Source organism: Muricauda brasiliensis, assembly GCF_003057865.1.
GTDB lineage: Bacteria > Bacteroidota > Bacteroidia > Flavobacteriales > Flavobacteriaceae > Flagellimonas > Flagellimonas chongwuensis.
In genome coordinates, this window is the sequence record NZ_QBTW01000023.1 from 1 (window position 1) to 41,882 (window position 41,882).

Annotated in this window: 39 protein-coding genes, 1 tRNA gene and 1 pseudogene; 15 read left to right on the top strand and 26 right to left on the bottom strand. The window is 41.9% G+C overall.

Annotated features, from left to right (window positions below; all coding sequences use genetic code 11):
- Positions 1-2,970, bottom strand: a 2,970-nt coding sequence (locus DCK90_RS15940) for a BspA family leucine-rich repeat surface protein (RefSeq protein WP_159075862.1), incomplete at its 3' end; no start/stop codon positions are given.
- A gap of 280 nt (positions 2,971-3,250) precedes the next feature.
- Between DCK90_RS15940 and DCK90_RS15945 the strand changes: the two genes are divergently transcribed.
- Entirely contained in the window at positions 3,251-3,535 is a 285-nt protein-coding gene (locus tag DCK90_RS15945) for a hypothetical protein (RefSeq protein ID WP_108247206.1), read from the top strand.
- 42 nt (positions 3,536-3,577) lie between these two features.
- Here the strand turns inward: DCK90_RS15945 and DCK90_RS15950 are convergent, their stop codons facing one another.
- Positions 3,578-4,729 carry a helix-turn-helix domain-containing protein gene (locus tag DCK90_RS15950; RefSeq protein WP_108247207.1) on the bottom strand — a complete coding sequence of 384 codons (1,152 nt, stop codon included), beginning with the start codon at positions 4,727-4,729 and terminating at the stop codon, positions 3,578-3,580.
- A gap of 563 nt (positions 4,730-5,292) precedes the next feature.
- Here DCK90_RS15950 and DCK90_RS15955 point away from each other — a divergent pair.
- The 3 genes from DCK90_RS15955 (at position 5,293) to DCK90_RS15965 (ending at position 7,618) form a co-directional block, all read left to right on the top strand.
- Positions 5,293-6,195 carry a helix-turn-helix domain-containing protein gene (locus DCK90_RS15955; RefSeq protein WP_108247208.1) on the top strand — a complete coding sequence of 301 codons (903 nt, stop codon included), beginning with the start codon at positions 5,293-5,295 and terminating at the stop codon, positions 6,193-6,195.
- 82 nt (positions 6,196-6,277) lie between these two features.
- Positions 6,278-7,012 carry a helix-turn-helix transcriptional regulator gene (locus DCK90_RS15960; RefSeq protein ID WP_108247209.1) on the top strand — a complete coding sequence of 245 codons (735 nt, stop codon included), beginning with the start codon at positions 6,278-6,280 and terminating at the stop codon, positions 7,010-7,012.
- A 72-nt stretch (positions 7,013-7,084) separates the two neighbouring features.
- Positions 7,085-7,618: a dihydrofolate reductase family protein gene (locus tag DCK90_RS15965; protein ID WP_108247210.1), complete on the top strand. Its 534-nt coding sequence runs from the start codon at positions 7,085-7,087 to the stop codon at positions 7,616-7,618.
- 152 nt (positions 7,619-7,770) lie between these two features.
- Here the strand turns inward: DCK90_RS15965 and DCK90_RS15970 are convergent, their stop codons facing one another.
- From DCK90_RS15970 to DCK90_RS16000, 7 genes are all read right to left on the bottom strand, one after another.
- The gene (locus DCK90_RS15970; RefSeq protein ID WP_108247211.1) at positions 7,771-8,193 is read right to left on the bottom strand and encodes a hypothetical protein; all 423 of its coding nucleotides are present in this window, start codon (positions 8,191-8,193) and stop codon (positions 7,771-7,773) included.
- 197 nt (positions 8,194-8,390) lie between these two features.
- A complete protein-coding gene (locus DCK90_RS15975) occupies positions 8,391-8,600 on the bottom strand; it encodes a hypothetical protein (protein ID WP_108247212.1) in 210 nt (69 codons plus the stop codon).
- 55 nt (positions 8,601-8,655) lie between these two features.
- Positions 8,656-9,435: a patatin-like phospholipase family protein gene (locus DCK90_RS15980; protein ID WP_108247213.1), complete on the bottom strand. Its 780-nt coding sequence runs from the start codon at positions 9,433-9,435 to the stop codon at positions 8,656-8,658.
- 99 nt (positions 9,436-9,534) lie between these two features.
- Positions 9,535-10,023, bottom strand: a complete 489-nt coding sequence (locus DCK90_RS15985) for a hypothetical protein (protein ID WP_108247214.1) — start codon at positions 10,021-10,023, stop codon at positions 9,535-9,537.
- Positions 10,020-10,301: a hypothetical protein gene (locus DCK90_RS15990; RefSeq protein ID WP_108247215.1), complete on the bottom strand. Its 282-nt coding sequence runs from the start codon at positions 10,299-10,301 to the stop codon at positions 10,020-10,022. Before DCK90_RS15990 ends, DCK90_RS15985 begins: the two co-directional genes overlap by 4 nt.
- A 32-nt stretch (positions 10,302-10,333) precedes the next feature.
- Positions 10,334-10,765, bottom strand: coding sequence for an Hsp20/alpha crystallin family protein (locus tag DCK90_RS15995; RefSeq protein WP_108247216.1), 432 nt, complete (start codon positions 10,763-10,765; stop codon positions 10,334-10,336).
- A gap of 94 nt (positions 10,766-10,859) precedes the next feature.
- Entirely contained in the window at positions 10,860-11,330 is a 471-nt protein-coding gene (locus DCK90_RS16000) for an Hsp20/alpha crystallin family protein (RefSeq protein WP_108247242.1), read from the bottom strand.
- A gap of 318 nt (positions 11,331-11,648) precedes the next feature.
- On the opposite strand from DCK90_RS16000, the gene DCK90_RS16005 reads away from it, so the two are divergent.
- On the top strand, positions 11,649-11,834 hold the full coding sequence (locus DCK90_RS16005) for a hypothetical protein (protein WP_108247217.1): 186 nt from the start codon (positions 11,649-11,651) through the stop codon (positions 11,832-11,834).
- Between the two features lie 259 nt (positions 11,835-12,093).
- Complete coding sequence (locus DCK90_RS16010; RefSeq protein ID WP_108247243.1) at positions 12,094-12,801, top strand: membrane metalloprotease; 708 nt, start codon at positions 12,094-12,096, stop codon at positions 12,799-12,801.
- Between the two features lie 68 nt (positions 12,802-12,869).
- Here DCK90_RS16010 and DCK90_RS16015 read toward each other — a convergent pair whose 3' ends face one another.
- Together DCK90_RS16015 and DCK90_RS16020 are read right to left on the bottom strand one after the other, a co-directional pair.
- Complete coding sequence (locus DCK90_RS16015) at positions 12,870-13,823, bottom strand: DUF4382 domain-containing protein (protein ID WP_108247218.1); 954 nt, start codon at positions 13,821-13,823, stop codon at positions 12,870-12,872.
- A 68-nt stretch (positions 13,824-13,891) separates the two neighbouring features.
- A complete protein-coding gene (locus tag DCK90_RS16020) occupies positions 13,892-14,479 on the bottom strand; it encodes a hypothetical protein (protein ID WP_108247219.1) in 588 nt (195 codons plus the stop codon).
- Positions 14,480-15,140: 661 nt separating this feature from the next.
- Here DCK90_RS16020 and DCK90_RS16025 point away from each other — a divergent pair.
- From DCK90_RS16025 to DCK90_RS16050, 6 genes are all read left to right on the top strand, one after another.
- A complete protein-coding gene (locus DCK90_RS16025; RefSeq protein ID WP_108247220.1) occupies positions 15,141-15,710 on the top strand; it encodes a sigma-70 family RNA polymerase sigma factor in 570 nt (189 codons plus the stop codon).
- Between the two features lie 155 nt (positions 15,711-15,865).
- Complete coding sequence (locus DCK90_RS16030) at positions 15,866-16,834, top strand: FecR family protein (RefSeq protein WP_159075863.1); 969 nt, start codon at positions 15,866-15,868, stop codon at positions 16,832-16,834.
- Positions 16,835-16,997: 163 nt separating this feature from the next.
- A complete protein-coding gene (locus DCK90_RS16035) occupies positions 16,998-20,438 on the top strand; it encodes a SusC/RagA family TonB-linked outer membrane protein (protein ID WP_159075864.1) in 3,441 nt (1,146 codons plus the stop codon).
- 9 nt (positions 20,439-20,447) lie between these two features.
- Complete coding sequence (locus DCK90_RS16040) at positions 20,448-21,824, top strand: RagB/SusD family nutrient uptake outer membrane protein (protein WP_108247223.1); 1,377 nt, start codon at positions 20,448-20,450, stop codon at positions 21,822-21,824.
- Positions 21,825-21,843: 19 nt separating this feature from the next.
- Positions 21,844-23,367: a BspA family leucine-rich repeat surface protein gene (locus DCK90_RS16045; protein ID WP_159075865.1), complete on the top strand. Its 1,524-nt coding sequence runs from the start codon at positions 21,844-21,846 to the stop codon at positions 23,365-23,367.
- 62 nt (positions 23,368-23,429) lie between these two features.
- A complete protein-coding gene (locus DCK90_RS16050; RefSeq protein ID WP_159075866.1) occupies positions 23,430-25,334 on the top strand; it encodes a hypothetical protein in 1,905 nt (634 codons plus the stop codon).
- A 281-nt stretch (positions 25,335-25,615) separates the two neighbouring features.
- On the opposite strand, the gene DCK90_RS16055 is transcribed toward DCK90_RS16050, so the two are convergent.
- From DCK90_RS16055 to DCK90_RS16075, 4 genes are all read right to left on the bottom strand, one after another.
- Positions 25,616-25,909 (bottom strand): type II toxin-antitoxin system RelE/ParE family toxin, encoded by a 294-nt coding sequence (locus DCK90_RS16055; protein ID WP_108247226.1) that lies wholly within the window; start codon positions 25,907-25,909, stop codon positions 25,616-25,618.
- Complete coding sequence (locus tag DCK90_RS16060) at positions 25,896-26,138, bottom strand: type II toxin-antitoxin system ParD family antitoxin (RefSeq protein WP_108247227.1); 243 nt, start codon at positions 26,136-26,138, stop codon at positions 25,896-25,898. The genes DCK90_RS16055 and DCK90_RS16060 overlap by 14 nt, the downstream gene beginning before the upstream one ends.
- 510 nt (positions 26,139-26,648) lie before the next feature.
- A tRNA-Ser gene (locus DCK90_RS16070) sits at positions 26,649-26,733 on the bottom strand.
- A 128-nt stretch (positions 26,734-26,861) separates the two neighbouring features.
- Positions 26,862-27,362: an outer membrane beta-barrel protein gene (locus DCK90_RS16075; RefSeq protein WP_108247229.1), complete on the bottom strand. Its 501-nt coding sequence runs from the start codon at positions 27,360-27,362 to the stop codon at positions 26,862-26,864.
- Positions 27,363-27,545: 183 nt separating this feature from the next.
- Between DCK90_RS16075 and DCK90_RS16080 the strand changes: the two genes are divergently transcribed.
- A complete protein-coding gene (locus tag DCK90_RS16080) occupies positions 27,546-28,298 on the top strand; it encodes a sulfite exporter TauE/SafE family protein (protein WP_108247230.1) in 753 nt (250 codons plus the stop codon).
- Between the two features lie 13 nt (positions 28,299-28,311).
- The gene (locus tag DCK90_RS16085; protein ID WP_108247231.1) at positions 28,312-29,505 is read left to right on the top strand and encodes a DegT/DnrJ/EryC1/StrS family aminotransferase; all 1,194 of its coding nucleotides are present in this window, start codon (positions 28,312-28,314) and stop codon (positions 29,503-29,505) included.
- A gap of 24 nt (positions 29,506-29,529) precedes the next feature.
- On the opposite strand, the gene ribB is transcribed toward DCK90_RS16085, so the two are convergent.
- The 11 genes and pseudogenes from ribB to DCK90_RS16140 form a co-directional block, all read right to left on the bottom strand.
- Entirely contained in the window at positions 29,530-30,651 is a 1,122-nt protein-coding gene (ribB, locus tag DCK90_RS16090) for a 3,4-dihydroxy-2-butanone-4-phosphate synthase (protein ID WP_234414774.1), read from the bottom strand.
- Positions 30,652-31,118: 467 nt separating this feature from the next.
- A pseudogene (locus DCK90_RS16095) lies at positions 31,119-32,594 on the bottom strand (LptF/LptG family permease); the annotation flags it as partial.
- Positions 32,595-32,597: 3 nt separating this feature from the next.
- The gene (locus tag DCK90_RS16100; protein ID WP_108247244.1) at positions 32,598-33,245 is read right to left on the bottom strand and encodes a LolA family protein; all 648 of its coding nucleotides are present in this window, start codon (positions 33,243-33,245) and stop codon (positions 32,598-32,600) included.
- A 4-nt stretch (positions 33,246-33,249) separates the two neighbouring features.
- Positions 33,250-35,640 (bottom strand): DNA translocase FtsK, encoded by a 2,391-nt coding sequence (locus DCK90_RS16105; RefSeq protein ID WP_108247233.1) that lies wholly within the window; start codon positions 35,638-35,640, stop codon positions 33,250-33,252.
- A gap of 62 nt (positions 35,641-35,702) precedes the next feature.
- A complete protein-coding gene (locus DCK90_RS16110; RefSeq protein ID WP_108247234.1) occupies positions 35,703-36,068 on the bottom strand; it encodes a diacylglycerol kinase family protein in 366 nt (121 codons plus the stop codon).
- The gene (tpx, locus tag DCK90_RS16115; protein ID WP_108247235.1) at positions 36,061-36,567 is read right to left on the bottom strand and encodes a thiol peroxidase; all 507 of its coding nucleotides are present in this window, start codon (positions 36,565-36,567) and stop codon (positions 36,061-36,063) included. The genes DCK90_RS16110 and tpx overlap by 8 nt, the downstream gene beginning before the upstream one ends.
- A 95-nt stretch (positions 36,568-36,662) precedes the next feature.
- Positions 36,663-36,920, bottom strand: coding sequence for a DUF6952 family protein (locus tag DCK90_RS16120; RefSeq protein WP_108247236.1), 258 nt, complete (start codon positions 36,918-36,920; stop codon positions 36,663-36,665).
- Entirely contained in the window at positions 36,901-37,215 is a 315-nt protein-coding gene (locus DCK90_RS16125; protein ID WP_108247237.1) for a thioredoxin family protein, read from the bottom strand. The genes DCK90_RS16120 and DCK90_RS16125 overlap by 20 nt, the downstream gene beginning before the upstream one ends.
- Positions 37,216-37,222: 7 nt before the next feature.
- Positions 37,223-37,867 (bottom strand): peroxiredoxin, encoded by a 645-nt coding sequence (locus tag DCK90_RS16130; protein ID WP_108247238.1) that lies wholly within the window; start codon positions 37,865-37,867, stop codon positions 37,223-37,225.
- Positions 37,868-38,075: 208 nt separating this feature from the next.
- The gene (nhaC, locus tag DCK90_RS16135) at positions 38,076-39,566 is read right to left on the bottom strand and encodes a Na+/H+ antiporter NhaC (protein ID WP_108247239.1); all 1,491 of its coding nucleotides are present in this window, start codon (positions 39,564-39,566) and stop codon (positions 38,076-38,078) included.
- Between the two features lie 72 nt (positions 39,567-39,638).
- The gene (locus DCK90_RS16140; RefSeq protein WP_108247240.1) at positions 39,639-40,859 is read right to left on the bottom strand and encodes an aminotransferase class I/II-fold pyridoxal phosphate-dependent enzyme; all 1,221 of its coding nucleotides are present in this window, start codon (positions 40,857-40,859) and stop codon (positions 39,639-39,641) included.
- 150 nt (positions 40,860-41,009) lie between these two features.
- Here DCK90_RS16140 and DCK90_RS16145 point away from each other — a divergent pair, with 150 nt between their 5' ends.
- Positions 41,010-41,468 carry an Lrp/AsnC family transcriptional regulator gene (locus DCK90_RS16145; RefSeq protein WP_108247241.1) on the top strand — a complete coding sequence of 153 codons (459 nt, stop codon included), beginning with the start codon at positions 41,010-41,012 and terminating at the stop codon, positions 41,466-41,468.
- The last annotated feature ends 414 nt before the right edge of the window (positions 41,469-41,882 follow it).

Below are 41,882 nucleotides of genomic sequence, written 5' to 3' on the forward strand. Positions count from 1 at the left end.
CCAACCACCAATATCTTGGTTGAATTGTTCTGCATGGTAGAACATCCCGCTCATATCGGAAACATTACTTACATCCCATGTACCAATATCCTGGTTGAAATTGTTACTTGCGTTATAGAACATTTGTCTCATGCTCCCAACTTCGGAAAGATCGGGTACATCGGAAGCATTTACGGACAAGTTTAAACAATACATGAACATCTGCTCCATAGAGCCCCAGGTCTGATCGCCCCACTGTTCCACTGACAACAATTTTCGGCTATCTTCTTCCTGACCATCAAATTTCATGTGTGGAAAATCTCCACTAATGCTGACGGTATAGATGCCCGGGGTGGCATAGATATGGGTGGCATCTCCGGTATATACGGTAGTATCCATTGAGCCATCACCCCAGTCCACTGTGTAGGCAAAGGTACCGTCACCTGTGGGAATGGTAATTTGATCATCCTCGGAAGCCCCATAATTGTCCGTCTTCCAGGTGGTAATAAATGGCCTTGGGCAATCTTCTCCGGCATCGGTGATGATCCAGCCAAAATCATCGATGAGCTTTTGGCGGGCCGCTGCCCCAATACAGTAAGTGCTGCTTCCGGCATTAAAATAAACCCCATTTTGTAACGTCAAGGTACTCCAACCTTCCAACAGTTTATCGTAATTGTCCGTGGTAAGGCCGGTATCTTTAAACATATCATACATGTAAGTTACATTGGATACATCCCAGCCCCCGATATCCTGGTTAAAAGATGTAGCGTTTTGGAACATGTAGGCCATTTCTGTTACATTGCCCACTTGCCAATTGCCTAAATTTTGATCAAAAGCGGAAGCTCCAGAGAACATTAAGAACATATCCGTCACATTGCTTACGTCCCAACCACCAATATCCTGATTGAAAGAGGTTGCATTGTAGAATAAATATCGTGTATCCGTTACATTGCTTACATTCCAACCACCGATATCGCCGTTAAAGGCGGAAGCACGAGCGAACATGCCTTGCATGGTGGTGACATTGCTCACGTTCCAACCACCGATACCCTGATTGAAGACACTTGCATCTTCGAACATACCAACCATATTGGTCACGTTGCTCACATCCCATGAACTTATATCTGCGTTAAAAGCAGAGGCGTTTGAGAACATATATCTCATGATGGTCACATTCCCCACATCCCATCCACTAATATCTTGATTGAAAGTGGAGGCCCCGGAGAAGAGGTTTTGCATATCGGTCACATTACTCACGTCCCAAGAACTGATATCCCCATTAAAAGAGGAAGCATTTACGAACATGTATGACATATCGCTTACCTGTGACAGGTCTGGTATATCCGTCGCTTTCAAGACCACATTAGAACATTTGTAAAAACTGTGGCTCATGGAACCCCATGCCTGATCGCCCCATTGGTCGACCGACAGTAATTTCTCTGAATCACTGCTAGAGCCGTAACCGGTGTAGAAATATAAGTGCGGAAAATCGCCACTTATACTTACGATATAGGTGCCTGGGGTGGCGTAATTATGGGTGGCATTCCCGGTATAAATCGTATTATCCGTAGAGCCATCGCCCCAATCTACCGTATAGGAAAAGGTGCCGTTACCTATTGGAATTTCAATGCTGTTGGGACCCGTCTTTCCCGGGTTGTCGGTTTTCCAAGTGGTGACAAAGGGCCTTTGTGGGCAATCTTCCCCTGCATCGGTAATGGTCCATCCAAAATCATCGATAATTTTTTGACGTGCAGCTGCTGCGTTACAGTAAGTGCTAGCGCCTGCATGTAGATCGAGTGTGTTTTGTAGGTTTAATGTACTCCAGCCTTCCAGCAGTTTATCGTAGTTGTCCGTGGAAAGTTGGGAACCATCGAACATATTGCTTACACTCTGCACATTGGCAATGTTCCATGAGCCTAGATCTTGATCGAAACTGGATGCACTGCTGAACATTGCGGCCATATTTGTAACTTGCCCTACATTCCATAACGAAATATTTTGATTGAATTCTCTGGCTTGAAAAAACATTACTCCCATGTTCGTAACTTTGGAAACATCCCATCCACTGATATCTTGATCAAAATCTGAGGCTGTACTAAACATATTATACATATTCTCCACATTGCCCACATTCCATCCACCAATGTCCTGATTGAAGGATATGGCACGGTTGAACATACCGGACATATTGGTCACATTTGCCACATTCCACGAACCTATATCTTGATTGAAAGCAAAAGCGTTGTAGAACATACTGTTCATACTTGTTACATTTGATACATCCCATCCACCTATATTCTGATTAAAAACCCTTGCATCTCCAAACATGAGGGCCATTCCAGTAACGTTGGAAACATCCCAATTTCCAATGTATTGGTCAAAAACGGTAGCACCATAGAACATGAGAGTCATTTTGGTGACCTTGGATACGTCCCAATTACCGATATCCTGATTAAAAGAGGAGGCCCTATTGAACATAGTTTCCATATTTGTTACATTGGATACATCCCAATTGCCGATATTGCCATTAAACGATGTAGCCCCCATGAACATGCCGTTCATTTCGGTTACCTGGGATAGATTGGGCACATCGGTCGCATTAAGGACCATATTGGAACAGTTGTAAAAACTAAAGCTCATCGACTCCCACACTTGATCGCCCCATTGCTCTACCGAAAGTAGTTTTTCATTATCGCCTGTGTCAGGTGATCTGAGGTGCGGAAAATCTCCACTAATGGATACCGTATAGGTGCCAGGGGAGCTATAGGTATGTGTCGCATTTCCGGTATAGACCATATTATCCGTGGAACCATCGCCCCAATCTACCATATAGGCAAAGGTGCCATTCCCTGTGGGAATTTCAATACTATTGACATCCGTTATTCCAGGATTATCGGTTTTCCAAATGGTAATAAATTCACTTTGTGCCATGGCAGAGCTAAAACAAAGACAGCACATGGTCAAAAGAATTAACTTGAGGGTACTTTTCATTGGTTTGTATAATTTTGATTAATTGGTTTGTGCCAAGCTTGTGGGTAGTTGCAAAAAACACTCACAACAACTAAAAAGATGGAATTCTCCAAAGTATTTGCATTGAATATTTAATGTATACTCCTACACTATCCGAAGCATTGGACTGCTAAAAAACAAGGAAAGGTCAAAAATAGTATGGGCCACCTTACCACATTCGTGTTCAAATTAAATCTGAACACCAATTTTTTATTGGACCCTTAGGGATACGATTTAAAAACATCACTGTTTACCATTGTAGATGAAGGACTTAGACGTTCTACTTTATAGTAGGCCTATGATTACCCTTGTTGCACCTAAATCTGCACATGGAAATGAAATTTCACCTTCTACACCAAAAAAAGAAAGAGCATATCGAGAATTAATTGTGGTAAAACCGGTAAAAATACCTGTAGACAATGATCTTGTAGATTCTTATTACACGTTAAAAAATGATGATAAAATAAAGGTGTTCTTTCTATATAGAGGTTACTTTCTACCGATTGACTTTAATCCGATATACTTTTTAAATCCGGTATTGTTTTAGTCCGTAATCAGTTTGCGAAATTGGAGAACCTAAACCCTCGCTTTAGTCGTTATTTTTGATTTTGTTGTCGTATTCACTAGGGCTTAATGTAGTTGTATTTTTAAAGACTTTACTAAAGGAGCTCCTACTGGCAAAGCCACACTCCAATGCCAAGGCATCCATTGTATTTGTAGATAAAAAGCCCTCATGTATTAGACGTTTTCCGTAGTCGATACGTAAATTGTTCTTATAGACTGTGAAATTCACGCCATAGTGTTCCTTGATAAAATAAGATAATTGATGAGCCGGTATTTCAAGTTCCCTAGCCAGGTTGGTTAGGTCAAAGTCCTGTTTTAGATATATTTTTTTGTCCATAAGCAACTTTAATTTGCTTTCCACCTGTTCTTCATGAAGACCAAACTTGTTATTCTTCTTGGTTTCTCCAACCTGACCATCTTTGGGAATCATTTTAATTACTTTCGGATACCCTTGAAGAATAGTCGGAAAATAAATTGGGATGACACCAACTAAGAACATAATCATATATAATGTTATTGGTATAATAGCCCCACCCTCAAATATATTATGGCCCAACCTATTCCCTACAGCATAAAAAATGGCAAACACAGCAAACAATGTTAAGCCAAACCAAAAAATCAACAACCATTTATTCAACAGGTTCTTTAATTTATTTGTACCGTTATTGCTTATAAAACTCAGCAACTTTGGCAGTACAAAAAGAAGCGCCAGTAACTGCCATAGATGCCTCAGAAACATATGCTGATCCAAATTTAAAAGCCAATAACTTGCATGCAACCTATTTTGAGGGTTCGTAATAGCCGTATGCAATAATTTTGAATGTACCGCGTCAGGCTGAATATAAATATATCCTACATCGATTATGCTTAAAATAAAGGGCAAAAACCAAAACAAGTGGGTGTTTTTCCACTTATATTCATCTTCAATAATGGTTATAAAATAAAAGTAAACTGGTACGGCAAAAAGATTATATGGTATTAACGGCCATAAAAAAAACCAGCTGCAGTTTGCCAAATGCCCCCCATCAATAATATAGGCTTGCAAGGCATATACAGAAAGTAGAAAATAAAAACTTCCAAGGAAAAAAGTAGCAGTGGGGTGGGTAGATTTTTTAGAAAATAATAAAGTGGTCAAAACAAACCCAAAAATAGCGGCGATCAATAAAATGTTGTACAACTTACAGTATAATTCATTAACACAAAAACAACTCAAATTCAAATCTTATTACTGGCCATAGATTTTCAATCAATAGGGTAAATAAAATTATCGAGCTGCTTTCTTAATTATGTAAATCAATTTTTCACAGTGGACCAATCGATTAAATTATGAGAAAGAACAAAAGTATAAAATAATGTAAAGAAGCTATTCCGATAAGTTGATTTAAAATGCCTAAATCCTTTTCAGAGTTATTTAGCTTTAAAGATTGTATTTATTCTTGTTCGTTCCAATCATCAAGTCGGTTGATTTCAACTCCCGGAACTAAAAAGTTGACCTTGGGTGTCAAAAAGCACTACTTTTTCAGGTACGAAGTAAGAATTATGTGCCAATGCTTGTGTTTTTGTATCCATTTTGTTTGTTTGAAAAGGTTGTTGTTTTGGTTATCATTTCTTTTTGTCAAAACTACTTTCAATGGTTTCCCCACGACAGTCCATTTCAGCAGAATAAAAGCACAGATTTCCGAAGACCGGGAAGTAGTGTGATTTGTATACCTAGTTGAAAATTTGTCTACATTTAACCATATGGAAAAGATCAATCATTACAAGAGCATCTCAGAGCTTCATAGTAGAAGTGGATTCGAGCCGCCTAACCATCCTTTGATCAGTTTAATGACCTGTAAAGAGTTGATGGCCTATAGTTTGGGGGATTCAAGGTTTACAGGTGATTTCTATATGATAGCATTAAAGAAAATCAAGTCGGGTTATGTGTTATATGGAAAAACGGCTTACGACCATAGTAATGGTTCGATGGTCTTTATGAAGCCAAGACAGGTGATAGAAGTAAGTAATGTCCAATTTGCTGAGAAAGGATTTGTGCTATTCTTCCATGAAGAGTATTTAATGGGGCACAATTTGTTCGAACAAATCAAGAAGTATGGTTATTTTGAATATGAAATCAACGAGGCCCTGCACATATCCCCCTCTGAAGAAACAATTCTTTGGGAGCTCTATTATAAGATAAGAGGTGAATATGATAACACACCTGATGAGTTCAGCCGTGAAATCATTCTCTCCCATGTGGATGCGATGCTTAAATATTCAGATCGATTTTATAACAGACAATTTTTGGACAGAAGCTTGCAAGTCTCCGGACATACTATCCAGAGGTTCCAAAAAGTTTTGGCGGATTATTTTCAAAACAAGTCACCCAAAACCAATGGACTTCCCTCCGTTAACCAACTGGCGGATGAACTATTCCTATCTCCACGATATTTGAGTGACGTACTAAAAAAGGAAACAGGAAAGACAGCTTTGGAGCACATCCATATTTTTTTAATCAAAGAGGCCAAAAATTTACTTATTGGTACAGAGAATAATGTGTCTGAAATTGCCTATGAACTGGGTTTTGACAGTCCATCCTACTTTACGCGGTTGTTCAAAAAGCAAACAGGTATGCGGCCTTTGGAATTTAGGACAAATGCATAGTGAAATTCTTCTTGTATCAATAGAATTAATATTCCTTTAGCCAATTGGGTAGTCATTGTAACGAAAGATGCTAAAACAATAAATGAAGTATAAAAAAATAAAGCCTTACAAGGAATTGGAACCATTTATTCATTTCTATTGGGAACTGAAAGGAAACGAACAAAAAGGACTATGGGAACGGGTTTTTCCAGACGGATGTGCTGGGATATTTATGAGTTTGGGCAATAGTTGTTTGACAGATAATGGTGCCCTTTCATTGGAGTATGGAAAAACTTATGTGGTCGGTGCAATGACCTCATTCAAGGACAGCTTTATTGATTGTGATACACACCTGATAGGCGTGTGTTTCAAACCAGGGGCTTTTGCAAATTTTTATAGGTATATCCCACAGATTGAATTGATCAATAACACCGTGGAATTTGAAAAATCCAAATCCTTCAATATTGCTAAAATGCTCAAAGCCCCCTTCAATTATTTCGACCATTTTTACTCAGGGAGAATAAAAAGCAAAAACAATCCTCTCCAATCCGTTATCAGTGACATTCATTTAACAAACGGACAAATTGCCATTAATAAACTGTCAAAACAAAATTTCACTTCTGTAAGACAATTGGAACGTAATTTTAAAAAGTTCATCGGTCTATCCCCAAAGGAATATGCAAACATCATTCGATTTCAATATGCTTTGGGTTTAATTAAAAATTCAGAAAAAAAACGAAGTCTATTGGAGATTGCCTTTGAATGTGGTTATTACGATCATTCACATCTTACCAATGAAATCAAGAGAAATACAGGGCTTGCACCGTCACAACTTTAATTTGTCGCATTTTTACAAAGTACGGTTGGTTGTCCAAAAGTAGTTTTGTGTAAATATTAAAATATACGAGGAATGCGAAAATTATCACTTTTCATTGCAACAAGTTTGGATGGTTACATAGCAAAGCCCAATGATGATCTTAATTTCTTGAAACTTGTTGAAAAAGAAGGAGAGGACTATGGTTATACGGAATTTACGGACACGGTTGATACCATACTTATAGGTAGAAAAACCTACGACTATGTAATTAGGGAAATTGGCATTGGCCATTATGATAATGGACAACGGGACGTTTATGTCATCACCCGGACTGAAAGACCACAGAACGGCAGAACAATATTTTATTCGGGAAACATAGCAGAATTAGTAAAGCAACTAAAATCACAGAAAGGAAAAAATATTTATTGTGACGGAGGTGCGGAAGTCATAAATGAGCTATTGAAGCACGATTTGATAGATGAGTTCGCAATTTCAATTATACCTATTTTGTTAGGTAGTGGCAAGAGACTATTTGAGGATGGAAGACCAGAACAAATACTTGAATTTGTCGAGGTCAAAACATTTGATACTGGATTGACCCAATTGCATTATAGGCGGAAGGAATAAGCGAAAAGCGGACAATATGGATGAATGGGGTGGCTCATATCCACATTTCAGCTTAGCTCACTTTTATCCGGAAAAAGGGGTAAAACAATGCCCGTTTATTATAGTTATGGTCTGTAACGGTTAAATGGTGTTTACTTAAAAACCGATAGGAGTTACTCTTGCACCACAAAGTTTTCGTTAGATCCGAGGGGTTTTGGTATGGGTTGGATCAAAGGCTTGATCCGCATGTACTCTTTCCAGCGATATGATTCCAAGACATCCGCCATTTCTGAGGTTTCATGGCCCGATATACGTTTCAACAAATGATACCTTGCGCTGGGTAAAAGGTTATCGTCCTGCTCAACGGCATGCTTTTTGACCAAGTATCGGGCCACTGTGGTTTGGAACACCAATGCCTGTTCCGAACCCATTACAAGATAGGGCCGATATTTGGCCGTGATATCTCTGGCCTCAAAACGGATTTTCCGATCTATTTTCAGGGCATAGAAAGCCTGTCCCCTTGTGGTGGTGGAGGCACAAATGAACAGTGCGAGAACTAAATGCTTATAGTTTGAAGATACATGTTTCTTAACCATGTTCAATTCGTTTTGGTTATATCGTTTTTTCCATGTTAGCAGTTTTGCTTTTTGTTGCGATCATTTTGGCTCTACAAACCATTCTTGCAACTAAACATTAGCTGGTCATGTCCTTAGGAGCATTCCCCCGAACCCTTTTAGGGGGCGCTCCGAGGTTTTGCAGGTTTGAAAACCGGATGACCTTCAGGGCCTGCTCTTCATTGTTTTTGCAACCTTCCCATGTGGTTTGTGGATTTTAAAAATTCCTTCAACTTTCTGAGGTTTCTGAGTTTTTTGAGTTTTTTGAAAAAATGGTTAAGGTGCAGGCCCTTAAAATTTCCGTTCCCCAAAATATAATGGTAGGTGATGTGCAGAAAAAGCGCATAAATCACCATGATCAAAGAGATTCCGATGGCCAATGTTCCCATATCCAAACATTTTAAGGTTTTTCTATTCAGTTTTTATTTTGCTAAGGTGACAAATTCATTGTAGCCATTCATCCAGCTTCCTGTTGGCGTGATCATAACCAAGGACAAAGGCCTTGTCGATTCCCTTTTTGTCCAGGACCTCGATGTTCCCCAGTTTCTCTGGTACGATCAGCAGATCGGGTATGTGAAGCTTGTCCATGGCATTGGCGTGCAGCATCAAAAGATTGGCCCTTTCTGATATTTGAAGGCCACTCTTGATGTGGCCCTTTCCCACTGCCTTCATGGACGAGGCGTAACACCCTATGATCACATCACAAGCACCGGTCAAGGGCTCGACCGGAAAATTGTTCATGATGCCCCCATCGGCAAAAAGCTCCCCATCGATGGACACTGGGCTGAACACAGGAGGCAGTGCCGCAGAGGCCAATAAGGGCCTGAACAGTTCCCCCTTTTCGAAATACACCGGTTCACCTTTCAATAGATTGGTGGCAACCACCACAAGCCGTTTGTCTAGTTCCTCGAACCGATGGGCCGTAAAAAAGTCATCAAAGAAGGGAAGATACTTGTCCGTATCGAACAGCCCCGGCTTGTTCACGGTCACGAAGTTGTATCTGAGCAAGGGGGTTTCCTTGAAGAAGACGAGCATATCCTCAATAGAGGTCCCGTCCACATATAGTCCACCTATGAGGGCCCCGGCACTTACGCCCGATATCTGGCTTGGATAGATACCGCGCTGTTCCAAGGCCTTGAGCAGCCCAATATGGGCCATTCCCTTTACCCCGCCACCGTAGAGCACCAATCCAAGGGTGGTATTTATCAATGTTTCCGTTTTCATCTATAAAAGTTTACATTAAAGGGAGGAATTGCATCCCTTCTTCAACTATTCATTTTAAAGAAGCTGGATTTGATCGAAAGACTGGCCTGTAGATATTTGCTATAGGCTGTCCTTTTCCTGCATCCCTAAGTCGGAGCCGTACTTTTCCAAGAACCTCTTTTGTCTTTCCATCATCCGTTTTCTGATGTTGTCCAGCTCCATAAAGTCCTCCCCGAAATCGCTTTCAAAAAAGCCGTCATTGAAGAACCTTTTGCTGAAAAGTGAGTCCGGTTCGAAAAGGTCCCCGAACCCTTGGTTCTTGAATTGCGAAAAGTGGCTGTAGAACTTGGATTCAAAGTTGCTCAAAAGGCTATCCTTGTCCAGACCAGCGAGATTGTCCGACGAATCAGTGGACCAAGTATAGATACTGTCATAACGGATGAGGTTTCCGTTCTCGTCGAATTCCCGGTCGACCTTCCAACTGCCCTTGGGTTGGGCAATCTCTTTCTGGTCACCTTCTTTGGTCAATTCACCTTTCTTTTTCTCTTGGCCCTGACAACTGTTCAGTGCTACTAACAGGGTTGTACAAAATAGGATTTGAATTTTCATTTTTGTTCGTTTCTTGGTTCAACATTGTTTTGATCATCGATTGTCCGAGAGGTCTTGTAGATTCCTTTGGTGTCCAATACTTTAGACAGTCGGTTCTGGTGGAACACGCGGGATCTTCGCTCGCCATTGCGGTACCATATACATTCCACATAGGTGTCCCTGTCCATGAATCCAAATATCGGTTCCTTCTTTGCGCTATATTTGGACACCTCCATCTTGGGGCCGCTGGACGTTCCCTTGACCTTGACCCAATCCCCTGGCTTGAACTTTCGTGCCATGTCGTATAAATCGGTGTGTAATGGATTTCGGCTCAGGCCACCTTAAGGAGCCGCTTGTACATCGTTTCTCTTTTGGAAAAACGGACCTGCAACAACCCATTTTTCAGGCTTGCATGTATACTTTCAGGGTTGACATCCCGTGGGAGGTCCAAGGTCTTGCGGAAGGAGGAACGCACAAACGCCCTGCGAACCCTAAAGCTTTTCTTGATTTCACATGATTGTTCATTTCTGCCGCTTATGATAAGGGTGTTGCCCTGAAGTTCCATCTTCACGTTGTTCTTATCGAATCCGGGCATGGGAATGGAAAGTCCAAAATCGGTTTCCTCAATAGGGCTGTCGGCCGATGATATGGTCAATGATTTAAGCTTGCCCATGTTTCGTACACGCTTTGCCCAGTTTTTCATCCTTTTTATGATAGGTGGGATCTGGATTGCCTTGCCCACCTTTTTGCCAAAGATTTTCATGTTGCAAAAATTTAGGTTCAACAATTGGTGGTTTAATGGAAGGGACCGGTCAGTCGGCCCCTGTCCATTTTCACCGTTAAAAAAATAGGTGCTATTATGATATCTTGATGGTCCTGGTCGGCTTTTGCCTTGCCTCTTCCTTCTTCGGAAGATGGATGCCTAGGATACCATCGTTGTACGAAGCTTTGATCTTGCTATCGTCAACGGAATCGGGAAGTGTGAAAGACCTTTTGAAAGATGCATACCCAAACTCCCTACGGGTGTAGTTGTCCTCCTTGCGCTCCTCTTCCTGTTTCACCTCGCTCGAAATGGAAAGCTGTTGGTTGTCCAGATCGATCTGGAAATCGGACTTTTTCATTCCGGGCACGGCCATCTCTACCCAATAGGCATCCACCGTTTCCTTGATATTGACCTTGGGCACTGTGATTCCAGTGCTGAAGTTGGAGGTGAACACTGAAGGTAGGTCCGATTCGAAAAAGCTGTCGATCCAATTGGACCAGGTTGGGAAGTCCAGGTTTGATTTTGCCAAACTACCATTTTTTGGTACAGAAACTAAATTGCTCATGGTTTTAAAAAATTTAAGTTTAACATTATTTTTATCGTATGGGATTCTTACAAACCCCTGTGTGCTAAGGACAAAGGACATGCCAAAACGCATCTTTGTCATTTTTCTGTTAAAGACTTCTAAAGCTTCCTGTCAAATTTTCGGATTGACCGGAATACGGAAATGTCACTTTAATAAAATTTTTACAATATATGTGTCATATTGACATTACAAATGGCATTTTACCAAGAATAGGTAATGGAATTTCAAATCTGGAACGACCTTTGCCCAAATTGAAACGGTATTTTTTTATGGTTTAACTTTTTTAAAATTTAGGTTATGAAAAAAAAACCGATCAAGGTAAGGCTCATTGGAAAAAAAGGAGATTCGTATCAGATCCAATTCCCCGATCTAGCGATACCCGTCAACGTGGACGAGACGGTGTACCAGAAAATGCTCCACAGTAAAGAGTATGAGTTTGGGCATTCCTGCACCAAGGCGAAGCGACCTACCTATTCTGCCTAGAGGCGCTTGGTTATTTGTTTCGGTGGTTAAACAGGCCACCTTTGAATACAGGAAATACCAGAGGCCCTTTGGAACCAAAACGATGAAGGTGTTCCTTTAACTTTAAGAGCTGATTTTGTCCAGAAGGATACTATGGATAGGACTTCCTCGTTAGTTTATTATGATGTTCAAAAAAAAATCGTTATTGCGACTGATTGGCTTCCCCTTAACATTGGGAATACTGGTTATTGGATGTTCCACTGATGGGGAATCTGGATCCATGGATAAGAATCTTCCTGACGGAACGGATGTTTCACAAAACCGAAAATCGGTGGGGGATTCGGCCTCCGACCTTTTGGACGACACAAATTTCACCGAGCTTTTCCTTGAAATATTCTATGTTTCCGGATTCAAACCAAGTGAGATCACGTTGGATAATTTTGAAGACTTTTTGTCACAAAGGCTGAACAAACCAAATGGTATCTCCATGGAGCTCAAAGAAATTCCATCCCCAGGCCAAGATGTATATTCAATTACAGATATCAGAAACCTTGAGGATGAGATCCGTACTGCCTATAACCTAGGTGGTACTATAAAGGCCTTTGGACTTTTTCTTGATGGGGAATACTCAGAGAACACCGAGAATGGTTCTGTTTTGGGTGTGGCCTACCGCAATACTTCTTTTGTGCTTTTCGAAGAGACCATTAAGGGGTTCAGTGGGCAACCTTTGGCTCCGAGTACCACAGTTCTGGAGACCACGGTTCTTGACCATGAGTTTGGACATTTATTGGGATTGGTCAATGCAGGTACCCCAGTGCAAAGCGCACATCAGGATGAGCCACATGGAAGACATTGTACCACTGAGGATTGTTTGATGTATTGGACAGCAGAGACAGGAGAGGGGCTTGTCAACATGATCAGTGGTGGCACCATTCCAGAATTGGATGCGGCCTGTTTGACAGATTTGCAGGCCAATGGAGGTAAATAAGAACCTTTGATATTTATAATTGAAAAGCCCCATAGCGGGGCTTTTCTGATTATATGGTAATTCTCTTCTTATAGAGAAGTAGTCCCGGTTACGGTGACATTGGCACTCAACTGTAGGGCCGATGTGATATTGATGGCTCCAAGATCAAGACCAGTGGTGGACTCCACTTCCAGTTGAGAGTTGAAATAGAATTCCGCACCATCCTGGGTGTAGGATACAAAGATCAGTTCATATTCCCCTTCGGCCAAAAAGTTAAGGCTGTAGGCGTTGTTGATCCCACTTACTTCCGCGCTGGTCACGGCATTGGCAAACCTGATATTGCTCTCGCCCTGCCCTTGGGTCTCCACCTCAGCGCTGTAGGTGCCCTTTTCATAGGCATAGACCACGATTTTGTCGGAGGTGTCCTGGGAATCGTTGACCGTACCCGAAATCTCTCCTGTCGCTTCCTTGTTTACGGTCCGGATACCTGCGGAAAGTTCTGAGAGTGTCACGAAATCAAAGTCCGACTCCAACGTACCCTGTTCTTCCTTTATGGTTTTGCGTAGGTCAAAATCAATGATGATTTCATTGGTATTGGTCGCAAAGACCTCAAAGGAATCCGTGATGTTCACGGTACTGGAGGAAGCTTCTATCTTGTCCTTAGTACCATCCACCATTTCGACATAACATCCAGGACTGTTGCCATCCATGTCATTCGCATAGTCAAGGACCAATTCGATGTTGGAATAGGTTCCCGCTTCCATTGGGAGATTGCCCAAGGTCTTGGTCTGCCCGTTGACCAAAGCGGATAGGTTAAAAGTGGTTTTGGTGAAACCTTCGATGGAGTTTCCATCCACCTTTACATCGGAAACGGTAATGAACACCGCTTCCACATTCGCATTGTCTATGGGGGCATCCGTGATTTTAATGGTTGTTTGATAAGATTCCTTCTCTACATTGTCATTTTCATTGTCGTCACTACAGGATACTATCAAAAGCATTGTTCCAAAGATAATTCCCAAGTTTTTCAAAAAGGTCTTCATAAAAATTAAGATTTAAGGGTTTACTATTTGCTTCAATAGTATAACAATTGAGACGTAACAAACCCTACTTAGACCTTGAAAATATTGAGGGGACCCCAAAACTGTACGACATCACTTCCTTTAAGAGACTTTCCTGTATGGATGGCCCAACACTCGCGGCTATGGTTATCCACTAAAGTTAAAGCCCTGAAACGGTTCCCGTTGTACAACTGGTCCGAGACAAAATCCATGCTCCAACATTCGTTCAAACTAGAGACGTTCCCCTCTGCGGGTTGTCTGTGTGCGGCGGAACGGTTCCTTTTGGGCCACTTGCTCCTCAAGTTCAGACCTTCCTCGCAATAGTCCCGGTACATGCGTTTGTGATTGTCCATGAAACTCTTCCGTCTCAAAAGGATATGCCAGAACCCATAACGTACCCTGACAGCGGCAATCTCGTTCATTCTCATGCGCAACAGTTCATCGCTACGGCCCTTGGCCCTTGAATAGCAAACGCTCTTGTGCAGCAGTATGAGCTTGCAGCAACGTTGGATGATAATATTGTACTCCATCCTTATATTATCGACCATCCCACGCTTTCGGAACGGCCTCAGAACTTTTTCAGCACGTCCTGCAGGATCTGTTTGTCCAAAATTTTGGTCGGCGACCAGTTCCTTCAATTGTGCGTTCTCCTCCTCCAGGTTCTTCAGCCTCCGGAGTTCGGAGACATCCAGGCCGCCCTATTTCTTCTTCCAGCTGTAGAACGTTGCCTCTGATATCTACATCTTGCGGCGCACCTCTTGGATACGAATCCCCCGTCTCCACCTGTTTGATCGCAAATACAATCTGTGATTCCTGGTACTTCTATCGTCTCATAAGCAAATACCTGTTTAAAGTTAAACATTTATTCGCCCCGATTTTCTGGTTTTAAACTGTCCGGTTTAACGGGAGGAGATCATTTTTAGGGAAGGCTATAAAAGGGGGTAAGGCTATTAACTAAAATAGGTTAAAATGATTTTGGATGTACATTTTAGAACCAAAAAGTTAAAGAAATTCTTAATTTATGTATGGGGATTTAGGTGGATGGGATGGATTGTGGGAACCACTAAGAACGGCAAATCTAAACCACCAAACATTTTGTTGTAGCAGTTTGTACGTCAGTTCTTTGTTAGCTGTTTTGCTATGCTCACTCTTTTTCTGCGAGGGAGTTATTCTGTCCGTTTTTAACAACATGAATGTAAATTGAAGATATACCCCTTATTAAAATTAACCTTTTGTTAAACGGCTTATGTTACAGTATGAAGCGGCAAATTATAAACTTTACCATCTAAATTTCGGGTATTGGATAGTTTGGAATCGACCTCCGATAAATTTCTTTTTCAAGAAATCAAAAAGGGCAACATAAAAGCGTTCAATAGGCTTTTTGAGACACATTGGGACGGATTGTACCAAGCTGCTTATAAAGTCTTATTGAGTGAGGATATGGCCAAGGATGCAGTTCAAGAGGTTTTTTTTGATCTTTGGTTACGCAAACTTCAACTTGAGGTTGAAAATATACCGGGATTCCTTTATAAGGCTGTACGAAATCAATCACTGAAACAGTTGAAGAAAAACGCTCCTTTGCAAATTCACGAAGATAAATTTAAGGAGCTGTTGGTCAACAACACAGAAGAACAGTTGGATCTTATTGACCTTAAAACAAAATTGGACGAAAAGCTGGGTGCCCTTTCCCCAAGGGAAAGAGAAATATTTGAAATGAGTAGGTATCAAAACCTGTCCAATAAAGAAATTGCAAACCACCTTAATCTTTCACAAAGAACCGTTGAATGGTATTTGTATCAAGTTGTTAAGGAGCTCAAAACCGCGTTGACCGTCTCTGTTCTTGTTATCCTATCCTATCTTTTTTATTGATTTACCGCTGATGATAACATCTTTTAAAATCAGTGATATGAGTCCATCATTCGTCAAGGTTACCTTAAGGTTAGCTGTGTTATCTATGAGTTAAATCCAAGTATTGGCTCCAGTAAATGTCCTTTGTTGGGGTACTTATAGGTAAAAGCACAGCCATGGATAAATCAAAATTGATTGATTTACTTTCAAAATATGATAAGGGTACCTGCACCAAGGAGGAACTTGTACTGCTGTATCGCTTCTTCGATGCTTTTCAAGACGACAACAATATTTGGGATACGAAAGGAATTGTTGAGAAAGAGCGAATACGAAAGGAATTATCAAAAAAAATAAAACAAAGAATCGATTTTCAGGAAAGGAATCGAAAATCCATCTCTCCCTTTTGGAAGGTGGCCGCCGCAATACTTTTTCTCATTGGGTTGGGAGCAATGACCAAAATCCTTCTTTTCCAAAAAGAGCAGCCCATGGAATATGAACGGATCGTTTCAAATGATATGGGAATCAAGCAGGTTGCATTGATGGATGGTTCTACCGTCTGGTTAAATCGGAACAGCGAACTGGTCGTTGCCAAAAAGTTCATGGAATCCGAATTCAGGGAGGTCACCTTGCACGGGGAGGCATTCTTTGAGGTGGCAAAAAACAAAAACAGGCCATTTATCGTCCATTCCAGTGGCTTTCAGACCAAGGTGTTGGGCACCAAATTCAATGTAAAGGAATCCAATGAAAGAACGGAGGTCGCATTGATTGAAGGAAGCGTCGAGGTCAATGCAAATACCGAGCAGGTATTGTTGAAACCCATGAAAAAGGCAGTGTTCGGCTATGGAAATGACAGTATCGCAATCGTTGAAATGGATATGGAACTGGAACTCGCTTGGATGACCAACGATTTCGATTTTAAAAACACCAAACTATCCCGCGTCGCCACCATACTGGAACGGCGGTTTCATAAAAAGATAACATTTGAACAATCCGAGTTGCCTGAAAAAAAGGTGACTGGACATTATCAGAATGAAAGTCTCAATGCCATTTTACTTTCCGTGACCCGGGCCGGCAACTTGGATTACAAATACGAAGACAAACAGAACATACTGATTTTTGAACCCCTAAAAAACAATTCCATGTAAAAAGAGAGCTATAAAAAAGGGAAGCGTTGGAGCGCTTCCCTATGAAATTAATTCGTACGACAAAAAATGATAATGTAGTGAAAATACATTTGAACCACTTTTTTAATGAAAAATTCCAACTAAAACTATGAAAAAAAATGAACATGATTTTAGAAAACTTCTAATGAAACTTACTTCAGTTTATATATTGCTGGCATTGGGTCTTCAAGGGGTTTTGGCCAATGGGGCCAATGCGCAATCTTTGCGCAGCACAAAAATCTCCCTTGAACACGGTTCCTATACGGTACGCAATGTTCTCAAAAAGGTAGAGGACCAGACCGATTTCAACTTTACCTATTATGAAAGTGAAGTTGATTTGGGCGCTGCATATTCAATTGACAGCACCTACGATTCATTATTTGACCTATTATATGACCTGTCCTTGGAGAAACATTTTCGTTTCAACAGAATCAACAAATCCATTGCTATATCCAAAATACAGCAGCAAAAAAAGGAACCGGAAATTGTGGAACAATTGCAGGTAAGTGGTGTGGTGCTGGATGAAAACGGACAGCCTTTGCCCGGTGCGACAATCGTTGCAAAGGGAAGCAGCATCGGTACCACTACCGATTTTGATGGAAATTTTGCGGTCGTGGTAAATTCAGATGCCACGCTGTTGGTATCGTACATTGGTTATTTTACCAAGGAGGTCCCTGTCAATGGACAGACATCGCTGACCATCAGTCTTCAATTGGATACCCAGAAACTGCAAGAGGTCATTGTGATAGGATATGGCACCAGCTCAAAAGAAAAAATATCCGGAGCAGTGACCAGCATAGATCAAGAGGAGATCCAGCAGTATTCCAATGCCAATTTCGATCAGGCCATCGTGGGAAAACTTGCGGGTGTAAATATTCTGACCAATGCGCGGAACCCTGGTGATGGCAACACGATTACCATCAGAGGAGCGGGATCCATTACACGGGATGCCAATCCATTGGTGGTGGTTGACGGTTTTCCATTGGCAGAGGGCAGCTCGCTAAACGTAATCAACCCCAACGATATTGCATCCATAGATGTGATCAAGGATGCTGCCTCCGCTGCTATCTATGGATCTCGTGCAGCCAATGGGGTCATCATGATCACCACAAAAAAGGGCAAGGGGAAAAAGTTGACCGTTGAACTTCGTTCTGTTATGGGGCTTCAAGAAAAAACAGGAAGCTACGATTTGTTGAATGCCTACGATGCGGCCAAATTTTTCAGGGATGGTCGTAACAATGCCTATTTAAAAAACCATGAAAACGTGAGTGTCAACGATTCAGAGGAACAACGAATTACCAATGGGGCGAATGTCCGAGAGCTTATTTTGGATTACACGGTGCCCTATTTGAACAATGAACTTGGGTTGACCGATTTCGATTGGGAAGACGCGGTATATAGGACAGGCCTGGTACAGAACCACTATGTGAACGTTTCCGGATCCACCGAGGCCACCAATTATGCAGCTTCGTTGGGTTATACCAATGAGGAAGGCATCGTGATTACGGCAGATCAGAAACGCTATACCACCAATTTAAAACTGAATACAAAACTTGGAAAATATTTTAAGTTCGGTATAAACCTAAATGGTTACTATGCAGAAAGGGGGCTGACCAATGGCGGGAATGGATACCGTTTCCCAATTGACCCCGCGGGAAGGGCGATGGTGTACATGTTCCCATTTTTTTCAGCCTATGATGACAACAACCCTACGGGCTACAACATTGAGGCGCAGATATTGGCCAATAGGCCCTATAATGCTAATATGCAGGAAAACCCTGTGGCAATGTCCGAATTGTCCAAATACGATAGAAGGGAGTTCAGGACTTTTGGCAACACCTACCTTTCTTTTGAACCAATCGATAAATTGGTGCTGAAAACATCCCTGGGATATTTGTTAGAGTCAAAGTTTACCGATCAATACGCACCCATGCTTACCGGTTCGTATAGACGATTGATCAGTGAAAGGGATTCCAACCAAGGTTCGGAAAGCAGAAGCGACCAAGGGGATATCCTTGTGGAAAATACGGCGAACTATACCTTCGATATCGGAAAGCATTCCTTCAATGCCCTATTGGGACAGAGTTTCCAGAAAAGTTCATACACATCCCTGTCAGTGAACGGATATGATTTTCCAAACGATATCATTCAGAATATAGATGGATCCACGGAACAGACCGCATCAGCCTCTCGCAGCAGGTGGGCACAGATTTCCTATTTTGGGAGGATATTGTATGATTATGATGACCGTTATTTTCTCTCTGGGTCCATTCGTACCGATGGGTCGTCAAGATTTGGAAAGGACAATAGATATGGAACTTTTAGTTCTTTTTCTGCCGGATGGGTGTTGAGCAATGAATCTTTTTTTCCTGAAAATGACATTTTAACCTATGCAAAGCTACGATATAGCTGGGGGCAGACAGGGAATAACCAAATAGGGAACTATGCCCAATATGCCTCCATCAGTACAGGAAGGGATTATCCCTATGACGGTGCCCTTTCCCCGGGAGCCGCGCCTTCCAGTGCGCCTTCATATTCGTTGGGTTGGGAGACCAATACATCGAACAACTTCGGTGTTGATCTTGGTTTTTTCAACAAAATAAATTTAGGGGTCGATTATTATTTAGCGGATATTTCGGACCTGCTATTGGATAGGCCGGTTCCCAAGCATACAGGTTTTAACAGTTCACTTCAGAACATCGGCGAAATGCGGAACAAAGGATGGGAATTTGAGCTCAATGGATCCAATTTCAATATTGGCGGTCTTTCTTTGGGGTTCAATGCAAACCTGACCACCAATGAAAATGAGATCATTTCTTTGGGCGGTGCAGATGAACTGTACGAAGGAGGTAATCAAAGGTTTATAACCAGGGTAGGGGAGTCATTGGCCAATCTATACGGTTATAAAATCATTGGACTTCTAAAATCCGAGGAAGAAGTGGCCGAATATAAGAGCAGGAAGAACACCACATTGTCCGCTGAAGTTGGGGATTATATTTTCCAAGATACCGATGGCAATGACATTATTGATGCTGATGACAGGGTGCTCCTTGGGGATTATAACCCCGAAGTGACCTATGGATTTGGAATTGACCTTGGTTATGAGGGATTTGATCTGAACCTGAACTTTAATGGAACGATGGGGCGGGTAGCCTATGATTTGATGACCTCGAATTATTTAGAATATGGGGAAGCCTTTACCAATACAAACTATAATTATTTCAACAACTATTGGGACCCCGCAAGCAATCCCGAGGGCTATTTGGCGCCGCCGGATGCCTACGGGAACACCGCTACCCGTAAGGCCAGCAGAAATCCCACAAGCTATAATGTTTTGGACGCGGATTACCTCAGGTTGCGAAGTGTGCAGTTGGGATACAATTTGCCTTCCGGTCTTTTGGACCAATTTCACTTGCAGGCCATGCGCGTTTATGTTTCAGCGAACAATCTCCATACCTGGACAAAGTACAGGGGCATGAACCCTGATGGCGGGTATACGGGCAATCCGCTCGATAGGGGATATATACAAGGAACCACATCGGTGCCACGGCTTGTTTCCGTAGGCATCAATCTAACACTTCAATAAAAAAACATTATGAAATTCAATAGAATCGTTTTATACTCTTTTACATTGCTTATTGGCATTGCTTGTGAGAATGAGCTCGAACAACTTCCTGAAACGGGGATATTGGCAGAAAATTATTACTCCACCCAGGAAAATGTGGAGTCGACCGTGACTGCAACCTATAATGAACTCCAAGCCTTATATGATTACTATATGATACTGTGGGGCGAAATTCCATCCGATAATGCCTATATCCAAGCACCGAACTCCAACGGGGGTGCCAGGCCTTTGGAGGATTTTTCATGGACCAGTACTTCTGGGTTTGTGGGCAGTATTTGGGAAAATTCCTATGAAGGGATTTTTTATGCAAATACTGTGTTGTCTGTTATTGATGATGTGTTATATGACAGCGAGTCGCTTAAAAATATCAGGATTGGCGAAATGAAGTTCATCAGGGGTTTTTTATATGACAACCTTACCACGATTTATGGTGATGTCCCCTTGGTGTTGACCATTGATGACCCCACCTATGCATTTGATGATGCAAGGACCCCGAAAACGGAGATATATGCCCAAATCGAGGCAGATCTGCTGGATGCGATCGAACTCTTGCCATCATCCAACAGTGCCGGTAGGCCCAATACATATGCGGCCCGCGCCATCCTTGCCAAACATTATATGAAAACAAGGGATTTTGATAAGGCAGAAGCCCAATTGCAGATCATTGTTTCCTCCGGAAAGTATTCCCTTGTGGACATTGATGCACTTTTTGGTGTTGAAAATGAAGGCAACGATGAAGATGTTTTCAGTATCCAGTATGCATCAAATCTGGATGGAATGAGCGAGGGAAGTGAATACTACTATATGTTCACACAGCCTGATGACCAAGGTGGCCTTGGGGCCATGGCCATGGAAAGTAGCCTGTATGAACTTTATGCTGTAGGCGACCTAAGGAAAGGGTTGGTCACCGAATCCAGTAATGTCTACTACATCAACAAATGGACCCCTTCCCCCAACAATAGTACTGACGATGGTGGGGACAATCATTTTGTGGTTAGATATGCGGACGTACTATTGCTCTATGCGGAATGTCTTAATGAGAATAACAAGACCGCAGTAGCGGCAACATACCTTAATATGGTCAGAAACCGGGCAAATTTGGATGATACAACTGCTTCCAGCCAATCGGATATGCGAAGTGCCATTGCAAAGGAAAGACGTTTGGAGCTCGCTGGAGAAGGCCATAGATGGTTTGATTTACTGCGCACCGGAAAGGCATTGGAGACCATGAATGCTTTCTTTCAAAATGACGGAAGTAAAATTACCGTTGAAGCCTATCGATTGTTGTCACCTCTGCCACAGGCGGAAGTCGACATCACCAAAATGGAGCAAAATCCCGGGTATTAAACTAAAATCAAAAAACCAAATGAAACGTTTTTACAATATATTTTTATGGGTCGCTTGCATAGTGCCGATCCTACATGCATGCAATGTGGATAATACTGATTATTCTTTGGATACAAGGGATGTCTATATCGATTCCATAGTTATTGAAGCTTCCAAGAACGACTGTGTCGGGGAAGATGTCGAGGTGTCGGTGTCCAATTCCTCCAGAACCATTGCCGCGACCTTGCCCACGGAATGTGATGCTAGTGAAATTATCCTGACCATTTATACAAAGGAAGGTATCTCTGTGTCCCCTGCCTCAGGGTCGGGTTTCACTACAGGGGATTCCTCACTTTTGGTCTCAGGTTTTGGCCTTGAAGAGGAGTTTACGGTAAAATTGAATGTATTGGAACCATTTCAATCCGATGAGGAATTTGTGTCGGTTTGGAGAGTTGCTTCGGGCGAGGCCATTACCCTGCCCTTGACCGAAAATGGAACATATAATTTTAAAGTGTTTTGGGGGGATGGTGAAGACAGCATCGTGGCCGGATATGATCTGGAATCGGCCACCCACACGTACACCGAAACAGGGGATTATACGGTAACCATATGGGGGGATATTGATGGATTCAATTTTTATCAAACGGACCAAAGTGCCGATAATATATTGGATATTACCCGTTGGGGGCAAGTAAAACTCGGCAATGATGAGGCTTATTTTAGGGGGTGTTCCAACCTTCAGATAAGTGCAGTGGACGCACCGGACCTTACCGGAACCACCACATTGAAGGCCATCTTCAGGGAGGCCACATCATTTAACAGCAACATCAACCACTGGGATGTGAGTGGTGTGTCCAATATGCAAGATGTTTTTTACAAGGCCACCAACTTTAACCAGCCCTTGGATCAATGGAACGTAAGCAATGTCAATACCTTCGAAACCATGTTCAGGGAATCCGCATTTGACCAAGATATATCCAGTTGGGATGTGAGCAATGCCGTTACGTTGAAAAATATGTTCCGGGATACTCCTTTTGATCAACCCATAGGCAATTGGGACGTTTCCAAGGTCACAAGTTTCCAATCCACTTTTAGGGGCAATGATGCGTTCAGCCAAGATTTGTCAGGTTGGGGGGACAAACTCCATAATGTTGTTACTATGCGGGAGATGTTCAGGGACTCCGATTACGATGGTGATTTGAGTGCATGGGATGTCAGTCAGGTCGTTAGCATGTGGGACATGTTCAAGGACAGTGGTTTTAACAATCCCTCAATTGCCAATTGGGATGTGAGCGGTCTGGACAATATGGAAACTATGTTTGGCGGCAATGATTGCGCGTTTAATCAAGATATTTCCGGATGGGATGTCAGCAATGTGGTGAACATGCAGAACCTGTTCAAGGAGAACCTTGCCTTTAATCAGGATATTTCTGGTTGGGACGTTGGCAATGTACAGTGTAACTATGATTTTGATAAAGATGCACCACAATGGGAAGATGCGCATAAACCAAAGTTCAACGCTGATAAAACAGATAACAACGAATTCTGTAATAGGGATAATTAATGACCATAACTGATAAAGAAGGGACTCCGAAAGAGTCCCTTCTAAATATAACTTCGGGTAGTATGAAAATGTGGATTACGTTCAGTATCGCTTTTTTGAGTTTTTTTATTAACTATGGATGTTCATCCGATGGAGGGTTCCCATCGATCACAACACCAACGGATGACAGCGTTGATCCAGGTCCGGAACCAGTGGTGTTGGATTCCTCAACGGCCATTTACAGACAATTTTTCTTTAAGGGCACCCATAACTCCTATTCTGGGAACTTGGCGGGGATGAAAAGGGAGGGTATAGAGACTCAATTGGAAGCGGGACTTCGTTTTTTTGAGTTTGACCTTTTTTCCTTCCATACACAAAAGGAACTTCAGGCGACATGGACCGAGGATGTAGATGCCTTTTCCGTTTTTGATTCTATGGGAGATACGTATATGCTCACCTATATGAATGCAACGGGAAAAACCACGGTATATAAAGTATTGGACGGTGAAACCGAAATAACATCGGAAAAGACGGAGGTAAAATGGGAAGGGGTGGAACGAAAATTTTCAATAGTGTCCCGATCCACGGGTGAATATATATTTGGCTATGCCCCGGGAAATGGTGATTTGACGATTTACAGCTTCAACGGCAGCGGTTTGGAAGAAATCCATTCAGAGAATATCGGTGTTGCCAACATAGGGCTTTCCGCATTTGTTTTTAATGACAACGTCTACTTGGGGGTACATGCAAAGGATGGTCGCAGATACGATATTCTTAAAGTATCCTTTGATGAAGGAGCTGTATCCATTGGAGCATCCATATATGAACTGGCCTCGGTCTCTTCGGACGAGAACTTGTACCCATTTGAGCAGGACAATAGACTATACCTATTTCGGCACAATGTGAACACCGTGACCAATTTCTCCGTGGAATCTGTCGATACCAATGGCAATAAGTGGTCTAGAAGTGTCAGCACAACCGGTACATCCGGATTGCTCAAGGGAACGGTGCAGGCAGTTCAAGCTGACGGGAAACTATTTGTAAACTCTTATGCGGCCAATGGCAACGTGGTGGGCTCACAATTGGTGATGGATAGCGGAACTCCCGTATTGGTATACGAATACAATAACGAAGATGATATGTTGTCGGGTGCCGATGCAGGGGTGTACCCATCCAGGGGTGGATACTTCCTGCTTTTGGACAAGGGGGTATCCGTTCAATTGTCGAAAATGGATATCGGTGTCCTTTCATTGGGCCATGATGCTCCTGGAGATGAGGTTGATCTTGCCGTTGACAATCCACAATCGATATTTCTGGCGGATTGGATCGAATATTTAGCTCAATGGAGCAATGCGCATCCTGACCATGAACCCCTTTTCATCATGACGGAGCTAAAAGAATATGAACAATGGCTGGTAGATGCCAAATGGCAAAATATCATCAATCTGATGCAGGACAAGTTTGGAGAGAAATTAAGGTATCACAGTTCAAGTGGGTTCCGCAATGAGCCCCTAGTGGATTATGACAAGATTGTTGACGGTAGAACCCTTTATTTTATGGATGAAAAGGGATCTAAGGAAGGTGGGCTGTTGGGCAAAGTCATTCTCTACATTCAGCCCAACAACAAGATTACCAAAAGGGAATACACCAATGATTTTGAGCCATTCAAAACCTCGGATGGAATACTTCAAGAAAACTTTCTTCAGCTCAAGCGCTATAGGGAAAATAATAAATTGGTGTCTCCAGATTGGAGGTATCCCAATAAGTATGGCAATGATATAGGTGCTCATATCGATGCAAAGGATGACAGTTATATCAGCCGTATATTCCATATGGAAAGTACAGATGGTAATGGGCAATATGACAACATCCACTGTACTGATGTGATGTTTGGGGTATCTGATAGGCCCTATGAAGGATTGTATATGGATTATGCGAAAGAACAGCGTTTGAAGAACAGGCTCGAAAAGGTAGTGGGCTGTGATTGAATGGTTTTTAAGATTCAGGATTTTCAAGTCGCTGGATAAAAACTTATAGAAATCAAAGCGTCAAACCGTATGGTATTGAGTTTGTTTAATTGGTGATTGGCGTAGCAACGTTAATAGTGCTGCGCCTTTTAACCTTTTTAACATTAAAAATGATGGGTTTTAACCCAATTTGGTGTTCTGGTTATAGAACAGCTTAGACTGTGCGATTTATACTTAAATATGTATTTGTTCGGTTGTTTTTTTAATAGATTTTTATGGAGTAGTTGTAATTAATTTTATTTTTAAAGGTGTTCAATAAAATTCATGCGTTTGCCCAGAACCCTAACGATAAAAATTTCGTCCACGCCTTCAATTTGATAGAAAATAACATGGGCTTTATAACTATAGTATTTTAAGGAGCCAGAAATAATCCCTGCATCTTTTGCCAACTCTGGGCGTCCAGCCAGCTCCTCCAAAAAATCATCTAAATTCAATAAATACTTGTTGGCTTGGTCAGGGCCAAAGAATTTTATCCCATACTTATATATTCCAACCAAGTCATATTGGGCTCTTGTGGATAAATTATAATTCCCCATTATCAACTTTTGTGATAATGTCACTTATTTTTAGTTTACTTCTACCGCTTTGTAAACCTTCATCAATTGCGCTCTTAAGTTCCATGAGCTTCATGTTCTCTTCCTGGTCCTTTCTTACTAAATCTCTTATATATTCACTGTCATTCGTAAAGTCACCTGATTGAACCCTAAGCTTTATCCAACCATCTTGTTGATTTGTAAAAGTGATTGATTTTCTAATTGTTCCCATAACTTTGATTTATGTGATGCAATATAATACTTTTTCGCACCACCTAAAAGACAAGCCTTTAAACAAGTGGACAGGACGGTTTTAGTATACCACCCGCGCAGGATTGAAGTGAGCATAGCAAAAACTAATATAAACCCATTTATGACAAAGTCTGAAACTGTTTTTTGGATAGCCCAAAGAATTCCGTTTTCAGGGGTTCGATTTGACCGTTTTTTGCAAGATAGGACTAGGTGGAAAACGAAAGAAAATATTATGTTCAACCCGGTGGTTTTAATATATGGGTTTTTAACCTTGAAATTAGGAAAAAATATCAAACAGTAGTCAATATAAATATCTGATTAACAACATTTTAATTGTTATTAGGTGCCCCTTTTTGATGAAGTTTGGAAGGGCACCGAATCGCTCACTTTTTAAATGGTTTTATTTGATGCCATTTAAAATCATAAAAAATAAAAAACCCTGTAAATCAATTATTTACAGGGTTTGTGGTAGTTTTTAATATCTACCCAGCGGAGGAAGAGGGATTCGAACCCCCGGAGGTGTGACCCTCAACAGTTTTCAAGACTGCCGCATTCGACCACTCTGCCATTCCTCCTAAGCGGGTGCAAATATATAAAGCTTTTTCTTATCCCAAAAGACCTTTTTGGTTTATTGTTGTATAAAAATAAAAATCCGATGTACCTGTTGGAGCACATCGGATAGTGTTTTAAGGATAGGTGGGTTTTAATTAATGTCAAACTCCAATCCTAAGGAGATAATGTCCCAACTGCCTCCATCTAGGGCTACCCCCCTGTAAGCTAGCACAATATCCATCATCTCGGTTATGGAATATGCGGCTCTTGGTGCATAATAAAATCCACCATCGTTGCCATCACTTATTCCAAGGGCATAGCCAAGGTCTGCTCCTAGCGAGAATTCATCGGAAACACTAAAACGACCTGCCGCGGCAATGGGTAGGAACTGGACGTCATCAACATCGATGGTTCCAAAACCAGTGTCTATTTCGTCACCAAAAGAATGTGAATAACCCAAAGTCGGGCCAGCTTGGAACTCATCGGATACATCGAACAAGTAGCCTAATTCCACGGCAATTGCAAATGTCGATAAGTCTCCGGCATCCCCGATGGGAAGACCTGCATGGATTCCTGCTTTAAAATCACCTTGTGCTTGTACACAGGTTAATCCAAAAAATACGGCTAGTGTAAATAATGCGATTTTTTTCATGAGATTGTATTTAAGGTTAAATCAAATGTAATGATTTTTAAAAAATTAACATTTTGAAGGCTATTAAATTATGTTTTCGGCAAATTAAAAGCATTCTTTATTGCCTGTTTTTGATGATTCTCAATTTTACTAAAGTTCACCAATTCTATATGCCGTTCAAAACAATGGTCATACCTTTGTTTTATGCTCGAGTGGTACCACTATTTCTTATTGATTGCCGTTGGTTTTGCCGTAGGGTTCATTAACACCGTGGCAGGGGGTGGGTCGCTACTGTCACTGCCCACTTTAATCTTTTTGGGTCTACCGCCGGCAGTTGCCAACGGTACCAATAGGGTGGCCATTGTCATTCAAACGGCGATGGGGACAGCAGGCTTCAAGAGCAAAGGAATCTCTACATATCCTTTTAATATTTATTTGGGGATATCGGCTTTTTTAGGAGCTATAATAGGCGCATACATTGCGGTGGATATAGATGGGGAAACCTTTAATAGAATTTTGGCCATAGTGATGATTGCCGTAGTACTTATCATCATTTTTAAGCCCAAAATGAGGGTGGACGACATGCAAGAACGACTGACGGGCAAATATCTTTGGATAGCTCTTGTGGTTTTCTTCTTTTTTGGTATCTATGGGGGATTTATAAATGCTGGACTCGGGTTTTTGATGATGCTGTTTTTGCATTATTTTAATCAAATGAATCTAGTAAGGTCCAATGCGACCAAAGTGGCCGTGGTTTTTGTTTATATGTTGGCCGCATTGGCGGTTTTTGTTTTGAACGATAAAGTGGATTGGAAAATGGGCCTTGTTCTTGCTATTGGAAATGGGTCGGGAGCATGGTTTGCCAGTAGGTTTTCCGTGAAAAAGGGAGATGGATTTATAAAAACATTTTTAGTGATCGCCGTAGTTTTGATGGCCATCAAACTATGGTTCTTTTAAATTAAGATTTACTATGCCAGGATTTGAACTCTTTGGAGATAAGGAAAGAAAAGAAGTACAAGACGTAATGGACTCCGGGGTGCTCATGCGCTACGGGTTTGATGGTATGCGCAACGGACATTGGAAAACCAAAGAACTCGAAACAGGTCTGTCCCAACGCATGCAATCCAAGTATGTCCATGCAGTAAGTAGCGGTACCGCCGCATTGACAGTGGCTTTGGCCAGTGCAGGTATAGGAGCAGGGGATGAAGTGATTATACCGACCTTTACATTTGTTGCCAGTTTTGAGTCCATTTTAGCCTTGGGAGCGGTACCTATTTTAGTTGATATCGATGATACCCTCACATTGAAACCCGAAGCGGTCGAAAAAGCTATTTCTTCGCAAACCAAAGTAGTGATGCCCGTGCACATGTGTGGTTCTATGGCCAATTTAGATGCTTTGAAAGCCATTTGTGACAAACATGGTCTGTTGTTGCTGGAAGATGCCTGTCAGGCCATAGGAGGCACCTACAATGGAAAACCATTGGGAAGCATTGGTGGTTTGGGCTGTTTTTCTTTTGACTATGTAAAAACCATTACTTGTGGAGAAGGTGGAGCCATAATCACGGATAACAAGGGTTATTACGAAAATGCCCATCAATACTCGGACCATGGCCATGACCATATTGGCAACAATAGAGGGGCCGAGGAACACCCGTTTTTAGGGTATAATTTTAGAATCTCCGAAATGAATGCCGCTGTCGGCGTTGCCCAATTAGCTCGTTTGGATGAGTTTTTGGCCATTCAAAAGCGGAATTATACCATTTTAAGAGATGCTTTATCCGATATTCCCGAGGTTGTTTTTAGGACTGTTCCAGATGGGGGAGAGGAGAACTATTCATTTCTAAACTTTTTCATGCCTACAGAAGAATTGGCCCAAGTGGCTCATCAAGAATTGATTGAATCCGGGGTGGATGGTTGTTTTTATTGGTACGACAATAACTGGCATTATTATAAAAAATGGGAGCATTTGACCCAGAAAAAGTCTTTGGGAAGATTGCCTAAAGATGTACTCGAAGCCTTGCCCGATTATAGCAAAGCCGATTTTTCGGAATCCGACAAATGGATGTCCAGAAATATTTCTTGCCTTATCAAACTGGGATGGTCCGAGGAGGAAGTGGCCGAGCGAGCCAAAAAAATGGTGGACGCGATAAAATCATCTATCTGATATCATCAGAGAGAGACCGTTTTGTCAATAGTTTACGTATTCCACAATTTCAAGACCGTAGCCAACCATGCCCACACGCTTTGTTTGGCCGGAGTTCGTCAATAATCTAATTTTGGAGATATTGATATCGTGCAGAATTTGGGCCCCAATTCCGAAGTCCTTATTGTCCATTTCAATTTTAGGAGCTTTGGTGATGCCGTCGCCCTGTAGCTTTTTAAATTCCGATAGCCTGTTCAATAAGTTCATGGACTGGTTCCCTTGATTGATAAAGATCATGGCACTCTTTTCCTCTTTGTTCAGTGCATCGAACATCTGTTGAAGCGTCTCGTCCGGATTATTGGTTAGGGTACCTAGAATATCATTGTTCACTAAGGTTGAGTTGATACGCGTCAAAACAGGCTCACCTGTTTTCCAATTTCCTTTCAAAAGAGCAATATGTATTTGGTCGTTCGTAGTTTGCTTGTAAGCTCGCAAGCGGAACTCACCAAACCTTGTTTGTATGGTAAAAGCTTCTTTAAGTTCAATCAGACTATCATGCTCCATGCGGTAGGCAATCAAATCCTCAATGGAAACAATTTTGAGGTCGAACTTTTCGGCTACTTTCAGCAGTTGCGGCAAACGGGCCATTGTTCCGTCCTCATTCAATATTTCTACCAAAATGCCAGCTGGTTCCAACCCCGCCAATCGTGCAAAATCAATAGCAGCTTCCGTGTGTCCGGAACGGCGTAGAACACCTCCATTTTTGGCCCTCAAAGGGAAGATATGACCAGGTTTTCCTAACTCGTGAGGTTTAATGTCTTTATTTACTAGCGCAGCTATGGTCTTGGCCCGATCATGAACCGAGATACCTGTGGTGCAACCGTATCCCAATAAATCCACGGATACGGTAAACTGGGTTTGATGAAGTACGGTGTTGTTTTGCACCATCATGTTCAATTCCAGTTCTTCGCATCTATCTTCCGTAAGTGGTGCGCAGATAAGCCCACGACCGTGCATGGCCATAAAATTAATCATTTCGGGGGTTACCTTCTCGGCAGCGGCAATAAAATCACCTTCGTTCTCCCGGTTTTCATCATCAACTACAATAATTACCTTACCGTCTCTAATATCCGCAATGGCTTCTTCTATGGCGTTCAGTTGTATCAATTTTGACTTTTTTATTTAGAATTTCTAATAATTAGAATTAGATTGTTGTTAATTCTAGAGATTTCCTCGAGCTTTAATTTTATTTCGGATAGTGTGTTTCCTTTTGTTTTAATTAGTTGGATGATTAGTCCAGCTAGTTTACCAACAAATACGCTTGTAAAACTTTGATTATTTTTTTTGTTTTCTATAAAATAATTGATTTCTACTTCTGAAATAGTTGGATAGTTATTTATCTGTTTTTTTATAATGCCAGAGTTATCGGTACTGGATATTTCATTTAATAAATGAATGTTTTTCTCATGGATTTTAAGAAATTCAGCACTTGAAGAGATATTTAGACTGGTTGGAAAATCCTTTATTAGATGAAGTGATTTTATAAGAATAGACAACTCTTCTTGTGAATAATAATTTTGAATATTAATTTCAGAATTAACCAAGTTTTTATTGGCTAAATCAACAACATCGTCTTCCTTTTTCTTTTTGAAAAGACTTTTAATTCTATCAAAGATATGACCAAACCCTACTAATCCCTTGTCTGCTGTGGCTCTTCTGGTCAGTGAAATGCCCAACGGCAGCATGATCATAGTTGGCAGCCAAGCTCCAATAGCTGGGTGAATGTTTCCTTCCTTGGCATAATTACCGGCAAATACACCGATAAAGTAATAGGTTAAAAATAAGATAATGGCCACTACCATGGGCAGCCCCAATCCGCCTTTACGGATGATAGCCCCCAAAGGTGCCCCCACGAAAAATAAAATGATGCACGAAAGTGCAAGCGCATATTTTTGGTGAAGGGACAAAATGTGACTGTTGTAAAATTTATATCGGCTCTGGAGTTCGTCTTTTTTGGAGTCTACCGTATTTATGATACTGGAAACTTCGTTCAGTGCTTTTTTCATGACTTGAATCTGCTCCCACTGTTCTAAACCGGACACAAATTGGTCAATACTTTTAATGGAATCCCTTTGAATGGTGTCTTTTGCCTTTAAAAGTTCTAACTTCTGTGTTGTAGTGTCTATTGGTGCCTTAACAGGAAAGGCACCCATACGGTTCACCACGTTTTTGGAAAACGCCGTTACTTTTTCCAGATTGTTCTCCCGTAGCGAATCGATGTCCTTGATTAAGCGGCCAACATTTTTCATTTTATTGGTGGTGATGTTCTGATCCTCTTCCAAGTCTTGGTCGTTGAGCTCCGAAATATCAATATTGATGGTGTAAGTTTCAAAATTGGACTTTGCAAAGGGTTGTTTTCGCTTTTCCTTAGCATCCTTTTTTACGATTTCTTCGTAGTAATTTCCATCTTTCAGGACCAGTTGGATAATATCGGATTCCTCGCTACTGATTAATTCACCCGCTTTGGCCTTGATGACCGTGTTGTTGATGTTCTGGTCCGTTTTCTTGTGGATGATTACATTGTCCAAAAAACGGTCCTGTTCGCCATATTTCTTATCCACTTTGATGTTCATTCCCTGTCCGGTTCCTTCAAAATCGCTAAAAACACCTTCGGTGATTGCCGCAGCTGGCTTTACCTTGGCAATGTTCCGTCTTAGGTTGAACATTTTTTGTTCGGATTTAGGGATGACATCATTTGCAAAAAAGAAAGTTACCAATCCAAGGAACAATACAAATACGATTAGGCTACGCATTCCTCTTTGTAGGGATATCCCAGATGCTTTCATTGCGGCGAACTCATAGTTTTCCGCAAACGTACCAAAGGTAAGGATTGAGGAGAGCAGTACCGTAAGTGGTAAAACCTTGTCCACCAAGGTGGGAATAAAGTAGAAAATAAACTTGCCAATAATTACCATGCCCAGTCCCTTTCCCGCTAAATCATCAATGAACAACCATATTCCCTGAAAGATGAATATGACAATCAGGATGAAAAAGGAACTGAAGAAGTTGTAAAGAAATCTTCTTAGTATATACTGGTCAAGTATTTTCAATGCCTAGTTTCTTATGATGTAGTACCCTTTGTCTTCGTACTTTTTCTCGTCAAAGGTAAACAGAGTACTCGATATGGGCTGATTGGTTTTGAAAGAATTAACGGTAATCGTGGTTTTGGTACCATTGCTTCCTGTTTGAATCAGCTTGTAGATGTGTTTTGTTTGCGTATCGATACCCAATAAAACGGATTTGATTTCAGTATTTGAATCAATTGGGATCAATTTTACATATTGAATTTTTCTACCGCCCACATTTTGAAGGATGTCCCACTCGTAATTATGTCCCGTTTTGTAGAAGGTCAACATTTTTGATGGGCTCACGTTATCGTTGTCCTCGTTTACATCCTCAATAGTAACTTCTTCATTTTCGGGTACTACGGTGTATACTTTTTTACCGTCGTATAATTGTTTTGCGCCAAAATAGTTCAATACATATTTTTCGCCATCCAAGGTTACATTTCCGTTGGTTTCCTGTTTTAGATTTGCCTCTGTATTCTCCAGAGTGGACTGGAAGTCAATGTAAATATTGTCGTAGCTCTGCACTTTATTGTACACCTCGTCCAAAAGCGCTTTTGCCTTACCTGAGTTTTGCCCGTATGAAGATAGTCCAACGGCAAATAATGCGATTAAAAGAATACTTTTCTTGATCATGGTCTTATTTTGCTTCATTTTCTAATAATTGATCTAAGGCGTACATATCAGGAACCAGAACTTGTCGGGCTTTGCTGCCCTCAAATGGCCCCACGATTCCGGCAGCTTCCAGTTGATCTATGATTCTGCCGGCACGATTGTACCCCAATTTTAATTTTCGTTGGATCAAAGAGGCGGAACCTTGCTGTGCGGTAACGATAACCTCGGCAGCTTCCCGGAACATGGCATCTCTGTCCGCGATATCATTATCAAGACTTGTGCCAGATTCTTCACCTACATACTCTGGCAGCAAATGAGCTTCAGGGTAGGCACGTTGTGACCCAATGTAGTCGGTAATTTTAGAAACTTCAGGGGTGTCAACAAAGGCACATTGCAATCGGGTGACATCGTTTCCTTGAGTGTAGAGCATGTCTCCTCGGCCAATGAGCTGGTCGGCCCCTTGGGCGTCCAAAATGGTTCTGGAGTCTATCTTTGAAGTTACCCTAAAAGCAATCCGTGCGGGGAAATTCGCCTTGATGATACCTGTAATTACGTTCACCGAAGGTCTTTGCGTAGCTATAATCAAGTGGATACCGATAGCACGTGCCAACTGTGCCAATCTGGCAATGGGTGTTTCCACTTCTTTGCCAGCTGTCATTATCAAATCCGCAAACTCATCGATTACCAACACGATGTATGGCAAGAATTTATGACCGTCGTTCGGATTCAACTTTCTGGCCTTGAACTTGGCGTTGTATTCTTTAATATTACGAACCATCGCTGTTTTGAGTAGCTCATAACGATTATCCATTTCAATGCAGAGTGAGTTCAAAGTGTTGATTACCTTGGTGTTGTCCGTTATAATGGCCTCATCGGAATCTGGCAATTTTGCCAAGAAATGACGTTCAATTTTGTTGTAGAGGGTCAATTCCACCTTTTTAGGGTCTACAAAAATAAATTTCACCTCGGCAGGGTGCTTTTTGTAGAGTAGGGAGGTAATTACTGCATTAAGACCAACTGATTTACCCTGACCGGTGGCACCTGCCATAAGCAGGTGGGGCATTTTTGCCAAGTCCACCACAAAAGTTTCGTTGCTAATGGTCTTTCCAAAAGCGATGGGCAGTTCCATTTCCGCTTTCTGGAATTTGTTGGAAGCAATTACCGAACGCATCGAAACAATGGTCGCGTTCTTGTTCGGCACCTCAATACCAACCGTTCCTTTTCCAGGGATTGGTGCGATAATACGGATACCCAATGCGGCAAGGGATAAGGCGATATCGTCCTCCAAGTTTTTGATCTTGGAAATACGTATTCCAGCTTCGGGGACAATTTCATAAAGGGTAACCGTTGGACCAATGGTCGCTTTGATCTGGGCAATCCCGATCTTATAGTTTTTGAGGGTGCTAACGATTCGGTTCTTGTTTTCCTCAAGCTCCTCTTGATTGATGGTGATGCCCCCCGAAGCGCCGTGTGCTTCCAACAATTCCATGGTCGGGAATTTGTAGTTGCCCAATTCCAGTTTGGGGTCGAACTCTCCAAAATCCTCTACGAGCTTGGCTGCCTTTATATCGGTTTCCTCTTCTTCAACGGGCGTTTCCTCAACTTTTAGGTCGATATCGGACTCCTCTTCTTCTGGAATATTGACGTCGAGTCCTGCTTCATCCAACGGTGGAATATCCTTTTTGTGGGTGTAGGTATCCACTTTTTCGTGAACCGTATCTTCTGTGGTCAATATCAGACCATCTTCGTCATCTTCTTGAACTGGGGCATCCTTGGTGTGGACAGTTGGTTCTTCCTTAAAATCTGATTTTATCTTTTGTTTTTGTCGTTTGAAGAAGTTGGCGAATCCTTCTGGCGTAAAGTTGAACAATCGAACCAAAATCACCATCAAAACAAATATTAGAATCAAGAACACACCAATTTTACCAGTGTAATCTTGAAGAAAATCGTTCATCTCATAACCTATCAATCCGCCTAAAAGAGGATAATCGGCCGCAAAAAAGCCAAGTGCAATGGATCCCCAGATGACTCCGACCAACCCCCAAATCCACTTGAAAATCAATCTCTTTCCATCTAGGCCTAGGAATAAGTAAAGTCCGGTAACGGCCAATAAAAATGGGAATACAAAAGAGGCAAGGCCAAATCCCCGGTACATGAAAAAATGGCTTACGTTGGCACCAAATTTATTGAGCAGATTACTGGCTTCGACATTGCGGTCCGCAAATTGGGACAACATGCTCTGATCTTCTTGCCATGTAAAATAGAATGACATGAAGGAGAAGAAAAGTGCTATGCTGAGAACTATCAAAAGACTACCGAAAATAATCTTGTTCTGCTTGGAAGGCTTAAAAGAGACCTTCTTTTTGGCAGTTGTGGTAGTTTTTTTTGATTTTGATTTTGTTCTTTTTTTGGCCATCAATCGTTTTTAAGCGGGGCTAAGTTACAAATTTACGTTGCTACTCTCGGTCTTGGATTTTACTAAAAAATCTTGGGCACATAAATGATCAGACCAACAATACTTGCCAATACCGATACTATCATAACGGCCCCTGCGGAAATATCTTTTATAAAACCAATTTTAGGGTCCAAATTGGGCTGGATATAGTCGCAGATTTTTTCAATAGCCGTGTTTACACCTTCTATGCCCATCACTATCCCTATTGCCAAAACCTGAACTATCCATTCGGTGGAAGAGATTTCAAAGTAGAAGCCGAAAGCCGTAACGATCAATGCGATAAAGAACTGGATCTTGATGCTGGGTTCTGTCCGTAACAACAGAAACATGCCCTTTAGGGCAAAGCCAACACTTTTGATCCTGTTCCGTAAAAAAGATTCTTTAGGCATCCATCAACGCTTCGAGGGCGGCTTTATAATTGGGCTCGTCCGCAGTTTCCGATACTTGTTCGGAGTAAATTACCTCACCATTTTCATTGACCACTACAACGGAGCGAGATAACAGCCCTTGTAATGGACCATCGGTGAATTCCACATGGTAGGATTTCCCGAAGCTGCCATCCCTAAAGTCGGAGAGGGTCTCAACTTTATCAATGCCCTCGGCACCACAAAAACGTGCTTGAGCAAAAGGCAAATCCTTGGAGATGCACAATATTGCAGTGTTTTTCAACTCAGCAGCTTCTTGGTTGAACTGGCGCACAGATTGCGCACATGTACCGGTATCTATACTTGGGAATATGTTGAGAACAACCTTTTTGCCTTTGTAGTCGGATAGGCTAGCGGACGAAAGGTCGGTTTTTACTAAAGTAAAGCTTGGGGCTTGGGAACCATTTTCTGGAAGGTTGCCAAGTGTGTGAATTTCATTTCCTTTAAGTGTTACAGTTGCCATAGTAGTAGTTTTGATTCGGAACCAAAAATACTAAAAAAACCTTCCCGAAGTCTGTTCCGGGAAGGTTCTTATTATAATGTTTGTGACAATGTCCGTTACTTGTCTATAGAGCCAAGCACCCTCGACATAAAACCGTTGAGGGCTTCCTTTTTAGGAGTTCCGTTTTTGATTTCGTTGGATACCTCCAGGGCTCCGTAAATATTGGAGATCAATTCCCCGATCATATCCAGTTCGTCATCTTTTAAACTGGAAACTTCGCAAACACTTTCGAGGGTATCCGCAGTTTCCTGAAGGTAATCCTCGTCGTGCTCCTCGGCAAAATTGACCAACTGCTTAATTATGGGCAACTTCATTGATCAAGTCTTTTAAAACATCATACTTATTGGTCTGCACCTGATTCTTCAAAGATCCTTTGGAAAAAGCGGCGAAGGTGGGCAAATTGTCCACGTTGGCCAGTTTTCTGGATTCCGGGAATTTTTCGGCATCGACCATTACAAAGGTTATGTTCTCGTTCAAAGAGGCTTCCTTTTTGAACTTTGGCTTCATAATCCTACAGTTGCCGCACCAAGATGCACTGTACTGCACCACTACGTTGTCATTGGTGGCAATGACTTCGCTTAAATTGTCTTTGTCCAATTCTACAACCATAGCGTCCTTAGTTTACGTGGTTGGCCAAATAATCGGAAACACCAGCTCTGTCTGCGTTCATGGCTTGTTTTCCTTCTTCCCAGTTAGCAGGACAAACTTCTCCTTTTTCCTGAACATGGGTGTAGGCATCTACCAAACGCAAAAATTCTTTCACGTTTCTTCCCAGTGGCATGTGGTTGATGCTCTCGTGGAATACTGTTCCTTCTTCATCGATCAAATAAGTGGCTCTGTAGGTCACGTTGTCACCTTCCACTACAACAGAGTTCGTCTCTTCGTTATAGTCTTCTTTCATGATGTCCAAGATTCCCAAGGCAGAAGCCAAGTTTCTATTGCTGTCAGAAACAATAGGGTAGGTTACACCTTCGATACCTCCGTTGTCCTTTTCGGTGTTCAACCATGCAAAATGTACTTCGGCAGTATCACAAGAAGCTCCGATAACAATGGTATTCCTTTTTTCAAACTCACTTAGGTTTTGTTGAAAGGCAAAAAGCTCGGTCGGACAAACAAAAGTGAAATCTTTTGGATACCAGAATAACAGTACTTTCTTGTTTTCTGCTTTGGCTTTCTCTAAAATGTTGATTTTGAATGTGTCGCCCAATTCGTCGATGGCGTTTACTTCAATGTTTGGAAATTTTCTTCCTACTAAAGTCATTTATTGGATGTTTTTTAAATTTTCGAGTAGCAAAAATAGGGTGGTTTTACGGCTTTTACCAGCTTAAAAATTAGTATTTCTTATGGTTGGATAAGGCGTGACTATGCCATAAAAAAGCATCATCAATATTGAGGTTGTGGCAAAATTGCACATCAATTTTTGATGACTTCTCAAAGAAGTAGACGTATTGAAAAAGCTGAAATAAAATTTATTCAGCGGCAGTGGTGGTAAGTTGCTTGATCTTGATTCGGAAAGCGGCAAAAAGCAACGTCATTATCGGGCTTAACCAATTGAAAATAGCATACAGGAAGTATTCGCCGACACCAACACCCAAAACACTACTGTGATATGCTCCACAAGTGTTCCAAGGCACTAGAACTGATGTAACTGTACCTGAATCTTCCAATGAACGGCTCAGGTTTTCCGGTGCAAGACCACGTTCTTTATACGCTTTGGAGAACATTTTACCGGGCACTACAATGGCCAAATACTGGTCGGATGCGGTTACGTTCAAGGCCAAACAGCTTCCCACGGTGCTTGCGAACAGTCCAAAAGTGGTCTTGGCCAATTTTAGAAGGGATTCCGTGATTCGCTCCAAAGCCCCGATACCATCCATAATTCCACCAAATACCATGGCGCAGACTATCAACCAAATGGTGCCGAGCATACCGGACATGCCACCAGAAGAGAACAAATCATTCAAGGCTGGGTCATTGGTGGCAATTTCAGTATCAACCGTGATGGCATTCATAATTCCTTTGTAGCCCGTTTCAAAATTCAATGCGGTGCCTCCACCTATATTGGCAACAATGTCGGGCTGAAAAATAAGAGCAAACACACCGCCCAATAAAGTCCCGACCAAAAGGGCCATCAACGGAGGGGCCTTTTTAAGAATCAATCCGATAACGACTAAGGGCACAATAAACAGCCAACCATTAATATTAAATGTAGATCCGATATTGGTTAGTAGAGAACTTGTGTCCGCCACTCCGGATGTATCAATTGTAAAACCAAGAATGATAAACACAATCAAGGTTACCACTATAGTAGGCACCGTGGTGAGGGTCATGTATCGAATGTGGGAGAACAAATCCCCTCCGGCCATGGCAGGGGCCAGGTTGGTGGTATCGCTCAAGGGGGACATTTTATCACCAAAATATGCCCCGGAAAGCACGGCACCGGCCGTCATTCCCAACGAGATGCCCAAGGCTTCACCAATACCAATCAAGGCAATACCAACAGTCGCGGCCGTTGTCCAGCTGCTTCCCGTTGCAATGGAAATTATAGCACAGATAACCACACAAGCGGCCAAAAATATGGTGGGATTCAAAATTTGAAGTCCGTAATAGATCATCGCGGGAATAATTCCGCTTACAAGCCAAGTCCCGGACAACGCACCTACCATTAAAAGGATAAGCAAGGCACCTGTAGTTGACCGAACATTCTCGGCGACCTCATCAATCATTTGGTCATAGGAAACCTTATTGAAAAAACCAACGATTGCTGCCACTGCACCGCCCATCAAGAGTATAAACTGGTTGGAACCGCTCAGGGCGTCATCACCAAAAACAAAAACATTGTAGGTCAACATGGCAACAAGGGCAAAAACGGGTATCAATGCTTCCCAAATACTTAATTCCTTGTTTTCTACAATATGTTCGTCTTCCCTAAATTTTGGAGTTTCCTCTGTGTTTGGCATCTGGTCTGAGTTTGTTAAGAGGTAATATTACGACTTTGCACCTTTTTGTGCAAACTCCATTAGTCGACTTAACTAGGCCAAACTTGCATCGGGCGATAAAATATCCAGCTTTTCCATACAGCTTCGCATGGTGGTGTAGGTCTTTCGGATATCATTGTCCAAACCGATGGAAAAGCGGATAAGTCCTTGGGATAGACCTAGTTCTTTTTGCTCTTCTTCGGGTATTTCGGAAGATGTTGAAGTTCCCGAAGTACTGAACAAGGTTTTGTAAAAGCCCAAGCTCACGGCTAAATACCCCAATTTTTCGGTCTGCATCAGTTCCATCAGTGCGTTAGCGCGTTCCACCGAGCCCACATCCAAAGTGAGCATGCCGCCAAAACCGTATTCGTGGTTCATTTGGGATTTCATCAAACGATGTCCGGAATGACTTTCCAAGCCGGGATACACGACTTTTAAACCATCTTTTTCAAACTGTTCAGCGAGATAATGGGCATTTTCACTATGTTTTTTGATACGGATGTGCAGCGTTCGCATATTTTTCAAAATGGAAGCGGCACGTAAGCTATCCAACGTGCTTCCCAAGAGCATTCCCGCTCCGTTGTTCACATCTTTCAGACTCAAACAAAAATCGGTGGAGGCACAAACGGCGCCAGCAACACAATCACTGGTGCCATTGATGAATTTGGTAAGGCTGTGCACCACAATATCGGCCCCCAGCTTTGCTGCGTTGATGGTAAGCGGCGAAAATGTGTTGTCCACCACCAAGGGCATATCATTGTTCTTTGCGATTTTCGATAACGAAGGAATATCGGCAATTTCCAACAATGGATTGCTGACCGCCTCGCAATAAATCATCTTGGTTTTTGGTGTGATGGAGTTCGCTACGGTTTCCAAATCGGTAATGTCCACAAAAGAGACATCCATGTTGAACTTCTTTACAAAATTCTTCAGGAAAGCATAGGTTCCGCCGTAAATGGTTCGGCTGCATACAATATGGTCCCCGGCATCGCACAATTGAAGAATCACCGCAGTGATGGCTCCCATTCCGCTGGCGTACACATTGGCCGATTCTGTTCCTTCCAGTTGCGCCATGGCTTCGCCCAAATATAGGTTGGAAGGGGAGGAGTGACGACTGTACAAATAGCAGCCTTCCGTGTTCCCTTCAAATGTATCGAACATGGTTTTTGCCGATAGAAATGTATAGGTTGAAGAATCTGATATGGAGGGATTTACACCTCCGAATTCACCAAAATATTGAAGGTCTTGAATATGTTCCGATGCTTTGTAGTCCATAATGAGCTGTTTTTAGTAAAACTAATAATATGTAGACCCAAAATCAATGTAATTTTGTAAATGATGATGATTAGACTGTTTTTAGAAAATAATTAGGAAATTATTCCGTAAAATCGGATTTTAGAGGTTGCAATTAGAAAAATCGTCGGTATGAAACTGGATAATGTGGATATTGAGTTGATCAGGTTGCTTCAAAGCGACAGCAAAAAAACCACCAAACAATATGCGGATGCTCTGCATTTGTCAAAGACTGCCGTTTATGAACGCATCCGACGTTTGGAGCGGAATGGGGTGATTACGAAATACACCGCCTTGGTGGACAAGCTAAAGGTGGGCCGTGATTTTATGGTGCTTTGCCAAATACGTCTGGTGCAGCACACCAAAGAGAACGTTATCAAATTTGAACGTGAGGTTCTACAACTTAAAGAAGTATCCGAATGCTTTCATGTGGGCGGGGATTACGATTATATCTTAAAAATTTTCGTAAAGGATATGAAGAGCTATCGCGAATTTATGCTCACCAAACTGACGGCAATTGCGAATATCGGCAACACCCAAAGCTCTTTTGTGATCAAGGAAGTAAAGAACAGTCCTTCGGTACATATTTAGTTTTTAGAAGTCAGAAGTCAGAGGTCAGAGGTCTGTGGGTAGTTGGCAGTCAATAATTATCACTTGTCAGTTCGAGCGCAGTCGAGAACCCTTTACCCAAGACCAATAACCATGTCCCTGCGGCTCCGCTCAGGGCCCGGCATTCAATTAGTGAAAATTCGTGGAATTCGTGTCAAGATCGCAACTGACCATCGACCCGTCCAAAAATCGAACAATCTAATAGTCTAATCAACCAATAACGAATAACGAACAACCATGCCTCTTCGACTACGCTCAGGGTCCATACTTCTAATCATTCAACCATCCAATAATCCATTAACCCCTTAACCCTTCATCTTTCAACCCTTCACCCGTAATCCCCATCAACCCAAACCCATTATCCGTCAACTCAAACGGGGCATACGTCAATTGGTG

Coding starts and splice junctions, on each gene's coding strand:
- DCK90_RS15955 (WP_108247208.1), top strand. CDS start 5,293: ATGGAAAAGATCAATCATTACAAGAGCATCTCAGAGCTTCATAGTAGA.
- DCK90_RS16030 (WP_159075863.1), top strand. CDS start 15,866: ATGGATAAATCAAAATTGATTGATTTACTTTCAAAATATGATAAGGGT.
- DCK90_RS16015 (WP_108247218.1), bottom strand. CDS start 13,823: ATGAAGACCTTTTTGAAAAACTTGGGAATTATCTTTGGAACAATGCTT.
- DCK90_RS16145 (WP_108247241.1), top strand. CDS start 41,010: ATGAAACTGGATAATGTGGATATTGAGTTGATCAGGTTGCTTCAAAGC.
- DCK90_RS16005 (WP_108247217.1), top strand. CDS start 11,649: ATGAAAAAAAAACCGATCAAGGTAAGGCTCATTGGAAAAAAAGGAGAT.
- DCK90_RS16110 (WP_108247234.1), bottom strand. CDS start 36,068: ATGCCTAAAGAATCTTTTTTACGGAACAGGATCAAAAGTGTTGGCTTT.
- DCK90_RS16085 (WP_108247231.1), top strand. CDS start 28,312: ATGCCAGGATTTGAACTCTTTGGAGATAAGGAAAGAAAAGAAGTACAA.
- DCK90_RS15945 (WP_108247206.1), top strand. CDS start 3,251: ATGAAGGACTTAGACGTTCTACTTTATAGTAGGCCTATGATTACCCTT.
- DCK90_RS15990 (WP_108247215.1), bottom strand. CDS start 10,301: ATGGCACGAAAGTTCAAGCCAGGGGATTGGGTCAAGGTCAAGGGAACG.
- DCK90_RS16055 (WP_108247226.1), bottom strand. CDS start 25,909: ATGGGGAATTATAATTTATCCACAAGAGCCCAATATGACTTGGTTGGA.
- DCK90_RS16000 (WP_108247242.1), bottom strand. CDS start 11,330: ATGAGCAATTTAGTTTCTGTACCAAAAAATGGTAGTTTGGCAAAATCA.
- DCK90_RS15965 (WP_108247210.1), top strand. CDS start 7,085: ATGCGAAAATTATCACTTTTCATTGCAACAAGTTTGGATGGTTACATA.
- DCK90_RS16050 (WP_159075866.1), top strand. CDS start 23,430: ATGAAAATGTGGATTACGTTCAGTATCGCTTTTTTGAGTTTTTTTATT.
- DCK90_RS16040 (WP_108247223.1), top strand. CDS start 20,448: ATGAAATTCAATAGAATCGTTTTATACTCTTTTACATTGCTTATTGGC.
- DCK90_RS15995 (WP_108247216.1), bottom strand. CDS start 10,765: ATGAAAATCTTTGGCAAAAAGGTGGGCAAGGCAATCCAGATCCCACCT.
- nhaC (WP_108247239.1), bottom strand. CDS start 39,566: ATGCCAAACACAGAGGAAACTCCAAAATTTAGGGAAGACGAACATATT.
- DCK90_RS15980 (WP_108247213.1), bottom strand. CDS start 9,435: ATGAAAACGGAAACATTGATAAATACCACCCTTGGATTGGTGCTCTAC.
- DCK90_RS16035 (WP_159075864.1), top strand. CDS start 16,998: ATGAAACTTACTTCAGTTTATATATTGCTGGCATTGGGTCTTCAAGGG.
- DCK90_RS16120 (WP_108247236.1), bottom strand. CDS start 36,920: ATGAAGTTGCCCATAATTAAGCAGTTGGTCAATTTTGCCGAGGAGCAC.
- DCK90_RS16010 (WP_108247243.1), top strand. CDS start 12,094: ATGGATAAGAATCTTCCTGACGGAACGGATGTTTCACAAAACCGAAAA.
- DCK90_RS16080 (WP_108247230.1), top strand. CDS start 27,546: ATGCTCGAGTGGTACCACTATTTCTTATTGATTGCCGTTGGTTTTGCC.
- DCK90_RS15985 (WP_108247214.1), bottom strand. CDS start 10,023: ATGAAAATTCAAATCCTATTTTGTACAACCCTGTTAGTAGCACTGAAC.
- DCK90_RS15970 (WP_108247211.1), bottom strand. CDS start 8,193: ATGGTTAAGAAACATGTATCTTCAAACTATAAGCATTTAGTTCTCGCA.
- DCK90_RS16100 (WP_108247244.1), bottom strand. CDS start 33,245: ATGATCAAGAAAAGTATTCTTTTAATCGCATTATTTGCCGTTGGACTA.
- tpx (WP_108247235.1), bottom strand. CDS start 36,567: ATGGCAACTGTAACACTTAAAGGAAATGAAATTCACACACTTGGCAAC.
- DCK90_RS16075 (WP_108247229.1), bottom strand. CDS start 27,362: ATGAAAAAAATCGCATTATTTACACTAGCCGTATTTTTTGGATTAACC.
- DCK90_RS16105 (WP_108247233.1), bottom strand. CDS start 35,640: ATGGCCAAAAAAAGAACAAAATCAAAATCAAAAAAAACTACCACAACT.
- DCK90_RS15960 (WP_108247209.1), top strand. CDS start 6,278: ATGAAGTATAAAAAAATAAAGCCTTACAAGGAATTGGAACCATTTATT.
- DCK90_RS16060 (WP_108247227.1), bottom strand. CDS start 26,138: ATGGGAACAATTAGAAAATCAATCACTTTTACAAATCAACAAGATGGT.
- DCK90_RS15975 (WP_108247212.1), bottom strand. CDS start 8,600: ATGGGAACATTGGCCATCGGAATCTCTTTGATCATGGTGATTTATGCG.
- DCK90_RS16140 (WP_108247240.1), bottom strand. CDS start 40,859: ATGGACTACAAAGCATCGGAACATATTCAAGACCTTCAATATTTTGGT.
- DCK90_RS16045 (WP_159075865.1), top strand. CDS start 21,844: ATGAAACGTTTTTACAATATATTTTTATGGGTCGCTTGCATAGTGCCG.
- DCK90_RS16125 (WP_108247237.1), bottom strand. CDS start 37,215: ATGGTTGTAGAATTGGACAAAGACAATTTAAGCGAAGTCATTGCCACC.
- DCK90_RS16130 (WP_108247238.1), bottom strand. CDS start 37,867: ATGACTTTAGTAGGAAGAAAATTTCCAAACATTGAAGTAAACGCCATC.